Here is a 57,671-nt window from a genome sequence, read left to right as displayed (position 1 = left end):
GATGATGCGGGTCCACTCGTCCAGGCGGGCGAGGATCTCCGCGGGCGGCTTGTCGTCCTGGGCGAAGGCGCGCAGCGCGGCCCGGAGCTGCCCCATGACGGCGGCGGCCTTGGCGCCCCGGCCCTCCACGTCACCGATGACGATGCCGACCCGGCCCGCCGAGAGCGGGATCACGTCGTACCAGTCGCCGCCGACCTGGGTCTGGATGCCCTGGCCGTGCGAGGCGAGCGGCGCGGCGGGGTAGTAGCGGACCGCGATCTCCAGCCCGTCGAGCTGGGGCAGGGCGCGGGGCAGGAGGTATTTCTGGAAGGACTCGGCGGTGTGCCGCTCCTCCTCGAACAGCAGCGCGTTGTCCACGGCCAGCGCGACCCTGGTGGCGATGGCCCCGACGAAGTCGCGGTCGAAGGTGTCGTAGTGCGGGCTGCGCCGGTCGGTGAGGTTGGACAGCCCGAGGTACATCAGGCCGAGCGTCTCGCCGCGCACGCACAGCGGGGCGACGATGGCCGACGTCAGGCCGACCTCCGCGGCCAGCCGGGTGCTGCCCTCGCTCGGGCTCGGGTAGCTGGTCCGGGCGAAGTCCTCGACCAGGACCGTCTCCTGGCGGCGCAGCGCGGTGTCGGCGTAGTGGCCCGCGGGGTAGCGGATCTCGGCGCCGAGCGGCGCCCAGGTGTCCGGCGGCGGGTTCCAGCCCTGGACGTGGGTGGAGACCCTCCGGGTCAGCCGCTCGCCCTCCATCAGCTCGATGAAGCAGTGGTCGGCGAACTGCGGGACGAGCATCTCGGCGACGCGCTTGAGCGTCTCCTCGACGTAGAGGGAGCCGGCGAGGCGCTCACCGATCCGCTCCAGCAGGCCGAAGCGGTCCTTCTCCCGCTCGTTGCTCCGCATGGCCTCGCGGGCGGTGATGACGATGCCCGTCACCGCCCCGGAGGAGTGGCGCAGGGGCACGGCCTGCGCGCGGACGTAGATCATCGTCCCGTCGCCGCGCTTGACCTCGAAGGTGCCCTCCCAGACGCCGCCCTTGAGCACCTGCTTGGCGGCCTCGACCGCGAGCGGGTGGTCGGCCTCCATGAGGCTCGGCGTGAGCCCCCGCGGCTCGGGGGAGCCCGGCGGGCCGGAATGGCCGAAGAGCTTCTCGGCGAACGGGTTCCAGTAGAGGAGATTGCTGAAGCGGTCGGTGACCACCACCGCCATCTCCGCCTGGTCGAGGACGGCTCCCGCCGAAAGGTGGTCGGCGGCGTCCTGCGGAAGATCCCCCCACCGCTTCATCCGGTGACCGCCCCTCGGTAACGGGTGTGCGCAAAGCGAACCACGGTTGCTCCTGCTGCAGTCTCGGCCGGGGAGTGGAGGGATTTCCCCGTGGGATCCAACCGAGCGAGTGCGCGCCGGTCAGCGCGCGGAGACGAAGACGTGGGCAGCGACCTCCCGCGGAAGGTCCGCAAGAGCGTTGCCCGTCGCATCGTCACCTATCACCCGCACACCGTAGTCGCTCGCCGCGAGCGTGACCTCGCGTCCGGGTTGTATCCCAACTTGCTTGAGTTTAAGCATCACAGCGGGATCGCTTTGCACTTGTTCGCTAATTCGACGGACGACAACGGGTACGTCCCTGGGTCCGGCCGCCTCCGCCATCGACGGCAGCGACTCCCATTCGGCTCCGGTCGCGGTGACGCCGAGCTCCTCCAGGCCGGGGATCGGGTTGCCGTGCGGGTCCCGGACGGGGTTGTTCAGCAGCGTGACCAGGCGCGCCTCGACGGACTCCGACATCACGTGCTCCCAGCGGCACGCCTCGATGTGCACCTCCTCCCAGGGCAGGCCGATCACCTGGGTCAGCAGGCACTCCGCGAGGCGGTGCTTGCGCATGACGCGGGTCGCGAGGGTGCGGCCGAGGTCGGTCATGGTCAGGTGCCGGTCGCCCTCGACCCGGACCAGGCCGTCCCGCTCCATCCGCGCGACCGTCTGGCTGACGGTCGGGCCGCTCTGCTGGAGCCGCTCGGCGATGCGGGCCCGGAGGGGGACGATCCCCTCCTCCTCCAGTTCGAAGATCGTGCGGAGATACATCTCCGTGGTGTCGATCAAGCCGTGTGCGGTCAAGACCCCTCCCTTCCTGTATCGGTGCCGTGTCCGCTCCGCGGCGTCCCGCGGGTCGCTCCGGACAGGGCTGGATTCGCAAAAAGGTCTTGGGCTACGACCCTATTGGGAGAACCGCCCGCGATGGCCCCGAGATGACAAAGGAGGGCAACACCGCGCGCCCGGGAATGCTTCCCGACCGGCCTGCACGCCCCGGACGCGCCACCCGGACGGAGCCGCCCGGCCGCCCGGACCCGTCCCGATCCGGCCGGGCGCCGGACGCGGCAGGGCCGGTCACGCCCCGGTCCCGCCGGATCCGCCGTCGGGTGCCCCGGTCCCGCCCGCCCGGTAGTTCCGGAACGCCGGTACGGCCAGCCCCGCGGCGAGCACCGCGGCCGCGCAGGCCAGCCCGCCGCCGACCCAGGCGCCGGTGGCGCCGAACCAGGTCGCGGTGGCCCCGGCCCGCAGGTCGCCCAGGCGGGGGCCGCCGGCGACCACCACCGTGAAGACGCCCTGCATCCGGCCGCGCATCTCGTCGGGCGCGTGGGTCTGCAGGATGGTCTGCCGCCACACCGCCGAGACCATGTCCGCGGCCCCGCCGACCGCGAGCAGCGCGACCATCAGCCAGAGCTCGCCCGCCAGGCCGGAGGCGGCGACGCTCGCCCCCCACACCGCGATCGTGAACGTGAGGGCCACCCCCTGGCGCCGGACCCGGCCCACCCAGCCCGACAGCAGCCCGCCGGCCACCGATCCGATGGCCATGCCCGCCGAGAGCCAGCCGAACGCGATCTGCGAGCCGCCGAACCGCTCCGCCGCGATCTCCGGGAACAGCGCCCGGGGAAGCGCGAACGCCATGGCGATGACGTCCACGACGAACGACATCAGCACCACCCGGTTGCCCGCGATGTAGCGCAGGCCGTCCACGACGGACCGCAGGCCGGGCCTGGTCACCTCTCCCAGCGGGGCGAGTCTCGGCAGCCGCAGGGCGGCGTACAGGCTCGCGCCGAACAGCACCGCGTCGGCGAGGTAGGCGACGGCGACCCCGCCCCGGGCGAGCGCCACCCCGGCCAGCAGCGGGCCGATCACCGCGCCGATGCTGCTGACCAGGAAGTTGAGCGTGTTGGCCGCCGGGACCTGCTCGGCGGGGAGCAGCCGGGGGATGATCGCGCCGCGGGTCGGGCTGGTCACGGCGAAACCGGTGGCGTGCACGGCCACGGTCGCCAGCAGCAGGCCGACGCTGGCCGTACCCGTCCAGGCCTGGACGAGCAGGGCGAGCGTCGCCGCCCAGGCGACCAGCGCGCCGCCGATCAGGAGCCGGCGCCGGTCGACGGCGTCGGCGACCGCCCCGCCCCACAGGCCGAAGACGACCAGCGGGACGAGGTTGGCCGGGCCGAGCATGCCGACCCAGAAGGACGAGCCGGTGATGGCGTAGATCTGCGCGCTGACCGCCACCGAGGTGAGCTGGAACCCCAGGTAGGAGACGCCCTGCCCCAGCCAGAGCCGCCGGTAGGCCGGGACGGCCAGGGGCCGGACGTCGACCAGATGCCTGCGCCCCAACTGCAGCAGCCCCACGCCTGCCCCCTCTTGCTCATCCGAATAACCGGATATATCAGCAAAAAGGAGGTGAGGTGGTCAGGGAGCCAGGCGCTCGACGACCCAGGAGTCCCCAGCGCGGCGGTAACGCAGGCGGTCGTGCATGCGGTCGAGCTGGCCCTGCCAGAACTCCACCTCCACCGGCACGACCCGGAACCCGCCCCAGAAGTCCGGCACCGGCGGGTCCTCCGGCCAGCGCTCCGCCAGCCTGGCGTACCGCTCGTCCAGCTCCTGCCGCGAGCCCACCACCGCGGACTGCCGCGACGCCCAGGCGCCGATCCGCGAGCCGTACGGCCGGGACCTGAAATAGGCGGCCGACTCCTCCCGCGACAGCCTGACCACCGGGCCCTCCACCCGCACCTGGCGGCGGATGGAGTGCCAGGGGAACAGCAGGCCGGCCCGGGGGTTCTCCGTCAGGTCCCGGCCCTTGCGCGACTCGTAGTTGGTGTAGAAGACGAACCCGGTCTCGTCGTAGCCCTTGAGCAGCACGGTCCGCGCCGTCGGCCGCCCGCCCGCCGAGCACGTCGCGACGACCATCGCGTTCGGCTCGGGAAGCCCGGCGTCCACGGCCTCGCCGAACCAGGCGGCGAACTGGGAGATGGGATCGGGTGCGAGGTCCTCCTCCAGCAGGGGATGACCCTCGTAGGTGCGTCGGAGCCCCGCCAGCGACGGCGGGCGCGAGGTGGCGTCCACGGGACGGTATTCTCGCGTGCTTGACGGCCGCCCACGCGCACCGCCCCCCACCTGGGGCTATCGCGTTCCGGCGGGACCGGCGGCAGGCCTCCTGAACACAGGGGGTTGAATATGACTCGCCGGTATCTCGACATCAAGGCTTTGACTTCAAGAAAGGGAGGCGGCCGAGAATGTCCGACTTCAAACCCGGGCTCGAAGGCGTCGTAGCTTTCGAGACGGAGATCGCGGAACCGGACAAAGAAGGGGGCGCCCTCCGCTACCGGGGCGTCGACATCGAAGAGCTGGTCGGCCGCGTCTCCTTCGGGAACGTCTGGGGCCTGCTCGTCGACAACAAGTTTCAGCCGGGCCTCCCCCCGGCCGAGCCGTACCCCATTCCTGTCCATTCCGGTGACATCCGCGTCGACGTGCAGAGCGCACTGGCCATGCTGGCCCCCGCCTACGGCTTCAAGCCGCTGCTCGACATCGACGAGGACGAGGCGCGCGACAACCTCGCGCGCGCCAGCGTGACCGCCCTCAGCTTCGTCGCCCAGTCGGCGCGCGGCCTCGGCCTGCCGATGGTCCCGCAGAAGCGCGTCGACGAGGCCCAGAGCATCGTCGAGCGGTTCATGGTCCGCTGGCGGGGCGAGCCCGACCCCAAGCACGTCAAGGCCATCGACGCCTACTGGGTGTCCGCGGCCGAGCACGGCATGAACGCCTCCACCTTCACCGCCCGCGTCATCGCCTCCACCGGCGCCGACGTCTCCGCGGCGCTGAGCGGTGCGGTCGGCGCCATGTCGGGCCCGCTGCACGGCGGGGCCCCCGCCCGCGTGCTGCACATGATCGAGGGCGTCGAGCAGGTCGGCGACGCCAAGAAGTACGTCCAGAGCGAGCTGGACAAGGGCCAGCGGCTGATGGGCTTCGGCCACCGCGTCTACCGCGCCGAGGACCCCCGGGCCCGCGTGCTCCGCCGTACCGCCAAGGAGCTCGACGCGCCCCGCTACGAGGTCGCCGCGGCGCTGGAGAAGGCCGCCCTGGAGGAGCTGCACGCCCGCAAGCCCGACCGGGTGCTCGCCACCAACGTCGAGTACTGGGCCGCGGTCATCCTGGACTTCGCCCAGGTCCCCTCGCACATGTTCACCTCGATGTTCACCTGCGCCCGCACCGCGGGCTGGGCCGCGCACATCCTGGAGCAGAAGCGCACGGGCAGGCTCGTCCGCCCCAGCGCCGACTACGTCGGCCCGGCACAGCGCTCGGTCAACGACGTCCCCGGCGCCGCCGAGGTCATCGGCGCGTTCTGACGCGCCCCGAGCCGGTACGGCCGTCCCCCGGGTCTCCGCAGGGCGGCCGTCTCGTTCTCCACCGGTACGGCCGTCCCCCGGGTCTCCGCGGGACGGCCGTCTCGTTTTCCACCGGTACGGCCGTCCTCGGGTGCCCGCGGGGCGGCCGTCTCGTTCTCCAGTAATCCCCGTCTCAAATCCCGGACCCGGGTCCGGGCCGGAGGACGGGCTCAGTAGGCTGGTCAGGTGGCTGACATCGTGATTCCCTCTGACCTCAAGCCCGCCGACGGCCGTTTCGGCTGCGGGCCCTCGAAGGTGCGCCCCGAGCAGATCTCGGCTCTGGCCGCCTCCGGCGCGAGCGTGCTGGGCACCTCCCACCGCCAGAAGCCGGTCAAGTCGCTCGTCGGGCGCGTCCGGGCGGGTCTGTCGGAGCTGTTCTCCCTCCCCGAGGGCTACGAGGTCGTCCTCGGCAACGGCGGCACGACCGCGTTCTGGGACATCGCCGCCTTCGGGCTCATCCGCGAGCGGTCGCAGCACCTGCACTTCGGCGAGTTCTCCTCCAAGTTCGCCTCCGTCGCGGCCAAGGCTCCGTGGCTGGGCGACCCGAGCGTCATCAAGTCCGAGGTCGGCAGCCACCCCGAGGCCGTCACCGAGGCCGGCGTGGACGTCTACGCGCTCACCCACAACGAGACCTCGACCGGCGTCGCGATGCCGATCAAGCGCGTGGGCGAGGACGGCTCACTCGTGCTGGTGGACGCCACCTCCGGCGCCGGCGGCCTGCCCGTCGACATCAGCGAGACCGACGTCTACTACTTCGCGCCGCAGAAGAGCTTCGCCTCCGATGGCGGCCTGTGGATCGCCCTGATGTCCCCGGCCGCGCTCGCCCGGGTCGACGAGATCGCCGGCAGCGGCCGCTACATCCCCGAGTTCTTCAGCCTGCCCGTGGCGATCGACAACTCCTCCAAGGACCAGACCTACAACACCCCGTCGGTCGCCACGCTCTTCCTGCTCGCCGAGCAGATCGAGTGGATGAACGGCAACGGCGGCCTGTCCTGGACCACGGCGCGCAGCGCCGACTCGGCGAGCCGGCTCTACACGTGGGCGGAGAAGACCTCCTACACCACGCCGTTCGCCGCCCCCGAGTTCCGCTCCAACGTCGTCGGCACCATCGACTTCTCCGACGGGGTGGACGCCGCCGCGGTCGCCAAGGTGCTGCGCGCCAACGGCATCGTCGACGTCGAGCCCTACCGCAAGCTGGGCCGCAACCAGCTCCGCGTCGCGATGTTCCCGGCGATCGACCCGGCCGACGTCGAGGCGCTGACCCACTGCATCGACCACGTCGTCGAGCGCCTCTAGTCACATCCGGCTCACCCCCGGCGTGAACGCCGCCGGGCGCGCGGTGCCCACCGCGCGCCCGGCGGCGTCGCTTTCAGCGATCCGGCCATTCCGCGCGCGCCACCGCGAGCTCCTCATCGGTGACGGGTCCGTGAACGGCTTCGGGTTCTCTCACGAGATCGCCCGGTGGATCGTCTCCGTGCCGTGATTCGTCCACTAGCCGGTCCTCCCGTAAGGGGAGATCGCGGGGCGGCGGCGGCGGACGATCCAGGCGGCCAGGACGCCGCCGAGCAGGCCGAAGAGGTGGCCCTGCCAGGAGACGCCCTCCTGGGTGGGGAGCACGCCCCAGATGATCGAGTAGTAGGCCGCCGCGACGCCGACGCCGATCACGATGTCGAGCAGGCGGCGGTCGAACAGGCCGCGGGCCACGACCAGGCCGAAGTAGCCGAAGACCAGGCCGCTCGCGCCGACCGTGACGAACCTCGGGTCCGTGGTGAGCCAGACGCCCAGGCCGCTGACCAGGATGATGATCAGGCTCGCGATCAGGAAGCGGCCCAGGCCGCGCAGGGCCGCCAGGAAGCCCAGGACGAGCAGGGGCAGCGAGTTGGCCATCAGGTGGGCGAAGTCGGCGTGCAGGAACGGGGCGAGGAAGACGCCGGTCAGGCCCTCGAGGTTCCAGGCGCGGATGCCGTAGTCGTCGAACTCGCCGGGCAGCACGTAGTCGGCGACCTCGATCGCCCACATGCCGGCGACCAGGAGGATGACGAGCATGCCGGCCCCGGCGGCCCCCGCGGCCAGGCTGCCCGCGCTGCGCCGGAGCCGCGCACCGGTGGATCGGGTGGGAGGGGTCGCCCCCGGGTGGTCGTACATGCGCTCTCCTGGCCTCATGGAGCCGTCACCGTGGGCCTGTCCCGTGCCCACGCCGCACGCGCCCACACCTTCACCGTACGCACTCCGGAGGCGTCGCACGCGCCCCGGCGCGAACGGGCCGGGACCCGCGGAACGGGCCGGGACGTACGGCCTTCCGGACGCGGACGGGCCGGGCGCGATCCTCCGGGGATCGCGCCCGGCCCGGCGGGCGGACCTCACGAAGTCCGCGGGGCTCCCGCTCCGGATCCGGCACGGAGCCCCGCGAGCGGCGCGGGGACGGTCACTCTCCCTTCCACTGCGGAGCGCGCTTCTCGGCGAAGGCCGCCGCGCCCTCCATGGCGTCCTTGGAGCCGAACACCGGGTTGACGATCTCGCCCTGCTTCTTGAACATCTCGTCGAGGCTCCAGTCGGCGGACTCGACGATCACGCGCTTGGTCGCGGCGAGCGCCAGGGGGGCGTTCGCCGCGATCCTGCGCGCCAGCTCCAGGGCCTTGCCCAGGGCCCCGCCCGCGGGCGTGAGGTGGTTGACCAGGCCGACCTCGTACAGCCGCGAGGCCGGGAAGTGGTCGCCGGTCAGCGCGATCTCCATGGCGATGTGGTACGGGATGCGCCGCGGCAGCCGCATCACGCCGCCCGCTCCGGCGACCAGGCCGCGCTTGGGCTCGGGCAGCCCGAACCTGGCCTCCTCGGAGGCGACGATGATGTCGCAGGCCAGCGCCAGCTCGCAGCCGCCGGCCAGGGCGTACCCCTCGACCGCCGCGATGAGGGGCTTGCTCGGCGGGGCCTCGGCGAGGCCGCCGAACCCCCGGCCCTCGACGACCGGGAAGTCCCCGGTGAGGAAGCCCTTGAGGTCCATCCCCGCGCAGAACGTGCCGCCCGCGCCGGTCAGCACGTAGGCGGAGACGTCCTTGCGCTCCTCCAGCTCGTCCAGGGCCGCGGCGATGGCACGGGCCACGACGCCGTTGACGGCGTTCTTGGCCCTGGGCCGGTTGATCGTGATGACGGCGACGCCGCCGTCGACCTCGACGAGGACTTCGTCGGGGGCCGTCTTGGCGTCGGGAGAGACGTCGGACACCGGTGACTCCTACTTGGGCTGGAAGCGGATGCCGCCGTCGAAGCGGATGGTCTCGGCGTTCATGTAGTCGTTCTCGATCAGCGAGCGCACCAGGTGGGCGAACTCGGAGGCCAGGCCCATGCGCTTGGGGAAGACCACCGGAGCGACCAGCTTGGCCTTGAACTCGTCGGCGTTGGGCGAGAAGCCGTAGATCGGGGTGTCGATGATGCCCGGGCAGATCGTGTTCACCCGGATGCCCACCGCGGCCAGGTCGCGGGCGGCCGGGACCGTCATGCCGACGATGCCGCCCTTGGACGCGGAGTACGCCACCTGGCCGACCTGGCCCTCCAGCGCCGCCACGGAGGCGGTGTTGATCACCACGCCGCGCTGGCCGTCCGCGTCGACCGGTTCGGTCCTGGCGATGGCCGCGGCGCCGATGCGCATCAGGTTGAAGGTGCCGATCAGGTTGACCTCGATGACCTTGCGGTAGGAGGCGAGGTCGTGCGGCGAGCCGTCGCGGTTCACCGTACGGGTGGCCCAGCCGATGCCGGCGCTGTTGATCACCACGCGCAACGGCTTGCCGGTGGCCACCGCGGCGTCCACCGCCGCCTGCACCTGCTCCTCGTCGGACACGTCGGTCTTGACGAAAACCCCGCCCAGCTCGTCGGCGAGGGCCTTGCCGCGCTCCTCGTTCAGGTCGGCGACGACCACGGTCGCACCGTGCGCGGCGAGATCGCGGGCCGTGGCCTCGCCGAGGCCGCTGGCACCGCCCGAGATGATTGCTGCTGCTCCGTTCAGGTCCATGAGCGGACTTTAACGCGGAGACCGAATGAAGTTCTACTCGGGGTGGGGTAAATCTCGCCCGGGGAACGCCAGGGAATCGTCAGATCGGGTCACAGCTCCCCGACCGCGGTGCCGACGTCGGCGAAGACCTTGATCCGACGGTCGAGGCCGGTCGTGCGCAGGATCCGCGCCACCGGCGCCTGAGGGGCGGCGAGGGCCACGCCCCCGCCCTGGCTCGTCGCCAGCCGCCACGCCTCGATCAGCACCGAGAGCCCACTGGAGTCCATGAAGGACAACGCGGTCAGGTCGAGCACCAGCCGGGAGCCGTCGATCTTGATCGCCTCACGGACCTCGTCCCGCAGGAAGGGCGCGGTGAACAGGTCGAGCTCTCCCTCGACCGCCACCACCACGGCGTCGCCGACGGCCCGGCGAGCCAGCCGTAGTTTCATCGATCCTCCTAGTCGAGCACGAGAGGCAGACCTACTTTACTTCGCCATCGCCGTACGCGTGCTCACGCGGTCCGGCGACCCCCTCCGGCGCGACAGGGGACGCTCCGTGCGGCACGGCCGGGAGGAGCGCACGGCTCCGAGGTCGTCGGAGGAATCGCCCCCGTCGGCCGCCGCCTCCTCCTCGCGCGCCCGGGTGATCGCCATCCGCATAGGAAAGCGCTCTCCATCGACCTGCGGGAAAGTCCCTCCGGCAACGACTGGCCGATAACGGCCAGGACTGATCGGATGTATGCGGGTTTTATGGCTCATATGTTTACCTGAGGCAATGAGGTTCACCGGAAGCCCCGAACCTGAACGGCTCGACGCGGACGGGTGCGCCCGCCTGCTCGGCGTCCCGCCGAGCCGGACGCGGCGGGCGGTGGACGACGGCGTCTTCGCCAGGCTCGCGGGATACGACGCCTGCGGCCGGCCGTACTGGCACGCGGAGGACGTCTACCGGTGGGCCGCGCGGACGGCCCCCGAGCTCCGCGACCGCGTCCCGATCGGCTACTGGCCCGCCGCCCGCCGACCGGCGCGGTACCTCGGCACGGAGACCGTCGTGGACTGGTCCGACCGCTCCGCGACGGCGCTGGGCTGGCGGACCGCGGCCGGGCCGGTGTGGGTGGTGTGGGACCACCCGCTCGGCGGGGACGACACCCTGGCCGAGGCCGCCCGGAGGCTGCCGTCCGCCGCCGCGATCACCGCCGTGGGGGGCGACTTCGGTTTCGACGGCCCCGCGCTGCGCGGAGTCCTGCCCGCCTTCCCCGACCGCGTCTACGATGTGCCCTGGTCCGCGTTGTCGCGGGCGGTCGGCGCGCCCGTCCCCTTCTGGCCGTTCGAGTTGCGCGTCCCCGAACTGCTGAAGGCCTGGCACCCGGGCGCCCCGCCCGTCGTGGCGCCGGCCGTCCCCGTCCAGAACCACGTCCCGGTGCTGTGCCTGGCCTCCCTGGTCGAGCCGGGCAGCCCCGCCCAGCGGGTGCTGACGAACCTGGCCCGGATCTGGCAGCACCGCGCCGCCGAGGCGGCCGCGCGGGACCTGGCGACCCTCGACCGGATCCAGGTTCCCGGGACCACGGTGGTGGCCGCCGTCCCGCTCCCCGTTCCCGACACCGTGCCGGACGACGTGGACCGCTCCGTCCGGCGCGCCGGATGGCTGGAGATCCTCTCCCGCGACGACGTCCTCGCCTCCGCCTGCGTCCGCCAGGCCATGCTGTGGGACGGCGGGGCCGACTTCCCCTTCGGCAATCCCGAGACCGTGGAGCCCGACAGCGCTCCGGGCGCCGAGTGGACCGAGCGGCTGGTCCCCGCGCGCCGCACCGCCGCCTTCACGCTCCTGGACCCGGACCGGTCGGCGGTCGAGACGCTGCTCGACCCCGAGACCGACGCCCCGGTCATCCGCACCGGGAACGGGACGCTGCACGTCGCCGTCCCGCAGCGGCTGCCTGCCACCAGCCCTCTGGCCGAGGTGATCCTGGACTCCCCCGTCTGGGTGCGGACCCGGGACGGCGTGCTCTACCCCGCGCCCATGGACCGGCGCCAGAGGCTGAGCTGGGGCTACCGCGGATCCGGCGCCTCGGCCCTGGCGCTGCTGGCCGACCGGCTCCTCGCCGACGTCAACGCCCTGGCCCCCGAGGGCGGCGAAGCGGCGCCCCCGGGCCTGGAGGAGCTCATGGCGACGGGATGGCCCCGGGGCACGGTCCTGACGCGGGGCCTGCTGGAGGCCGCCAGGGCGGGCCGGCCGTACACCGGGCCGGCCTGAGCGGGGACGGCCCCGGCGCCCTGCCGATCGGCCTGCCGCCGCGGGCTCCGCGGCGCACCGGCCGGCGGTCCCGCGGCATCCCGGACGGCGCCTCACGCGGTGGCCGGCGCCTCAGACAACGGTGAAACCGTACGGAAGCTCCAGCCGGTGCGCGGCCAGCAGCTCGGCGTCGGCCAGCAGCTCCCGGGTCGGCCCGTCGGCGGCGATCACCCCGCCGGACAGGATGAGCGAGCGCTCGCACAGCTCCAGGGCGTAGGGCAGGTCGTGGGTGACCATCAGCACCGTCACGTCGAGGCTCCGCAGGATCTCGGCGAGCTCGCGGCGCGAGGCCGGGTCGAGGTTGGACGACGGCTCGTCCAGCACCAGGATCTCCGGCTCCATGGCCAGCACGGTCGCCACCGCCACCCGACGGCGCTGGCCGAAGGACAGGTGGTGCGGGGGGCGGTCGATCGCCTCCAGCATGCCGACCTGCTCCAGCGCGTCCTCGACCCGCTGCTGGAGCTCCTCGCCGCGGATCCCCAGGTTGGCGGGACCGAAGGCGACGTCCTCGCGGACGGTCGGCATGAAGAGCTGGTCGTCGGGGTCCTGGAAGACCAGGCCGACCCGGCGCCGGATCTCCAGCAGGGAGTCCTTCGCGACCGGGAGCCCGGCCACCGTCACCGTGCCGTGCCCGGCGGTCAGGATGCCGTTGAGGTGCAGCACCAGGGTGGTCTTGCCCGCGCCGTTCGGCCCGAGCAGCGCGACCCGCTCCCCGCGCTCCACCCGCAGGTCCACGCCGAACAGGGCCTGCGTCCCGTCCGGGTAGGCGTAGGCGAGCCGGCTCACCTCCAGCGACGCCGCCGCGCCGTCCCCCGGTCGCCGGGAGGCCACCGCACCGTCCTCCGATCGCCGGGACGCCGTCATGCCGTCCCCCGGTCGCCGGGACGCCGCCGAGACCTCCTCCGGTCGCCGAGACGCCGTCATGCCATCCCCCAGTTGCCGAGCAGCGCCACCAGCGCCGCGCCCGGCAGCATAGCCGCGACGAGCCATTGCCGCGCCGACGCGGCCAGGTCGACGACGACCGGCATGGAACCGGTGTAACCGCGGCTCAGCATGGCCAGGTGGACCCGTTCGCCCCGCTCGTAGGAGCGGATGAACAGCGCCCCCGCCGACCGGGCGACCACCGGCAGGTGCCGGACGTCCCTGGCGGCGAACCCCCGCGACTCCCTGGCCACCCGCATCCGGCGCATCTCGCCCGCGACCACGTCCATGTAGCGGAGCATGAACATGGCGATCTGCACCAGCAGCGGCGGCAGCCGCAGCCGCTGCGCGCCCAGCAGCATCAGCCTCGGCTCGGTGGTGGCCGCCAGCAGGATGCTCGCGACCACCCCCAGGGTGGCCTTGGCCAGGATGTTCCACGCGGCCCACAGGCCCGGCACGCTGAGCGAGAGCCCCGCGACCGCCACCCGCTCCCCCGTCCCGATGAACGGGATCGCCACCGCGAACAGCACGAACGGGATCTCGACCGCCATCCGGCGGAGCACGAAGCCGGGCGGGATCCGCGCGGCCAGGGCGACCCCCGCCAGCAGCAGCGCGTACGCCCCGAACGCGGCGAACCACTCGCGCGGCGTGGCCACCACGGTCAGCGCGAACGCGGTGACCGCGGCGAGCTTGCACTGCGGCGGCAGCCGGTGGACGAGCGTGTCGCCCGGCCGGTGGAGCCGGTGCCCGTGGCCCGCGCTCACCGGTGGCGGCTTCCGGGCTCCGCCTGCCGTACGGCGGGCATCAGGCTGTGGTCCCGCCGGTCCCGCCGACCTTGGCGGCCCCGCCGACCTTTCCGGCCTCGGCGGCCTCGGCGGACCCGCCGGTCTTGGCGGCCTCTGCGGCCTCGCGGGTCCCGCCCGGCGTGCCGTCCTTCCGGCGGCGCGCGGCGTACGCGACGGCGCCCGCGACGAGGAGCGTGATCCCGACCCCGACGGGTCCGACGACCCAGAGCGGGACGCCGCCCACCTCGCCGTAGTCGGCCAGCGCCCACGAGCCGAGCGCGTGGTCGGTGGCCTGGCCGAGGAAGCCCTCGTCCTCGGCGACCCGCTCCAGCCCGTCCGGGTCTCCGGAGGCGAGGTGGGAGACGCCCCCGGCGAGCAGCAGCGTGACGCCGGCGCCCGCCAGCAGGAACGGCAGCGCCGGGCGCGGGGCGGCGGCCGGAGCCGGGGCCTGCGGGGCCACCGTGCTCTCGCCGCCGGGGCCGCGCAGCACCAGCGGGGCGGCCAGGCCGCGCGCGCCGTACACCAGGTCGGGGCGGGTGGCGAGCACGGTGCCGACGGTGACCGCGGTGATCAGGCCCTCGCCGATGCCGATCAGCACGTGCACGCCGCCCATGGCGGCGGCGACCGTGCCGATCTCGACGGGCGCCGTGCCGCCGATCCAGAACAGCAGGGCGAAGGCCAGTGCGGAGGCCGGCACCGAGACCAGCGCGGCGGCGAACGAGGCCGCGGTGATCGCGGTGCGGCCGCGCAGACTCCGGGTGATCAGCCGGAAGACGCCCCAGCCGGCCAGGACGGTGACCAGGCCCATGAGCGTGATGTTGACGCCCAGCGCGGTCAGGCCCCCGTCGGCGAAGAAGAAGCCCTGCACGAGCAGGACCACCGCCATGCACAGCACCGCGGTGTACGGCCCGACGAGTATCGCGGCCAGCGCCCCGCCGAGGAGGTGGCCGCTCGTCCCCGCGGCGACCGGGAAGTTCAGCATCTGGACGGCGAAGACGAACGCCGCCACCAGGCCCGCCATCGGGGCGGTCCGGTCGTCGAGCTCGCGGCGGGCGCCGCGCAGGCAGACCGCGACCCCGGCGGCCGCGACCGCCGCCGCCGAGACCGACACGGCCGCGTTGAAGAAACCGTCAGGAACGTGCACGACAAGCCTCCGATGGGCGGATTTGCTCTCACCCTAAGCCATCGGCTTGCTGTTGCAACATGCAGGCATTAACGGAGCATGCGCCGGACCAGGGTGCGCAGCGGGACTGCCCTGACCACCATGCTGAGCCGCCCCTTGCCCGCCGTGCCGTACGGCTTGGCGGTCCGCCGGACCGTCCCGCGCCACCACGTGCGCGCCGGTGCGATGAGCTCCGCGGCCGCCTCGACACGGAAGCGCACCGGGGGACCGCCCAGGTCCAGCTCCAGGTAGGCGTCCCAGGTCCCGGCCGCCGCCCGCCCGGCCGCCGTCCGCGCGGTGAACCCGCCGTCCGGCCCGGCCGTGACCGGCGTGTACAGCTCGCGCCCGGAGTGCCGGTCCCGCCACACCAGCCGCCGTACGGCCCGCGGCCCGGCCGGGACCGGCCGGTGCCGGCCGACCGTCACCTCGCCGGTCAGCGCCAGCCGGTGCCCGGCCGCCCAGTGCGACCGGGTCAGCCGTGCCGTGCCGGGCACGGTGAGCACGTGACCGCCGACGTCGATGCTGAGGTTGCCGTGGGGCCGGGTGAAGTAGGGCAGGACGATCGTCCCGCCGACCACGCGGGGCTCCGGCCGGGCGATCGTCCCGTCCCGGTCCGCGCCGAGCCGTGCCGTGCGGACGATCCCCTCGCACTCGACGGCCACGTGGACGTCCCACACCCCGGACGACAGCCCGGTCAGGTCGATCGTCCCGGTGATCTCCCCGCCGTCTCCGGCCGTGGGCACGACGACGTCGGCGCGGGGCGGCTCCCCGTCCGGCCGCGGGCGCAGCACCAGGGTGACGCCGTCGACGGCGAGCTCCGGCCTGCCCGCCGTGCCCAGGGCGTCCAGCGCGACCCGGCCGGAGACCGTCAGCGCGGTCGCCCCGGCGTCCCAGCGCAGTCCCGTGAGCTCTCTGCGGACCGCGGCCGACTCGATGTGCGCCAGCCGTACGAGGCGGTCGATGTCCTCCAGCGCGGCGATCCGGTGCCGGTCGACCGGGGGGAGGCGCTCCCGCACGCCGTCGGTCAGCCAGCGCTCGCACAGGTCGGCGACCTCGGCCGCGATCTCCTTGCGCTCGATCTCCCCCGCCTCCAGGAAGGACCTGCCGAGGTGGGCGAGGGCGTCCAGCCGGAGGTGGCGGCGGAGCAGGTGGTCGCGGAGCGGGCCGGGCTGCACGTGGGCGGCCACCAGCTCGATCGGCCTCCTGATCATCCGCATCCAGGAGATCGGGTCGCGGCTCCCCTTCCGCTGCATGATGCTGGTCCCGTCGGGCCGGTCGACCAGGTGGTAGCAGTCGTAGTCGGCGACCACCGAGATCACCTCGGCGTGGCAGTAGGCGTGGGCGGTGAAGACGATGTCCTCGCCGACCGTGAGCTTCTCGTCGAAGCGGACGCCGTGTCGCTCGATCATCTCCCTGCGGAACAGCTTGAAGCAGCTGAGGCTGTTGTAGACGGCGCTGTCCTCCAGCGGCACCCGTTCGGCGTTCTCCTGGAACATGGAGACCGGGGCCCTGCGCCCGTGGCCGACGATCTTCCCCAGGACGATGTCGGAGCCGTTGCGCTCGGCCATGGCCAGCATCCGCTCCAGCGCCTCCGGGCCGAGGTAGTCGTCGGCGTCGCAGAAGAAGACGTATCTCCCCCGGGCGACGGACAGGCCCGTGTTTCGCGGGCGGCCCGCGCCGCCCGAGCCCTCCTGGTGGACGACCCGGACGATCCCGGGATGGCAGGCCGCGTAGAGGTCGGCCAGTTCCCCGCCACCGTCGGTGGAGCCGTCGTCCACGACGACGATCTCCTTGTCGACCCGCTGGACCAGCAGCGAGGTCAGGCACCGGTCCAGGTAGGGCCGGCAGTCGTGGAGAGGGACGATCACGCTCACGTCGACGGCGGACCGGCCGGCGCCCGCCGCCGCCACCGGCTCCCCGCCGTGCCCCGTACGGACTCGCTGGAGGATCGCCCGCGTCACCGCACCGCCCCTCTTCGGTCACATAGCGCATACGTCGCGCTTCAGTATGTGACGAAGAGCGGCCCTCGCGTGGCCGATCCATCCGGTTGGTCCGCTCACCTCCACGCTGAGGTTGCCGTGCACGGTGAAGAACAACCGGTTCGTACGGCTTGCGCCCTCGATCCTCGGTGCGCCGTGCCGGTCCGCGTTGAGCCGCACCTCGCGTGTGAGTCCCCGGCAGCCCACCGCCACGGACACGTCCCACGTCCCCGGCGGGACCCCGGCGACCACGGCCCGGAAGCCTCCGTCGGCCGGGGCGGGAAGGGCGCCGCCGGACGGAGCGGGAGGTCCGCCGCCGGCCGGGAGGGGTGATCCGGTTGCGCCCGGCGGGAGCGGGCGGGCCGGCTGCGGGCCGTCGCCCGGCGGGAGCGCGAAGGCGAGCCGCAGGCCGTCGCCGCGCCGCCGCAGGACGAGCTCCGCCTCGGCCGGCAGCCCCTCCGGTTCCAGCCGCGCGACGCCCTCCAGCGTGAACCCGTCCCGCCCGGCCCGGAGCGCCGCCAGCCGGACCACCGGCCGCACCCTGCCGGTGATCTCGAACAACCGGTCCGGCAGTCCGGCGCGGAAACCCGGGTAGGCGGCGAAGACCCGCCCGCCCTCCACGACCGCCGCGCCGTACGCCCGTCCGGCCGGGAAGCCCGCGACCTCGTCGAGCTCCCGGCGCAGGCCGTGGCGGATGCAGTGGGCACGGAGCGCGTCCGCCGGCGGGAGGCGGTCCATGATCCAGGCGGTCGCCCAGCGGTCCACGATCGGCCGGGCCAGGCCGGTCACCCGGTCCCGGGTCCGGCGGTCGAACGACCGCCACCGCGGGCCGAACCCGCTGAGCACCTCGCACCGGAAGTGCCGCATCATCAGCCGGTCCCGCTCCTCACTCGGCGGGGTGTGCCGCTCGACCAGCTCCATCACCTCGGCGACCTGCGGGAGCCGCTCCAGGGGGTGGACCGCGGACCGGCTGGCGTTGCGCACGCCCTCGCGGTAGGTGAGGTAGTAGCAGTCGTAGTCGGCCACCACCGAGATGACCCGGGCGTTGAGGTAGGCGAGCGCGGTGAAGGGCTGGTCCTCGCCGGTGCGCAGGTGCTCGGGGAAGCGCAGGCCGAGGCGCTCGACCAGGTCGCGCCGGAAGAGCTTCTGCGCCGAGAGCGTGTAGTAGACGCCGTCCCGGTAGAGGTCGGCCCGGTCCCGGTTGCGGGCGAACGGCGTCCTCGGCACCCGGCGCCCACCGACCCCGGCCATCCTGCCGAGCACCACGTCGGAGCCGTTGCGCTCGGCCGCCGCCACCAGGCGCTCCAGTGCCTGGGGCCCCAGGTAGTCGTCGGAGTCGAGGAAGAAGACGTAGCGTCCCCTCGCCAGGCCGAGCCCGGTGTTGCGCGGGCCTCCCGGCCCCCCGGAGGCGGCCTGGTGCACCGCTCTCATCTCCGGATGCCTCATCGCGTAGTCGTCGAGCACGGCTCCGCTGCCGTCCGTCGAGCCGTCGTCGACCGCGACGACCTCCAGCCTCTCCAGCCCGATGCTCTGCCCGACCACCGAGTCGAGGCACTCCCCCAGGTACGCCTCGACGTCGTGCACGGCCACGATCACCGAGACCACGGGAACGTCCACGTTCTCTCCCGACCGCCCTCCGAACAGGAGATGCCCCGGGACCCGGACGGTGATCCCTCCCGCGGCGGAATCGGGCGCCCCCCTCGGGCACCGCGGCCGGGTTCCGGCCGTCCGGCGCGGGTCGCGCCGATTCCGGGCGGCCGATTCGGGGGTGACCGATTTGCAGGCGACCGATTTGCAGGCCGCGTAGAGGGCGGGAGCGTTCTCCGGTGAATTCCCGAGGTAGATCTAGCACATAGCGGGCATGCGGGCAGGCATGGGTGAGCGTTCAGAGGACTTCGACGTCAGCGCGGACGACTTCGGGGACGGCCCCGGACCCCGGCGGGGGGATCTGGACAAGCTGGCCGTCGGCCTGGCCATCTCCGAATCGCTGGCCAACCACGGTCATCACGCCCTGGCCAACGCGCACAGGTCCGCCGCCGACTCCCACCGCCTGCTGGCCGAGGCCGAGGCCGGCGACGTCGGGGAGCACCGGCGGCTGGAGGAGTGGCACCGCTGGTGCGCCCTGGTGGAGAGCCAGCTCGCCGACGAGGCCGACGAGCTGACGCCCACGCGCCGGGACCGGGAGGAGTGAGGCCGTCCGGTCAGCGGCTGCGGTTCGTGCGGACCGGCTCGCCGATCGACCGGCACCGGGGCGTGACGCGCCCCGCACAGCGGTACGGCCCGCGCCCCGATCGGGGTGCGGGCCGTACCTGTTCCCCGGCGGGAGGTCCGCTCAGCGCAGGCGTCCGGCCCCCGCGCGCGCGGGGACGGTGCCGCGCAGCGTGTGGGCGGGGTCGATCCGGGTGAACAGGGTGGGCGTCCAGCCCGCGTCGGCGCCGAGATCGGGGTCGTGCGCGGCGTTGTGGGCGGCGACCAGGTCGGTCGGCGCGCCGCCCACCAGGTTGTCCCTGGCGGTGATCGCGGTGCCCTTCAGGACCGAGAGCACCTTCTCGGCGGGGATGCCGTCGAAGGCGTTGCTCTGCGCGTAGACCTGCGAGCCCGCGCCCACGCCGATGCTGTAGAGGTAGTTGTCACCGCCGGTGTAGTAGTTGTTGTAGATGTGCACCTGGCCGAAGCGCACCCGCGGGGTCCGCTGGCCGAGGCCCTCGAAGAAGTTGTGGTGCAGCGTCACCTTGAGCTTGTCGGTCTCGCCGTACCGGGTGCCGTTGTCGGTGTTGCCGATCAGCGTCACCTTGTCGTGGCCGCTCAGGTGGTTCCACGACATCGTCACGTGGTTCGCACCGCGCACGATGTCGAGCAGCCCGTCGTGGACCTGGTACGGCCGGCCGAAGTAGGACGGCTGGTTCGAGTCGGGGTTGTCGCCGTCGTTGAGGGTGTTGTGGTCCAGCCAGACGTGCGTGGCCCCGGAGACCTCGACGTTGTCGAAGGAGGCGTTCCAGTTGCCCTCGTCGCCGTCGGTCGGGTCCCACTGCGGGAAGCAGTCGGAGGTGTCGGTGATGGTGAGGTTGCGGACGATGACGTTGTCGACGTTCGTGATCCGGATGCCGAAGCTCTTCAGTGCGGCGTCGGAGCCCAGGCCGACCAGGGTGACGTTGGAGCCGACGTTGATCGTGACATGCTGGGCCATCTTGTCGTAGGAGGCCTTGCGGGCCTCCTCCAGCGGGCCGGAGGGCACCCTGTCCCTGCCCCAGACCGCCGGGTCGTAGGCGGCCAGGTACGCCTGCAGGCTGTAGCCGTTCACCGCGTAGGAGTCGCAGGTGAGCGGGTTGCCCGCGGCGTCGGTGTCGGCGTCGATGGCGCCCTTGACGTAGATGATCTTCGGGGTGTTGTCCGCCGGGTTCCCGAGCGCGGCACGGAGCTGCGCGGCGGTGGAGACGGTGTACACGTTCTCCGGGCGGGCGGCCGAGCCGCCGGTGGTGCCGGCGCCCTCGGCGGCCCAGCCGTCGTTCTCGGGCAGCACCTGGCGGCCGAGCCGGTTGTCGGAGCCGGTGGGGAAGCTGCGGAACGGGTCCCAGCCGTCGGCGCCCCTGAGATAGTCCTCCGGGTCGTGCTGCCTGGCCTGCTCCCGGGTCAGCTGCGGCCGGTCGCCGTTGACCGCCGCGCCCGGACCGCGGTTGAGGTACTCGGCGAGCCGGGCCTCCCGCCAGTTCAGGCCGGACATGTCGGTCCAGGGGGCGTCCTTGAACTGCTGGCCGAGCCAGGACTCGCGGATCAGGACCTGGCCGCGGGCGGTGGCCGAGCCGCCGGCCGGCCACGGGCGGCCCAGGTGGACGGTCTTGGCGGGGGCGTCGCTGACCAGGTGGCTGCGGTAGATCATGAACCCGTAGGGGTTGGTGATCTCGGTGCTGGCCGCGGTGACGTAGCCGTTGTTGCCGTCGGCGGCGCCGCGGCTCAGGGACTTGATCACGCAGTTGTGGAAGAGCGCGGTGGCCCGGCCGAAGATGAAGTCGACGTCGCCCTCGACGTAGCAGTTGCGGAAGTACTGCCGGGCCGTGGTGGTGGCGCTGGGGGTGTTGGCGTAGAGGGTGTCCTGGTTGCCGATGAACCGGACGTTCTCGTAGACCTGCCGGTCGCCGGTGGTGCGCACCGCCACGGCCTGGCTGCCGCCGCCCGCGGCCTCGTCGTAGGAGTTCTCGAAGGTGAGGTTGCGGGCGGTGAAGTCGGGCGCGCTGATCACGTAGGAGGCGCTGCCCGAGGTGCCGTAGGTGCCCGAGCCGTCCGGCTTCGGGGTCTTGGCGGCGGCGTCGAAGGTGAGCACGACCTTGCTCGGGTCGGCGGTGTCGCCGACCAGGGAGATGTACGGCTTGTCCGCGGGGATGACCACCTGCTGCTTGTAGGTGCCCTCGCGGACCTTGATGGTGACCGGCCTGGTGTTGCCGGCCTGGACGGCGTCGACCGCGGCCTGCACGGTCGTGTGGTCGCCCGAGCCGTCGGCGGCGACCACGATGGTGCCGGGACGGGATGGGGCGGTCTCGGCGAGGGCCGGCGCGGCCGTCGCGACGACCGTGAGCGCGATGACCGTGGGGAGTGTCAGGAGTCGCATCTGCAACCTTGAGGAGGAAGCGGCAATCGGTTGCATGAAACGCTGACGTAATCCCACATTCACGTCAATAGCCTTGAGGAAATCGCTTTCCCTGATTACAAGCGCTTGCAGGAAAAGCCGGAAAAAGGGCACGCCGACGGCCCCGGAGGGTGGGGGGAGGGCCCTCCGGGGCCGTACGGGCCGCGCCGCCGGAGCGGCGGGGCCGTCAGGGGGGTGCGGCGCGGGGTCAGGGCGGCGTGAGTACCCCGTTCACCCGGCGTGGCAGCCGCCACGGGTTGTCGTCGCGCAGCGCCTCGGGCAGCAGGTGCGGCGGGCAGTCCTGGTACACGACCGGCCGCAGGAAGCGGAAGACCGCGGCCGCACCGACCGAGGTGGTCGTCGGCTCGGTGGTCGCCGGGTACGGCCCGCCGTGCTCCTGGGCCCAGCCGACCGCCACCCCGGTCGGGTAGCCGTCGAAGACCAGCCGCCCCGCCCGGTCCCGCATCACCGCCACCAGGCGGGCGGCCAGCTTCTCCTCCTCCGGCTCGCTGTGCAGCGTCGCGGTCAGGTTGCCGGGGGCCGCGGCCAGCGCCTCGACCAGCTCGTCCTCGTCGTCGTAGGTGAGCACGACGGTCACCGGCCCGAAGCACTCCTCCATCAGCAGCTCGGAGTCGTCCAGGGCGGAGACGGGCCCGGTGAGCAGCCGGGCCGCCACCTGCCTCGTACCCTGTCCCGCCTGGCCGGCCGCCGCCACGCGCAGGCCGGGTACGGCCTCCCGGGCGGCCGCGCCCTCCTCGAACCGCTCCCGGATGCCGTCGCCGAGCAGCACCTGCGGGCCGAGCCCGGCGAAGTGCCCCGCCATCGCCTCGACCAGCCCGGCGCCCGCGGGGGCCAGGACCAGCCCCGGCTTGACGCAGAACTGTCCCGCGCCCAGCGTCGCCGAGGCCGAGAGCCCGGCCGCGATCTCCCCGGTACGGCGGGCCGCCGCGCCGGGGGTGACGACGAGCGGGTTGAGGCTGCCCAGTTCCCCGTAGAACGGGATCGGCTCGGGCCGGGACTTGGCCAGGTCGTGCAGGAAGCGGCCGCCCGCGGTCGACCCGGTGAACCCGACGGCCTTGACCAGGGGGCTGGTGACCAGTGCGATCCCGGCCTCGTGGCCGTGGACGAGCTGGACGACCTCCTCGGGCAGGCCCGCCCGGCGGGCGCCCTCCTGCAGCGCGGCCAGGGTCAGCTCGGAGGTCTCCGGGTGCAGCGGGTGGGCCTTGACGATGACCGGGCAGCCCGCGGCCAGGGCGCTGGCGGTGTCGCCGCCGCCGACGCTGAAGGCGAAGGGGAAGTTGCTGGCGGAGAAGACCCCGACGATGCCGAGCGGGACGTTCATCCGGCGCAGGTCCGGCCCGCCTCCACCCGTCCCGGCGGCCCCGCCGCCGGTGTCGATGCGCGCGTCGAGGAAGGAGCCGTCGCGCAGCACCTCGGCCATGAGCCGGAGCTGGCCGCCGGTCCGGGCGACCTCCCCGGTCAGCCGGGGCAGGCCGAGCGCGGTCTCCGCGTCCGCGGCGTACACCAGGGTGTCCACCCGCTCGTCCAGCACGTCGGCCATGGCCTCCAGCAGCGCGGCCCGGCCCGCGGGCCCGGCCGCGTCCAGGGCCGGGAGCACCGCCTCGGCCTCGCGGCAGGCGCGGCCGACCTCCTCCCGGCTGGTCGAGACGTACTCCCGGCGGCGCTCGCCCGAGCGCGCGTCGACGCTCCAGACGGGCTCGGCGGGCCGCCACTCCAGCCGGGCGGCGTCGGGCTCGCGGACGGCGGCGGGCAGCAGCTCGCCCGCCGCCTCCAGCAGCAGCCCGGCCACCTCGATCGCGCCGCGCGCGGTGAAGTGGGTGTCGTCGGCGCTGCCCCTGGGGTAGTTGGGGTGCGGGTCGAGCCAGAGGAACAACTCCCTGGTCGCCTCGGGGCCGAGCTCCCGCCAGCGCCGGAAGCTCACGGCCTGCAGGTCGATCAGGGGCACCCCCTCGGCGGCGGCCAGGTCCCGCATCGCGTCGGGATAGCGGCCGTGCGTGCCCTCCGGGCCGAAGGCGCGCCGTTCGACGGAGGTGACCAGCACCGGGCGCGCGGCCCGCTCACGGGCCCCGCGGACGTAGCGGCGCAGGTAGTCCTGGTAGCCGCCGTACGGCGGGGCGAAGCGGCCCTGCTCGTGCTTGCCGTCGTTGTGGCCGAAGCAGATCAGCAGGTGGTCGCCCGGCCCGATGGCGTCCATGATCCGCTGGTACATCCCCAGGTGCTCGACCGAGGTGCGGGCGCTGGCCCCGGGGATGGCCTCGTTGACCACCGGCACGTCCCAGAAGAGCGGGAGCGCCTGGCCCCAGCCCGCCTGCGGGGCGAGCGTGACCGGGTAGGCGGCCGCGGTGGAGTCCCCGGCGATGAAGACCGTCACGGCGCCTCCCCGGCCGATTCCGCCGGGGCACCGGTCCCGGCCGCGCCCGCTGCCACCCCGGGGGTCCCGGTTCCGGCCGGGTCGGCGGTGCCCGCCGTACCGGCGGCCTCCGCCAGGCGCGCGGCGGCGGCCCGGTCGAGCCGACCGTCCGCCACGACCGTGACCACCCGCCGGGTCAGCGTGTCCGCGACGGGCAGCGGGCGGTCCCAGGCGAGGGCCGGGCCGACGCCGGGGTACTCGGCGACCCGCACGAACCACGGGTCCACCGCGCCGACCTGGACGAAGACCAGGCTCCAGGCGTCGGACACCAGCGCCAGCCAGGGGGTGACGCTGCCGTGCACGGCCTGCTCGCCCTCGGCCTCGGCGGTGAACACCGCCAGGTCCGCCGACTCCTTGGGCGCCCGCCAGAAGAACCCGCCGTACCCGGCGCCCGGCCGCCCCTTGCAGGCCGAGCTCTTGATCTCCAGCGGCTCGCGCACGGTGAGCTCGAAGGCGAAGTCCAGCGCCCAGGCCCCGCCCGGGTCCGGTGCCCCGGTCCTCGACTGGCCGGGTGTCCCCGCCGCATCCTCCGGAGCCGGCAGTGATACCGGCACCGGCACCGCCAGCACGGTCCGCCGCTCCCGGGCGACGGTCGCGCCGTCGGGCCCGATCCAGGTCAGCTCCTCGGCGAACCCGCCCTCGACCTCCTCGAAGGCGTCGTGCCGCTGCCGGCCGTGGTCGTCCAGCCAGGTCGCGCCCTGATCGCGGACGAAGGTCCGGCCGCCCCAGAAGTTCACCGCGCCGACGTCCGCGATGGCCAGGCTGACGCCCAGGTGGTGGACGTGGTCGTCGGGGCGGAACTCGGTGACCGGCACCCCGCCCCGGGTCCGCACCGGGTGCAGGTACGGCCGCGGCGAGTCGGCGGCGGGCAGGTCGGGGCGCCACACGTAGGACGCGACCGGCGTCCCCGCCACGCTCAGCTCCCGCCGGGCCGCCCAGGCCACGCCCAGCTCGGAGAAGAGGGCCAGCCGCTCGGCGCTCGCGTCCGTCAGCGCCTTGATGCCCGGCAGCTCCCGCCGGTCGGGGTGGAGCACCTGGTGCTCGTCCGCGATCGGCAGCGGGTCGGGCGCCAGCCGTACCGCCTCCATGAACTCCATGAAGGCGCCGGTGCGGACCAGCGGCACCAGCAACTCCACCCCGGTCCTGACGTGCTCGACCAGGTTCTCCAGCAGGTTCGCCCGGGGGTGGACGGTCCCGTCGAGCTCGTCGGTGGTGTAGGTCAGCCGGGCGGTGCCCGCCGAGCCGTGCACGATCAGGTACGGCTCGGTGCGCCCCGTCGAGCAGAGCGTCACGGCCACGGTGATCACCCGGCCGTCCGCCAGGCGGATCCGGGCCGTGGAGGTGTCGTCCGCCTCGATCGGGTTGGCGTGGAACATCTCCAGCTCGACGGAGGCGACCGCGCCGCGCTCCTCGGCCCCGGCGACCGCCAGCGCGGTGGCCGTCGCGTGCGCGAACGGGTTGGTGAGCGCGCCGTCCACCACGTCCTGGCCGTCCAGCCGCCGCCGGCCCGACCAGGCCGAGCGGGTGTAGTAGTCGGCGGGCCGCTCCCAGGCTCCCGCCACCCCGATGCCGCGCACCTCGCCGAGCTCGCCGGAGGCGATCCGCTTGCGCAGCGCGGGGATCGCGGCGGAGGCGAGGCTCTGGAAGCCGACCTGGCAAGCCAGCCCGGTCTCCGCCACCGCCGCGGCGATCCGCTCGAAGGCGGCCAGCGAGGCCGCGGGCGGCTTCTCCAGCAGCAGGTGCGAGCCCGCGCCCAGCGCGGTCACGGCGAGGTCGGCGTGGGTGTTGATCGGCGTGCACAGGATGGTGACCTCGGCGCCGGTGCGCTCGATCAGTCCTGCCAGGCCGTCGGGGCGCACCTGCTCGGGGGTGCCCAGGCCGTGCAGCCAGTCGGCCTCCACCGGGCGCACGTCGCAGACGCCGACCAGCTCGACCAGTCCCCGGGCGGACAGCCCGCGCAGGTTCTCCAGGTGCGACCGGCCGTGGCCGTACACGCCCGCGAGCACGACCCGGGTCGCCCCGCCGTCCGCCGCTCCCGCGGCCCTGCCCGTCCCCGGGCCCGTTCCCGAGCCCGTTCCCGAGCCCGTCCTCGGGCCCGTTCCCGAGCCCGCCATCGGGTCCGTCATCGGGTCCTTCCCGTCCTCCGTCACCCCGCCCATGTCAGCCCCAGTCCCGGACGGCCCGCCGAACGCAGCTCCGCGCCGGTGATCTCCACCGGGTACGGCGCGGCCAGCAGTCCCAGATCCGACAGGGAGGCGTCCTCCACCAGCTCCACCATGACGGGGTGGTGCAGGGTGAGGGCGAGCTGCCCGGAGAGCTCGGTCAGCAGGTGCGGGTAGACCGGCACGTCGAAGGCGCGGGCCAGCTCGGCCACGCGCAGGAACGGGGTGATCCCGCCGACCCTGACCACGTTGGGCTGGACCACGTCGCAGGCGCCCGCGGTGAGCAGGTCGCGGAAGCCGTGCACGGTGTAGACGTTCTCGCCCACCGCCACCGGTACGTCGATGCTCCGCCGCAGCTCCACGTGGGCGGCGACGTCGTCGGCGGGCAGCGGCTCCTCGATCCAGTGCAGGCCGTACGGTTCCAGCGCGGCGATCGCGCGGCGGGCCCGGTGCAGGTCCCAGCGCTGGTTGGCGTCGATCATCAGGATCGTGCCGGGGCCGACGGCCTCGCGGACCGCGGCCACCCGCTCGACGTCCTCGGCCAGATCGGGCTTTCCCACCTTCATCTTGACCGCAGGGTAGCCCGCGGCCTTCCAGCGGCCGGCCTGCTCGACCAGTTCGTCCAGGGAGTAGTGCAGGTTGACGCCGCTGCCGTACACCGGGAGGCTCTCCCGGCGCGGGCCGAGCACGTCCACCAGGGAGGACTCCCCGCAGCGCAGGTCCCACAGCGCCAGGTCCACCCCGGCCATCGCGACCGTGGCCAGCCCGCCGCGCCCGGCCTCGCTCAGGTGGACCGCGAGCCGGTCCCAGACCACGCCCGGGTGGGCGGGCAGGCCGATCAGCGCCTCGCGGACGTCGTTGTCCAGCAGGGCCCGCACGGCGTGCGCGCCGATCTGCGGCGTCCAGGAGAAACCGGTGCCGGTCCGCCCGTCCTCCAGCGTGACCTCGCACACGATCACGTGGTTGTACGGCACGTCCGCACCCCAGGGCCGGCGCAGCGGCGCCGACCGCAGGGTGGTCTTCAAATCCTTGATCATTCGGACACCAGGGCGAGGCCGCGCTTGATGATCTCGTCGAGCTCCGCCAGGTGTTCGGGGGTGAGGTCGGTCAGCGGCGCCCGGACCGGGCCGACGTCCAGGCCGCGCAGCCGCAGGCCCGCCTTGACCAGCGCGACCGCGTATCCCGGGCCCTTGCCGCGCAGCTCGACCAGGGGCGCGTAGAACTCGGTCAGCAGCCGCTCGCTCAGGTCGCCGCCGTCGAAGTAGGCGGTGGCGATCTCCGGGGCGAAGGCGAAGACGGCCGAGGAGTACAGCTCCACGCCGAGGCCGCGGTAGGCCGGCATGGTGAGCTCGGCGGTCGGCAGGCCGTTGAAGAAGGTGAAGTCCGGGCCGATCTCCCGCCGGACCGCCAGCACGGTGCGCTGGAAGCGGTCGATGTCGCCCAGCCCGTCCTTGAGTCCGATGACGCCGGGGATGCGGGCCAGCTCCACCACCGCGTCGGGCTCCAGCACCAGCGCGCCGCGCTGGTAGACGATGACGGGCAGCTCCGCGGCGATCGCGCGGACGTACTCGGCGAAGCCGGCGCGGCTGCCGAGCATCAGGTAGGGCGGCATGAGCAGCAGGCCGTCGGCGCCCGCGGCGCGGGCCGCGCGGGCCTGCTCCAGTGCCGCGCCGAGCGGGCCGCCCGCGCCCGCGAGCACCGGCACCGCGCCCTGGACGGTCTTGACCGCCACCTCGACGGCGCGGGTGTGCTCGGCCTGGGACAGCGCGGAGAACTCCCCGGTGCCGCAGGCGACGAAGACGCCGCCCGGGCGGTGCTCCAGGTTCCGGCCGATGTGCTCGGCCAGCACGTCCTCGGCCAGCGCGCCCTCGGCGTCGAACGGCGTCACGGGGAAGAACAGGACTCCGCTGAGATTCATGGTCGGTCGTTCCCTTCGGGAAGGCTCTGCTTCGGGAAAGTCTGTTTCGGGGGAGGCCCCGGCTCCGGGCCCGGACTTCGGGCTGGACCCCGGGCTTCGGGCCGGGCTCCGGACCTGGACTCCGGGCTCCGGACCTGGACTCCGGGCTCCGGACCTGGACTCCGGGTTCGGGCTCGGCTCCGGGTCCGGGGAGGCCCGGCTTCAGGCGAGCTCGGTGCGCCAGCTGCGCTTGGCCTGCCAGCCCAGCATGCGCTCGGCCTTGGCGGACGAGAAGGCCGGCGCGGTGCCGGTGAGACCGGCGGCGAGGCCCGCGGTGGAGGGCATGACCTGCGGCAGCAGCTCCGCCAGCGGCTCGCGGGCCAGCGCGTCGGCGGCCCCGGCGAAGAAGGTCTCGCCGTTCGGCAGATCGGGCAACCGGTCCAGGAGGGTGATGAACAGGTCGGCCGCGTCGCGGGCGTCGATGTAGTTGAACAGCGAGACCCCGGCGATCTCCGGCCGGTCCAGCCGCTCGGTCACCGTGTGCCCCGACTGGGTCGGCGCACCCTCCCACTCCTCCGGCGCGATCACGAAGCAGGGCCGCACCGCCGCCAGCTTCGTCGCGGCGGTGCGCGCGAAGGAGCGCATCGTCTCCTCCGCCACGTGCTTCGACAGGTTGTAGGCGTTCCACGGCTGCGAGGGGTGGTCCTCGTCGAGGGGCAGGTAGGAGGGGGTCCAGCCGCCCGGCGAACCGTACCCGACGACGGTCGGGCTGCTGGCCACGACCACCTTGCCCACGCCCAGCGCCACCGACGCGTCGCAGACGTTGAAGGCCAGTCTCGTGTTGGTCTGGAAGATCACCTGGTCGCTGCGGCTGAACGGGGTGGCGATGGCCGCCAGGTGCACCACGGCGTCCGGCCGGAACCGTGCGATCACCTCGTACGCCTCACCGAGATCGGTCAGGTCGGCGGGGAGGCTGTCGGCGGCGTCCGCCGGGGTGCCCGGCATGCTGTCCACGCCGATCACCTCGTGACCGGCGGCGGCGAGTGCGGACACGACGCTGCGCCCGAGGCGCCCGGCGCTCCCGGTGACAAGAGTTCTGCTCACGGGTGTCTTTCCCTTCTGGCAGTCACGGGCGAGCCCGAGGACTGCAACCAGTTGCACCAAACAGTGTCGTCAACTCCGGGAAACGTCAAGGGAGCAATTTGCGCTACAGCTCTGAGCTGGTCATATGCGATGAAGGCATGCAGCGATCATCACAACCGGTCGCAGCAAAATGGCGGTCGACCCCCTGCTGAAGGCTGGTAGCCGTGCGATCGCCTGCGTTACGGTGCCGCGGGCGGGACGCCCGCACCCCGGTGCCGACGAGCCCGCCTTCCAGGGAACCGACGCAGAGAGCGAGCCCACCGTGAGATCCGAGACCACCACCCCCGCCGCCCCCGAGGTCGCGAGATTCGGGACCACCCCCGCCGGAGAGGCCGTGGACCGGCACGTGCTGTCGAACGGCCGGCTCCGGGTGGGCGTCCTCACCCTGGGCGCGATCATCCAGTCGATCGAGCTGCCCGACGGGACCGACGTCGTGCTCGGCCTGCCCACCGTGGCCGACTACCTGACCCGGAGCCGCTACTTCGGCGCCGTGGTCGGCCGGTACGGCAACCGCATCGCCGGCGGGCGCTTCACCCTCGACGGCGCCGAGCACCGGCTGCCGCTCAACAACAACGGGCACAGCCTGCACGGCGGCGAGACCGGGTTCGACAAGCGGGTCTGGCGGGCCGAGGCGGACGGCGGGCGCTCCGTCCGGCTGGTCCTGGTCAGCGCGGACGGCGAGGAGGGCTACCCGGGCACGCTCACCGCCTCGGTCACCTACACCCTCACCGACCTCGACGAGCTGCGGATCGACTACCGCGCCACCACCGACGCGCCGACCGTGCTCAACCTGACCAACCACTCGTACTTCAACCTCGCGGACTCGGGCGACGTCCTCGGTCACGTCGTCACCATCGAGGCCGACCACTACCTGCCGGTCGACGAGGGGAAGATCCCCCTGCCCGGGGCGCCCGCGCCGGTGGCGGGCACGCCGTACGACTTCACCCGGCCGGCGGCCGTGGGCGCCCGGCTGGAGGGGTGCTACGACCACTGCTACGTGCTCCGGCCCGGCGGCACGATGCGGGTCGAGGAGCCGGTGAGCGGCCGGGTGATGGAGGTGACGACCAGCGAGCCGGGGGTCCAGTTCTACACCGGGCACATGCTCGACGGCGTCGCCACGCCGTACGGCAGGCACGCCGGGCTCTGCCTGGAGACGCAGCACTTCCCCGACTCGCCGAACCGGCCGGACTATCCCTCCACCGTGCTCCGGCCCGGGGAGGAGTACGCCTCGACGACCGTCTACCGCTTCACCGGCTGATTCAGGTCCGGTTTACCGCTAGAAAGAGTCTCGTGACCGATTTTTTCCCCGAGACTCTCCGGAGATTCCCATCCGGCAATGGATTCATCCTATGACCGGCTGTGTCGCTCCCCCCGCTGCAACCGCTTGTAGCAACTCAGCAATTGTTACAAGATCCTTTATTCTCCGAAACCTTGCGTTAACCGTTTTACCTGCGAAAACATGGTTGTCGATATATCGATAACGATGAAGTAACGCCTGCAAAGGGTTGACGCAGGCTTTCCCCGAGCTATAGGAAAGCGCCATCCAATCACGTCACATCGGGAGGTCCCGTGATGACGAGTGAATCGAGAAAAGCCCGGCTCCGATCCGTTCAGGGGTATCGCCGTGGTTGATTCGCTGTCGCTGAAGAAGCCCGTGGTCACGGCCCCCGCACCCCAGAACGGGCGCCGGCGGGCCGTCAACCGCTCTCGTCGCGAGACGCTGGCGGCCTACACGTTCCTCGCACCCTGGTTCGTCGGCCTGATCTTCATCACGATCGGCCCCATCATCGCCTCGTTCTACCTGTCCTTCACCGACTACAGCCTCCTGGAGGAGGCCAAGTGGGTCGGGCTGGACAACTACACCAAGCTGCTCTCCGAGGATCCGCGGTTCTGGACCTCGCTGAAGGTCACCGCGATCTACGTGGTCGTCTCGGTGCCGCTCCAGCTCGGTTTCGCCCTGCTGCTGGCCCTCGCGCTGGACCGCGGCCTGCGCGGCCTGTCGTTCTACCGGTCGATCTACTACCTGCCCTCGCTCCTCGGCGGCAGCGTCGCGATCGCCATCCTCTGGCGGAAGATCTTCGGTGCCGACGGCCTCGTCAACGGCGTGCTGGCGATCTTCGGCATCGAGGGCACCAGCTACGTCAACAACCCCGACACCGCGCTGGGCACCCTGATCCTGCTGCACGTCTGGACGTTCGGCGCGCCGATGGTCATCTTCCTGGCCGGCCTGCGGCAGATCCCGAGCAGCTACTACGAGGCCGCCCAGATGGACGGCGCCGGAGTCGTCCAGCAGTTCAAGTCCATCACGCTGCCGCTGCTCACGCCGATCATCTTCTTCAACCTCGTGCTCGAGGTGATCAAGTCCTTCCAGTCGTTCACCCAGTCGTTCATCGTCAGCAACGGCACGGGCGGTCCGACCGACTCCACGCTCTTCTACACGCTCTACCTCTACACCAAGGGGTTCAAGGACTACGAGATGGGCTACGCCTCGGCGATGGCCTGGGTGCTCGTGGTCATCATCGCCGGTCTGACCGGGGTCAACTTCCTCGCGTCCAAGTATTGGGTCTTCTATGGCGACAGCAAGTAGCCGGCCGCCGGTCCTCTACCGGCGCCGCATCTCCCGGGGTGCCAAGCACCTGCTGCTGATCGGCTTCGGCCTGGTCATGCTCTATCCGCTGCTGTGGATGATCTCCAGCTCGCTCAAGCCGGAGGAGCTGATCTTCCGCGAGCCTGGCCTGATCCCCAGCGAGGTCACCTTCAGGAACTACACCGAGGGCTGGGACGCGCTGGCCCACCCGTTCGGCTACTACCTGTGGAACTCCGCGGTCATCACGGCACTGTCGGTCATCGGCAACCTGATGGCGTGCTCGCTGGCCGCCTACGCCTTCGCCCGGCTGAACTTCCCGCTGCAGAAGCTCTGGTTCGCGCTCATGATCGGCACGATCATGCTGCCGCTGCACGTGGTGATCGTCCCGCAGTACATCATGTTCTCCCAGCTGGACATGATCAACACGATCTGGCCGCTGATCCTGCCGAAGTTCCTGGCCCACGACTCGTTCTTCATCTTCCTGATGGTCCAGTTCATCAGGACGCTCCCGCGCGAGCTCGACGAGGCCGCCTCGATCGACGGAGCCGGATACTGGCGCACGTTCTTCCGCGTCATCCTCCCGCTCTGCACCCCCGCGCTGACCACTACCGCGATCTTCACGTTCATCTGGACGTGGAACGACTTCTTCAGCCAGCTGCTCTACCTGAACAACCCCGACAACTTCACCGTTCCGGTGGCGCTGCGCACCTTCCTGGACTCCAGCGGCGAGTCCTCCTGGGGCCCGATGTTCGCCATGTCGATCATCGCCCTCGGTCCGATCTTCGGCTTCTTCCTGGCCGGCCAGAAGTACCTGATCCGCGGTATGGCCACCACGGGTCTCAAGTAAGTCCTCTTCAACCCCCCCTAATGATCAAGAGGAAGGACCGGGAGATGCGTTCTCTCAAGACTGCAGCCCTGCTCGCGGCGGCGGCCCTCACCCTGACGGCCTGCGGCAGCGGTGACGGCGGTGGCGACGCCGCCTCCGACGGCAAGACCAAGCTCCGCTTCTCCTACTGGGGCTCCGACTCCCGGCAGAAGATGACCGAGCAGGCCATCGCGGCGTTCGAGAAGAAGAACCCCACCATCGACGTGGTCGGCGAGTTCTCCGACTGGCCGAGCTACTACGAGTCGCTGGCCACCAAGGTCGCGGCCAACGACGCGCCCGACGTCATGACCCTGGAGATCCGCGGCCTGTCCGAGTACGCCGGCCGGGGCGCCCTCGCCGACCTCACCGGCAAGGTCAACACCGCCGATCTCGACCAGGGCGTGCTGCCCGCGGGCCAGGTCGACGGCAAGCAGTACGCCATCCCCACCGGCGTCAACGTCTTCGCGATGCTCGCCAACAAGGCCACCATCGAGAAGGCGGGCGAGAAGATGCCCGACGACAAGACCTGGACCTGGGACGAGTACATCGAGCTCTCCTCGAAGATCACCAAGGGGGGCGACGGCTCGGTCTACGGCACCGAGTACACCTTCAACCCCGCCTACCTGACCATCTTCGCCGCCCAGCGCGGCGAGTCGTTCTACAACAACGGCAAGATCGGCATCACGCCCGAGACCCTCAAGGCCTGGTGGGCGAACTTCGACAAGCTGATCAAGGAGAAGGGCTCGCCCGACGCCGCCAAGATGGCCGAGACCGCCGCCGCCGGCCAGGAGCAGTCGCTGATCGCCACCAACAAGGGCGGGTTCGGCATGTGGTGGACCAACCAGCTCGGCGCCATGGCCAAGTCCTCGGGCCAGGAGCTGACCCTGCTCCGCCTGCCGAAGACGCCGGACGCGCAGAAGTCGGGCCTGTTCCTGCAGCCCGCCATGCACTGGACCATCTCCAGCAAGACCGAGCACCCGGCCGAGGCGCAGAAGTTCGTCGACTTCCTGCTCAACGACCCGGAGGCCGGCGCCATCCTGCTCAGCGACCGCGGCCTGCCGATCAACAGCAAGGTGCTGGCGGCGATCAAGGACAAGCTGCCCCCGGCCGACACGCAGAGCCTCGAGTTCATCGAGTCCATCAAGAGCGACCTCGACGCCGTGGTCGTGCCCCCGAAGGGCGGCGGCAAGATGGAGGACATCATCCGCCGCTACTCCGAGGCCGTGACCTCCGGCCAGCAGACCCCCGACGAGGCGGCCACCAAGCTCCTCGAAGAGGCCAACGCGGCCATCGCCGGCTAGCCCGCGCCACCGGCGGGCCCGTCCCGGCTGATCCGGCCGGGACGGGCCCGACACCGTCGGGGAGACACCCTCACGCCTGCCGTACGGCTCGCTGCGGAGCCGCGCGAGCCGTACGGCACACCAATCGGCGGGCCGCACGGCGCACCATCGGGAAGCCGCACGGCGCACCATCGGGGAGAAGGAAATGAGATACGCATTCGTCGGGCTCGGCCACCGCGCCCAGATGTACGTCGACGCGCTGCTCGGCGACTGGCGGGACACCGGCACCATCGTCGCCCTGTGCGACACCAACCGGACCCGGATGGACTACTACGTCGAGCGCATCGGGGAGAAGGTGCCCTGCTTCGCGCCGGACGACTTCTCCGAGATGCTCGAGCTGTGCGACGCGGTGGTCGTCGCCACGGTCGACGCCACGCACGCCCACTACGTGGTCACGGCGCTGGACGCGGGCAAGCGCGTCATCGTGGAGAAGCCGCTGACGATCGACGCCGAGGGATGCGCCGCGATCGCCGCCGCCGCCGAGCGGAGCACCGGCTCGCTGATCGTCACCTTCAACTACCGCTACTCGCCCCGCAACTCCGCGGTCCGCCGCCTCATCATGGAGGGCGCGATCGGCGAGGTCACCTCCGTGCACTTCGACTGGGCGCTGGACACCATCCACGGCGCCGACTACTTCCGCCGCTGGCACCGGGACAAGGCCAACTCCGGCGGCCTGCTGGTACACAAGTCCACCCACCACTTCGACCTGGTCAACTGGTGGCTGGACGCCGCGGCGCAGAGCGTCTACGCCCAGGGCGAGCTGCGCTTCTACGGCGCGGAGAACGCCCGGGCCCGCGAGCTCGACGCGCGGCCCGAGCGCGGCCAGGGCGCGCCCGGCCTCGGCAGCGACCCGTTCATCCTGGACATCTCCGCCGACCCGCGGCTCAAGCGCCTCTACCTGGACGCCGAGCACGAGGACGGCTACATCCGCGACCAGGACGTCTTCACCGAGGGCGTCACCATCGAGGACAACATGTCGGTCCTGGTCCGCTACGACAACCGGGCCCTGCTCACCTACTCGCTCAACGCGCACGCCCCCGCCGAGGGCTACCGCGTCGTGTTCAACGGCACCGGCGGCCGGATCGAGCTGGAGGTGTGCGAGCGCGCCTGGACGCCGCCGCACGCCGCGATCGACCCCACCGCCGCCTCCAAGGAGCACGCGGCCGGCGCCTGGGAGAGGCTCACCCTGCACCAGCACTGGCAGGAGGCCAGGGAGATCCCGATCGAGCAGGGCGAGGGCGGCCACGGCGGCGGCGACCGGCTGCTGCTGGACGACGTCTTCCGCGGCCCCGACGGCGACCCGCTGGCCCGGCAGGCCGGCTACCTCGACGGGATCCGCAGCGTCATGGTGGGCGCCTCGGCCAACGAGTCCATCCGCACCGGCCGGCCGATCCGCCTGGTCGACGGGGGCACCCGTATGGCGGACAGCTGAGCCGTGCTGTCCGATCCTGCCGGCGGCCCGCGCCGCCTGCGGCACCTCGGCGAGTTCTCCGGGCTCGCCGGCCTGGCCATCGAGCAGCGCGGGCTGTTCCCCGCCCCCGTCCCCGGGCCCGCGCTGCGCGAGCGGGCGCGTGACGCCGTCGGCGTCCTCGACCTGACCGCCGCCGACGTGCGCACCGAACGCACCTGGACGGCGGGCGACCTGTCCGGTGAGGAGGTCTCCTGGGACGTCGGGTTCGGCCCCCGGACCCGCGCCTACGTGCTGCGCCCCCGCGAGGCGGGCGGCGCGGCGCTGCCCGGCGTGCTCGCGCTGCACTGCCACGCCGGGATGAAGTGGGCCGGCAAGGAGAAGATCGCCGACGACCCGGAGGGCCCCTCCCCCGAGGTCGCCCGGCTCCGGGCCGAGCTCTACGGCGGCCGGGCCTGGGCGGGGGAACTGGCCCGGCGCGGCTTCACCGTGCTCGTCCCCGACGTGCTGGGCTGGGGAAGCCGCCGCGTCCCGCTCGCCGACATGCCCGACCGGGTCCGCGGGAACCCCGTGCCCGGCCCCCGCGGGACCGGACCCGGCTCCGGTGAGGCGGGCCCCGGTGAGGCGGGCCCCGGCGATCCAGGCCCCGGTGAGACGGATCCCGGTGAGGCCGGGCTGCTCAGCGAGGCCGACCGCTACGACGCCGCGGCCGCCCGGCACGAGCACGTGCTGGCCAAGTACTGCACCGTGCTGGGCACCTCCTTCGCCGGCGTCGTCGCCGGAGAGGACCTGGCCGCCGCCGCCTACCTGCGCTCCCGCCCCGACACCGAGACCGGGGGCGTCGCCGCCGCCGGGCTGTCCGGCGGCGGACTGCGCGCGGCCCTGCTCGGCGCCTTCGACCCCGGCCTGGCCGCGGTCGCCGTGGTCGCGATGATCTCCTCCTACCGCGACCTGCTGGACGGGTACGTCGCCTCCCACACCTGGATGCTGTACCCGCCGGGCCTGTCACGGCTCTGCGATCTGCCCGACCTGGTGGCCTGCGCCGCCCCCCGCCCGCTGCTGGTCTGGTACGGCGAGCACGACGCGATCCTCCCCCCGGAGGGGATGCGCCGCGCCCACGCCATGATCGAGAAGCACTACCGGCGGACCCCGGCCGGTTACACCGGCGTGTTCGGTGACGCGGGGCACCGCTTCGACCTCCCCACCCAGGAGCTGGTCTTCGACTGGCTCGCCCGCCATGTGACAACGGCCCGCCCCACGGGAACAGCAGTCCGTCCCACGAGAACAGCAGGAGGTGAGCCGCGATGGTGACGATCAGGGATGTGGCGCAGGCGTCGGGAGTCCACGTCTCGACGGTGTCGCGGACGTTCTCCGCGCCTCACCTGGTCAGCGCGGAGACGCGCAACCGGGTGCTGGCCGTGGCCGAGGGGCTGGGCTACCGGCCGAACCGGGCGGCGCGGGCGCTGACCACCGGGCGGACCCACAACCTGGGGCTGATCGTCGCCGACATCGCCAACCCGTTCTTCCCTCCGCTGATCAAGGCGGCGCAGGCGCAGGCACGGGAGCGGGACTACCACGTGTTCGTCGCGGACACCGACGAGAACCCGCTGATGGAGCAGGAGCTGATCGAGACGCTCTGCAAGCAGGTGGACGGGGTGCTGCTGTGCAGCCCGCGCCTGTCGAACCGGGTGATCGAGCGGCTGCGCGCGCAGGTGCCGTTCGCGGTGGTCAACCGGCGGGTGAAGGGGCTGCCCACGGTGCTGATGGACGTGGGGCAGGGAGTGCGCGCCGCGGTGGGGCACCTGGCGGACCTGGGCCACCGCCGGATCGCGCTGCTGTCCGGGCCGAGCGGCTCGTGGACCAGTGAGGAGATGCACGCCACCGCCACCGACGCCGCGGCCGAGGCGGGCGTGGAGCTGACCGTGCTGCGGCCGAACGAGCCGACCGAGCAGGGCGGGCTGGCGGCCGCCGCGGCCGTCGCCGGGTCGGGGATGACCGGCGTGCTCTGCCACAACGACCTGGTCGCGCTGGGCCTGATCGAAGGGCTGCGCGAGCGGGGGCTGAGCGTGCCCGGCGACCTGAGCGTCATCGGCGTGGACGACAGCCTGCCCGGCCGGCTGAACCGGCCCAAGCTGACGACGATCACCATGCCGACCGCGGCCGCCGGACGGATGGCGGTCGACCTGCTGCTGGCCGCCGTCAACGCCGGGGACTCCGGGACCGCGGCGCTGGCCCGGCTGGAGACCACCCTCATCGTGCGCGAGTCCACCGGTCCCGTGGCGCCGTCCGCGCTCCCGGCCAGACTCCCCGCCAGCCCAGCCGTACGGTGACCGTCCGCGAGCCGCCCTCCTGGTCGGCGAGCCGGCCGAAGGCGAGCACGAGCCTCGCGCCCGTCCCGGCGCCCGTCAGGAGCGGCGGCGCGCGGAGCACCTCGGCGACCGGCCGGTCCCAGGTCACGGTCAGCGCGTCCAGGTCGCGCCGGGGGTCCGCCACGGTCAGCGTGGCCGTACCGTCACCGCGCTCCCTGACCAGGACCGCGCACGGCGCGGAGGCGGCCAGGTCGCCGGCGGCTCCGGCGGTCCAGAAGTTGACCGCGGTGATCCCGAGCGACGGGACCCGGACCGCCTGCTGCCGGGCGGTGTTGGCGAGCACCCGCACCCGGCCCGGATCGGCGGCGCGGGCCCGGGTGCCCGCCAGGTCCGCACCGGGCAGGAGCAGGTAGACGTAACCGGCCGAGACGGGATCGACCCCGTGGTCGAGCCATAGGGTCGTGTAGCTCCGGGTCACCGGGTCCGCGCCGCCGTCATCGTCGTCGCCACCGGTGCGGCCGACGCGGCCGGTGCGCTCCTCGCGCAGCGTGTGCAGCGGAGCGCCGCCGACCAGGACGTAACCGCCGTGCCCTTCGAGATGCGCCCAGGCCGCCCCGCCGCCCCCGGTCTCCTGCGCAGCGCCGTACACATCCCCGTGCGCAGCGCCGTCCGCGTCCCCCTCCGCGTCCCCGTGCGTGACCCCGTCCGCGTCCCCGTCCACCGCACCGCCCACCGTGAGGGGCGCCCCGGTCCTCCGGTTGTCCACGATCGTCTCGACCCGCACCCCGTCCGCCGCGGTGATCCCGGCACCCAGGCAGACCACCGCGTCGTCGAGGAAGAACCACGACTTGAAGGCCTCCAGCGTGCTCCCGAAGCCGTTCAGGTGCTGGCCGACCGCCGCGTACACGCCGTCGGTGGCGCCGCCGACCCAGCGCGCCGGCGGGCGGGTGTCGCCCCACTCCCCACCGGCGCCGTCGGCCAGCCGCAGCGTGGAGACGGTCGTGCCCGGCAGGCGGTAGGGATCGACGGTGGCCCAGAAGAAGTCGGAGTACTGGTCGCCGTGACCTTCGGCCCACCAGTGGAGCATCCCGGCACCGGTGTGCCAGCCGCGCAGGTTCTCGCCGTTTCCGTGCTCGTAGTGGCCGATCCGGTCGGAGGCCATGCTGAGCCCCGCGCACCAGCCCGGTCGGCGGTGGACGGCGCGGGCGCTCATCGCCGGCAACCGGTGGCCGTCGGGTTCCCCGGCCGCCGGGATCCCGTCGTCGTGCAGGACCCCGGCCAGGCGGGCGTGGAATCCCAGGTCGCTCCGCTCCGCGGCCCGGAGCATGGGCACGCCGGTGTCCCGCAGCGCCCACCCCTTGACCATGGCCCGCCACCGGGCCCGCTCGGCGGCCGAGGCCGACTCCCCCAGCAGCAGGACCGCCGCCGCGATCGCGTGCCCCCTGCGGTGGTCCTCGTACGGCCGCCTGCCGATCCCCCGTCCTCCGGCGAGGTCCATGCAGAAGCCGTCGTGCACGACCGGGGCGAAGGACCTCTCGACCATGTCGAAGACGATCCGCCGGTCCGGGTCGGTCACCTCCCACGGCGAGCCGCGCAGCACCGCGAAGAGCGTCGCGAGACCGGACAGCAGCACCACCCCGTACCCGCCCTGGTAGGGGACGGACGTGTGCTGGACGAACGAGCCGTCCCGGTAGAAGCCGTCCCCCTCCCTGACGTAGGGGAAGACCGGCGAGAGCGCCGACACGGCCAGGGCCGCCCTCCTCGGATCCGACCCCAGGACGGCCCGCAGCAGCGTCACCGTGCACAGGTCCACCCGGTTGGCCCCGGTGCTGGTCCCGCTGTAGTCGTCCAGCACGCATTCGGGGACGAAGTGGTCCACCGCGTCCAGCAGCGCCCCGCGCGGCGCCTCCCCCAGATGCGGGCCGATCAGCACGGCCGCGTCCAGCAGCCTCCGGGGGACGCCGATCCGCCAGTCCCACCAGTTGCCGACCGGGTCCGCACCCGCGGCGTACACCCGCCGCCGGTAGTGGTCGACGCCCGCGGCCACGGCGGCCGCCAGCGCGGCGTCACCGGTCAGCCCGGTCCCCGGCAGGGCGTACGCGCGGGCCATCGTCCGCAACCGCGCCGGGGTCGCGGTGAAGGAGGGGAAGTCCAGTCCGGGCCAGAGCGACGCGCCGGTCGGTGCCATGGCGTCCCGATAGGCGGCCGCGACCGCCCCCAGCTCCGCCAGCCGGCTCCGGTACGGCTCGGCCGCCGGGTCGAACCCCGACCCGGCCGTCACGTCCCGCCAGCGCCGGCGCAGCAGGGCGAACGGGCCGTCCCCGGTGGACGCGCCGGGGCCCGCCCCGCGCGGGACCATCCCGTCGGAACATCCCGCCGGGATCAGCGCTCCGGCCGCGGCGGCACCACCGAGCCAGAGGAAGGACCGCCTGGAACGTCCGATCATGCGTAGATTATTACGTCGATCCCGGCTCTGTAAGCTGACCGGCATGATCGACGAGCAGGACGATCCGGTGCAGTCCGCGATCTCCGGCGAACTCCGCCTCCTCGATCGGGAGGTCCGTTCCTCGGCAGCGCTCATGGGCGAGCTCATGGACCCCGAGTTCAGGGAGATCGGGGCCTCCGGACGTCTCTGGGACCGTGACTCCCTCATCACCGCGATCTCCCAGGACCCGGATCCGCTGACGGCTCCGATCGCGGTGAGCGACATGGAAGGCCGGCTTCTCGCCCCCGGGCTCGTCCACCTGACCTACGTCTCCGAGTACGACGGCCGCCGGGCGCGCCGGAGCTCCGTCTGGCGGCACTCGGAGCACGGATGGCGGCTGTACTTCCACCAGGGGACGCTGAGCACCTACTGATCGCGATCGTCGCCTCACCGCGACCGCCGCAGCCTTCTTCCGGGGCCGGAGGTTCTGCGTGAGCGGGCTTGAGTCTCCAGTAAGGGGAGACGGGAAGGTGGGGGCATGGACGGCGACGCGCTCTACTCGATCGGTGACCTGGCCCGGCGGACCGGACTCACGGTCAAGGCCATCAGGTTCTACTCCGACTGCGGGATCGTGCCGCCGGCCGACCGCAGCCCCGCCGGCCACCGCCGCTACGGCATCGACGCCGTCGCACGACTGGACCTCGTCCGCACGCTCCGCGACCTGGGAGTGGACCTCCCCACCATCCGGAGGGTCCTGGACCGGGAGGTCTCCCTCCCCGAGGCCGCCGCCGCGCACGCCGCGGCCCTGTCGGTGCAGATCCGGACACTGCGCCTGCGGCGCGCGGTGCTGACGGCGGTGGCCGAACGCGGCTCCACTCCCGAGGAGATGAGTCTCATGCACAAACTGGCCAAGCTCTCCGAAGACGAACGCCACCGCCTGATCCGCGATTTCCTCGACAGCGCCCTCGGCGACCTGGACACCGGCCCGGGATTCACCGGGATCATGCGCTCGATGACCCCAGAACTGCCCGACAACCCCACGGCCGAGCAGGTCGAGGCATGGGTGGAGCTGGCCGAGCTGTCCCAGGACCCGGATTTCCGTGCCCTCATGCGGCGTACGGTCGAGCAGCACGCCGCCGAGCGCCTCCCGGGCGGGTCCCCGGCCCTGCGACGCGACACCGTATCGATCGTTCCAGAGCAGGCGGGCCCGGCCCTGGCCGCCGGCGTCGACCCCGCATCGCCCGAGGCCGACCCGATCGTCGCCGCGGTGACGACCCGGTGCGCGGACCTCGTCGGCCGTCCCGACGACGCCGATCTCCGGCGCCGGCTGCTGACCCGGCTGGAGACCGCAGGCGACCCCCGCCGGGATCGGTACTTCCGGCTGCTCGCAGTGATCAACGGCTGGCCTGCCCCGGAGAGCCTGGCACCGGTGTCCGACTGGTTCGTCCGGGCGCTGCGCGTCCGGCTGCCGGAGAGCACGCCGGACACGCCGACCTCCCGCTGAGCCCGCGAGGGGTGCTGATCCACTGACCGTTCCGCACCGCCCGGCACGGTCCCGGTTCGTCGGGATCGTGCCGGGCGGTCTCCCGGACGACCGGTTCGGCGGGGCCGTGGACCGCCCGGCGGCCTCCCGGACGACCGGAAGACGGCCGGGCGGTCGCCCGGCTCAGGCCGCACCGACTCCGGACACGTGGTAGCGGAGCACTTCGGCGTCCCGGATCGCCACCGTCTGCTCCTCTTCCGGCCCCGAGCCCCGGAACGCCTCGAGAGCCTCCTCGGACTCCCACCGCTCATAGACGTTGATCCGCCCCGCGTCGACCAGGTCGGCGCCGAGCACGAAGTCCAGGCAGCCGGAGGCGGCGCGCGCCTGCTCGACCACACCGGCGCAACCCTGCAGGTAGGCGTCCCTGTCATCGGGATCGACGACGAGCCGGCCAGAAATGATGATCATGCCGTGATCGTAGGGCTCGCCACCGACGGAATCCGCGATGCGCGCCGGCGTGCCCGGTACTCCCGGCGGAGAGATGCCGGCCGGTCTACGCGGGCCATGGTGAACGGCGAGGCTGTCGGGGCAGGTTTCCGGACAGCAGCCGAGGCAGCAGGTCCGGCAGGATGACGGGGAAGACCAGGTCACTGGTGGCGTGCAGCTCCGTTGCGCTCCTCACCCGGCGGCCAGGCGGCGCCGGAGCTCCTCCTCCGAGACGTCTTCGATGTGGGTGAGGAACACCCAGATGTGCCCGGACGGGTCCTTGAGGATGACGGTGCGGTCGCCGTGGAACATGTCCTTCGGCGGCTGGAGGATCTCGGCGCCGGCGGCCTCCGCGCGTTCCGCCAGGCTGTCGACGTCCGGCACGAAGACGTGCAGCGTGACGGACGTGCCTCCGCCGAGCGAGCTCGGCGCGGCGAAGGAACCGGCCTCCGCCTCGTCCACGCTGCCGTCACCCAGCATCAGGACCGACCGCCCGATGGTGATCTCGGCGTGCAGGATCCCACCGCCCGGAGCGTCGATCCTGAAGTCCTCGCGGGCGCCGAACGCCCGCTGGTAGAAGTCGATCGCCGCGGCGGCGTCGTCGACCATGATGTGCGGGATCACCGCGTAACGGTAGCGGTCGGGGATCTCGGTGTGGGCTGTGCTCTCGGTCACGGCGAACCTCCTCGGAAAAGCACCGCCGGCCGGTTCCTGCGGTCCTGAGAAGAACCTAGAAGCTCAAGTTTGGTTTAGGTCAATCACCGGGGCGGCTCCGCCTCGCAACGCCGGAGGCACGGCGGGCTCCGCCGCGGTTTCCGGGTCCTGCCGGGCGGACAGCAGCCGGTGGCGCCCGACGGCACCGAGGGCAGCGGCTGACCCACCGGAAGCAAGAAGGCCCCTGACGGCGTGCCGCCCTCTTCTCGTGCATTCGGACACCATGGCGGCATGCCCGGCCTGTCCTCGGTTCCCTGAACCGCCCGGAGTCCTACGGCTGCCACGCGGCCCCGATGCTCCTGAAGAGGTGTGGCGGGCTCCCCGCTCATGGTGCGGGCGCGGAGCCCGGCAACCGGCTATTCGCCCGCGGCCGCAGTCGGCAGCGGCACCTCGGCGACGAAGAACAGAAAACTGATTTTGGTCGAAAAGTCATGGAAATCGTCGGGGGACAGCTCACGGCCGGCCGGGTCGGGCTGCGGCTCGCTGATGACGGCAAGGCGGAAGCCGGCGGCGGTGAGGGCGTCGGTCATCGCGTGCAACGGTCTGCGCCAGAAGACCATTGGGAAGGACCGCCCGTTGAACGTCCATTCGTCGGTATAGCTGGTGGTCGCGTGATAATCGGGCCGAGGATCCTGGAGCGCGTAGTCCGCGAACGGGTGGTTCACCGAGGCGATCAGCCGTCCGCCCGGCCTGAGCACCCGGCGTATCTCGGCCAGCGTCGGCCCCCAGTCCTGCAGGTAGTGCAGCACCAGGGACGCGACCACGTCGTCGAACGCGCCGTCGGCGAACGGCAGGCGGTCGCTCAGGTCGGCCACGTGCAGGTCCGCGTCGTCACCGAGCCGCCTCCCGGCCAGCGCCAGCATCTCGACACTGGCGTCGATGCCCGTGACGACGGCACCGCGCTCGCGCAGTACGGCCGACAGGGGGCCTGAGCCGCAACCTGCGTCCAGGACCCGGCGGCCGGCCACGTCTCCGGCGAGGGTCATGATCGCGGGCCGCGCATAATACGCGTTGATGAAGCTGTTCTCGGTTTCCGCCGAGTACGCCTCGGCGAAGCTGTCGTAGTCATTCACCCGGACCGTCGGATCTACAGCCCGGGTTGCGGTCGAAACCCAGGCGGGCCTCGATGATGCGCGATTCTCGGGCACGTCGGCTACGCGTTCCATGATCGCAGCCTAACCCGCCGTCGGCGGACGCAGCATGATCGGTCCACTGTGCAGGCGGCACGGAGCCGGCGGCTGGGAAGGCGGGGTACATCACGCCGGCCCTTGTCCTGGGCGCGGCCCCCCTTCTGCTCGCCGACTGGTTCATCGCTGCGGCGATCCTGGGACGCGACTGTGTGGTGTTGTACGGGGGGCGGCAACATAACAGAATGCGGCGGCGGGCTTTCGGAGGAGGAGATGTCCGCCGCGTCAGGACTGATCGCACTGGTGATGCTCGCCGTCCAGCTAGGGTTGATCGTCCTGGTGAGACGGCGCATCCGCTCCGGCCTGCGGTGAGACCGTACGGCCGGCGACGGCACGCGTTGAGGCGGACGCGCGACCGGAAACGCCGCTTCCTCCCGCCCGGCTCCACGACCTCCGCCACGTCCACGCCACCACGCTCCTCCTGGCGGGCGTCCCGGTTCACGTCGTCGCGGCTCGCCTCGGCCACGCCGATCCGGCGATCACGCTCCGGGTCTACGCCCACGTGATGCACGAGCAGGCGGTGACGGCCGCCGACGTCTTCGCCAAAGCGATCGGAGAAACCCTCTGGAACACTCCCTCATCAGAGGACTCCTGCCCGACCAGCCGGAGTCCTCTCGGCGTTTCCGGCATCACTGACCTGTGCCTGCCGCCCCGATTGGGAGAAACCGTGCGTTCGAATATCAGCTTGGATGAGCTGGCCGCGGAACTCGCCCGGCTCAGCGAGCATGCGACGATCACGCCCCTGCCAGAGGCGATGGTCGACACCCTGGAAGAAATGATCGGCGCACCGCTCCCGGAGGAGCTCCACTCCTTCCTGCTCCGGCTCGGTCCCGGAGTCGCCCCCGGCCCGCTACTCAGCCTGGACTGGATCATCGAGGAGACCCGCTACGAGCAAGAGGGGTTCTTGGAAGAACCGGGCATCGCCGCTCATCCTTGGGAACCGTTCCCCATCTCCCAAGCCGATGTCCTCCGGCTTCGACAGCTCGCCGACGAAGGCCGCAATCCCCTACTGGCATTGGGCAAGCCACTCCCCGGCACCATGTTCCTGCGCAGCCACGGGTGTTCGTGGATCAGCATGCTCGCCATGAACGGGGAGTTCGCCGGCACTGTCTGGCTTACCGAGATGGGGTGGGTGGAGGACATGGGGTGTTGGCCCTCGGCTCCCTGGCTCGACGCGAACGGCCCAGGTCCCTTGTACAGCGGCTGGACCGAGCCGGTCCCCTTCCTCGACCGGTACATCCGCTGGACGAGACGGGACGCCATGCGGCCCCAGGGTTGGCGTCGTCAGCAAGAGTGTTAGCAAGATCGCGATATTGCTGGAACAAGCAGAAGGCCCCCGACGGCGTATCGCCTGTTCAGGGGCCTTTCCGTTACAGAGCCGACGAGGGGAATCGAACCCCTGACCTTCTGTTTACAAGGTCCCCAAACGGCCTCCAGGATCGTTCAGGGCCGTTCGCCGCGCTGCTCGCCGGGACTCCGGTCGTTCAGATCCGTCCGGCTCGATTCGTGATCGTCCGTTTGGGTGGCTCCCAGCGTGGCTCCCGAAATCGGCCGAGTCTGGGAGCTCTCCACTGGCGATCACCATGGAGCCGTTGCGCTCCTGTCGGAGGCATGAAGGCTGGTGGGCGACTACTGGATGGTCAGGCGGTAGCCGTGTTCGACAGAGCGGGGGCAGAGGAAGATAGTGAGGGCTCCGGATCGTCCGAGAGCGAGCGTGGTGGGTTCGACGGTCTCCTCGCATTCGGGCGTCCCCCATTCGAGGTGGCGTTCTTCCCATGGACGCCATCGTGGCTCACTGCCGCCGTCCCATTCGCTGCTGTCCAGCTTGAGGAGCGGTTCGGTCTCGGTGCCGCAGACGGTGCAGGGCAGCGGGTACATGTCGGTGAGATGCCAGGACTCCCACCCGCCGATCTTGCAGCCGGGCGCCATGGACAGCAGGTACTGGTAGCTGCCGTCATCTGCTTGGTCGTCCCACTCGTTGAGGGCTGTCCGGACCTTCTCGGGAAGTTCCTCGTTATCGGGGTACTCGGTGACCCGTTCGGGGTGGAGCACGCAGGGACGCGGCAGGTAGTCCTCCCGGCTGAGGTCTGCCGCCGAGATGCCGGGGAGGCTGTCGGGTGTGGCGTGATGGCGCATGGGGGGTTCGGTGAGGACATCGGTGAGATCTGCGGTGTTGCGCCAGACCAGCAGAGGGGCGGGTCCCCAGATGTCATCCAGATTGTGTTCGTTGGGGCACCACAGCACCTGAAGAAGGTCGGCTCCCTCGGGAAAGGGGATCTCCGGGATGTCGCGTGCATAGAACTGCGCGACGCCGACCATGGGTGTCGGGGTTTCGGGTACGCGCTCTCCCCAGTCCGCCCAGCCTGGCTCGCCGAAGGGCGCGGCCGGCATTTGGAGGGTCTGGTCGCATGCGGGCCACGATTCGGCGACCGGCCAGATCAGCGGTCCCCCGATGTGACTGTCGTGCATGGTCGGCTTCCCTGGCCGCGGATGGAGACGGACCGCTGTTCTGGCGTACGCGCGCAGCTCGGGGAACAGCTGGGTGAGATCGACCGGAGGGTCAGGGGTGGTCAGTGCCATGGCGGGGAGCTTAGGAGGCGGCACCGACACGGAACTCGACAGCTCCCGGCGAACACAGTCACCAACCCTAGCGGCTTTCAAGAGGGCTGCGTTCCGAACTACGGCAGGGTCTCTCACCAGGGGGGGGAGCGCTCCGGGAACCCCTGACCGTCAAAGATCATCCCGCGCATATCCCGCGAGCTTGTTGCTATAAGGCTGAGGAGTGAAGCCTTGGCCTCCGATCGCTCGTCCACTCTGTACGAACTGATCGTTGACGCGGCACAGGTACACCAATGGAGTACGACAAGAGGTCATACTGACATCTATCACCTCAAGACTCGCATAAGTATCATGCATGCACTAATTATACATATAAGACATTTGTGGTTATTAATTATGGCTTGCAGCCTCGATGGCTAGCGACCCTATAGCCGGTACGCCGCCAACGATGTACCATCTCATCCCCAATGGACCCTCTCTTCCCAGGTAGGAGAGCATGGTAAGAAGAAGGAAGAAGGAGAAGAGAAGCACGCCTGTCAACACAGTGGTACCCGAGCCCAAACGACAGGATGCTTCTCCCGCTCCATCCAACGACCCGAAGCTTCCTAAGTACACGATCAAAAAAATAAATATCGGCCAAGCATTCGCCGAGTACGATGCATCACTAGAAGATCCTGAAGTCTATGTCTACACACCAGCTCTTGCGTCAGCTGAAGATGCGAGTAGCGGAAAAGTTTTCTTCGTAGGACGTCGCGGCGTTGGAAAGACAGCGATTCGGAAGTACTGCAGCCAGAACGGGAAACACGTTCGAGCTATAGCGCCAGAAATATTCAGCCCTTCTTCAACTCTGCATGATGTTGAGCGATTTTCCAACGTTAAACAGAGGCCTTTCCGATCCTTGGTAACGGCGTTCCGTCGCGCTCTTCAAGTTGAATTACTAGATCTCTGGAAGGAGGGATATCCCACATATTTTGGAACACCTCCAGAGATAGAGGAAGAAATCCAGGAGTTTCAGTCTCTCGATTTCGATGAGCGCTGCCTTCACTTCATCAGACAGACTGGCGATGCACTGTCATCCGGCGATGACGAGGCTCTCCTCGCAATCAGCAAGAAAACAAAGCGCGTTACCGATGAAATGAAAATTATCGGTTCAGGAAGCCTTCCTATGCATACGCTTCTCGTCGACAGCATCGACGACTACTGGGAAGGCAGCGACGAGGGCCTCGTTTACCTTACGGCATTCATGCATGCATGCCTGGAGGTCACCACCACCATTCCTTGGGCAAGGGTGCTTCTATTCCTCAGAGAAAACATTTTTGAGCGAGTCCGGGCCCGTGACACCGAATCATCCAGACTGGAAACAGCAGTGATCGGGATGGAGTGGAACGAACGCCAACTACTCGAACTGATAGAGAGAAGGTTAAATAAAGGCCTGACTGCAAAATATGCGCTAGATGGCGCAACATGGCGAGCCTTCTTTGAGAATCACGATGAGGCTTGGCATAATGTCCTAGATTTCTGCCAAAGAAGACCCCGTGACGTTCTAATATACATTAGTCATGCCGTAGAGTCCGCCCAGAATAATGGCCACGAGAGAATACGGATAGAGGACATACAGCAAGCTAGGCGCCGATTTTCGGATAACCGATTCAAAGATCTCGGGGATGAGTATGCGGAGAATTATCCGCAAATCGCTCTTGTGTTATCACGGTTCTACGGTCTCGGCACCACCTACACGTACGGCGGCATAGAGTCTTTCATAAATAAAATTCTCAACGATCTGGAAATAATACGCCTATGCGGCTCCTGGATCTATGATAATGCAACTCCGGAGAAGTTTATTCGACTCCTCTACGGCATTGGATTCATTGGCATAAATGCCACGGGAAAGCCTACTAAATTCCGCGCCATTGGGCCACAGGACACAAGTCCTCCTCCTGTAATAGATACCACAGAGGTCGTTATTCACAAGTGCTATTGGGATGCACTCGACTTGCAAGACAAGCTAGTGCGTAGTCTTCCAGACTCTAAGGATTTCGGGAAGATTGAGATCATAGAGGATTTACCAGGCGGAATCGATCGGGAAGAGTATTTCGATGCTATTGATTTCGCATTAAGTTCACTCCAGGAGATTCAACTCGGCACAAAAGGCGCGGCAGACTTCGAGGAAATCGTAGGTGATGTAATCAAGTTGTGCTTTTTCCGTACGCTAGAAAATATCGAGCCGAAAAGCAGGGATTACGAAGGTAGGGTAATTCGCGACTGGGTTACCGCGAACCGGGCTCGTGATGGGTTCTGGGCCCTCGTGAGAGCCCGGTACGGTGCGGTGCAGGTGATATGGGAGTGCAAAAACTACGCCGATCTGTCGGCAGACGACTTCCACCAAGCTGGCTACTATATGACTGATATTGGAGGGAGGTTTGTGGTACTTGCATTCCGTGGAGAAATTAAACCCATCTACTTCCAGCACATTAGACGCATCGCCGACAACAATAAGGGATTCGTCCTCCTGCTTGGCGAAAAGGATTTACAGATATTCTTGCGCCAAGCCAAGAATGGGAAGATCATCAAGGAGGATCACATTCAGGAACGATATGATCTCATACTTCGAAAAATAACTTAAATATTGAATTAGCAATCTAGGGTTGGCAGATAACCGTTAGCCGCTCCTTCGGTTTAGGATCCATTCGAGGAAGACATGATCTGAGCGTCAACCAGAAACGAGTCATGGTCTGCGCGGGCGCATACCCCTTTTCCTGCTCATCCCGTCTGCCGTCGACCCGCCCGCAGGGGAAGCAGGGCACGGGCCGGGGCGCCAGGTGGAGCGCCCAACTGGACGAACGACCTGGCGCCCCGGCCCGTGGTCTGCTCGGCTTGTCCCGGGTTGACGGCGGACGGGATGAGCAGGCCCCTACCCCAGCCACCGACAGGCTGGCGGCGATGAGCACGCCCGAGGTGGTCATCCCGGAGCCGGAGCGCCCCCGCCGGAGGCGTTGTAACGTCGCTGAGTGGATCTCTACCTCGCTGATGTTCCTCCGGGGCTCACTCGTAGGGCACGCAGCTTTGTCCAGACTCATGGCCTGCGGGTGGACTCCCTGAACGTTGATCAGTACCGGGACGGTTGGCTGTCCTCGGGCATCCCGGAATCTGAGATCGATCGGGTCGCGGAGTATGCGGCTCGCTGGGGTGGGCTTGTGCTTCCTCCGGCTCCGTATTACGACGGTGGTCCTCGGGCCCTGTGCCCGGATACCCCGGAATGTTCACCGGCTGAGGGCTGGTGGTTCGAGGCCGGTGTGCAGCGGACGGCGGTTCCCTATTCCTTCATGATCGGTCCTGGTGGTGAGTTCGGCGTTCACGGTGACCGTTGGGTGCCGCTGCACGCGACGGTCGAGGGCTGGGTGGAATCGGTGGCCCTGGCCTATCACGCGGCCGGGTGTGCCAAGCAGGTCGTGAAGGTTACGGGTGATGAGGTCGAGGCGATCCGGCTCGCAGGTCATGAGCCGGTGCAGGAGGTGGCCGGGCTGGCGGATACCTGGTGGAGGGGACCGGATTCGCTGGTGGCCATCTACAGAGGGGAGGCGGAGTGCATGTCCGCTCCTGTGTGCAGGACCGCGTTCGTCTATATGGGCCTGAACCGTTGGGGGCTGTATGGCTGAGATCTGCTGTGGTGGTGAGTGGACGTGAGTCGGCTTAGGTCGGCGGGGCGGCCCGGGTACGGCGATTGATGGTCGGTACGGCGGGGCCGGCGGTCGGTGCGCGGCCCGAGTGCGGCCCCGGCCGTGACCGGCCCCCAGGCCGCATGCGCGGCCGGGGTCCGCGACGCTGGGCCGTGCGGCGGCGCGCCGCGCCGCCGCCTTGATCCCTATGAGATTAATTCGGCAGTGCTATGCGCCCGCTTCGGCAAGGACGCCGATGACCTGGGCGAGGATGGCCGGGGCGGCTGCGATGGTGGCGTTGGACCGCATGGTGTGGGGGCGGCCGGCGGCATCGGTTACCAGGGCTCCGGCTTCGCGGGCGATGACGACACCGGCGGCGGTGTCCCAGGGGTTGTTGGAGAGCATGATGCAGGCGTCGCTTTTTCCTTCGGCAACCCATGCGAGGTCGATAGCGGCTGAGCCGTACATGCGGATGCGCTGGACGCGACTGGCCAACTGGTGGTTGAGCGGTACGCGGATGCGGTTCTTCTCCTCGGCGTCGGCTCCGACGGCGTAGTCCCCGACGGAGACGATGGCCGCATCGAGGTCGTCGGCCTTGCTGGTGGTGATGGTGGCACCGTTGCAGGCGGCCCCGTTGCCGTCGGAGGCGGTGTAGAGCATGTCCAGGAACGGCAGGTCGATCACACCGAGTATGGAGCGGTCGTCTTGGATCAGGCCCAGGGAGATGCCCGACAACGGGATGCCGTGCATGAAGTTGGCGGTGCCGTCGATGGGGTCCAGAGCCCACAGCAGGCCGCTGCCGTCGCGGATGACGGGCCCCTCCTCCTCTCCGAGAAACCCGATCTCGGGTGTCTCCTGGGAGAGGAAGTCACGTACGGCGTGCTCGACGGCTACGTCTACCTCGGTGACCATGTCGCGGTGGCCTTTGAAGGAGATCGTTTTGGGAACCCGTGTGCGTACGATCTCGTGGGCGATCTCCACGGCTCGCTGCGCGATGGGAAGCAGGCTTTTCACATCGGTGCTCATACGGGTCGACTCCGCTCCCATAGTGAAGTGAAGATCCGGTCGAAGACGGGGAACAGACCTTCCGCCGCGGTGTTATCGGTGATCACAAAGGTAGGTGAGTCAACGCCTCGGGCCTGTGGGAGGTAAGGCTGCACCACGCATGTCGTGCGGTCCACGATCACGATATTGAATCTGATCGTTTCGTCGTAGACGGCGATCTCCAGACGTTCGGCGGACTGCGGATCCAGACTGGTCTTCAGCCGGTTCAACACGTTGATGTTGAGGGCGGTCAGCGTGCTGAGCGTCGAGTCGGTGTAGCGCTCCTCGGCTTCGCGGGCCTTGATGGCGGCGCCGTGCGGATCGAGGAACAGACACCGGATGCGGGTTCCTCCTTCGAGGAGGCGCCTGAGCTGGTGGTCCGGGTAGCTCTGGCAGACCAGGTTGAGGGACAGGCCGGCGGCGCTGATCTCCTTGGCGTTGTCGAACAGGGCCGAGGGCGGGTAGGCGGCAGCGAATGCCGAGCGGCTGCTGAATACGGCGGTCACGTCCGCCAGCTGCGTGCCGCCGTTCAGGGTGACGGGTGGTGGCGCTTGTCGGGGCGATGGCACTTCGGCGGTGACCGGCGCGAACAGTTGCGCTGCGGTCTTACCGGGGAACATCGCTTCCAGCACGCGGCAGTGATCGGAGTACGGCAGGCCCTTGAGGTCGCCGGACAGCCAGCGGTGCAACTGGGTGCGACTGGGCCACTTTCCTTCTAGCGAAGGATCAATCCTCCTGGCCGCTTTGTCGTATTCCCTACAGAAAGTGCTGTATGTCTGCCAATGGTGTTGATGAAGCAGCACTCTCAGGAGAATCGGCTGATCAGCCATGGTCTGCGTCTGCGTCTGTCCGCCCATTGGTTCCAGAGTAAACGCTGAGACGGAACAGAGAAGAAACAAAGCGGAACAGCACGGTCGTAGACGGTTCGCTCGCGCGGTCGAGACGTGACGCCTTGTCGCCCGATTCTCTCGTCATGGCTGAGAAATGCAGGCGTTGCGCAGGCCGGGGATGGAAGTACGTGACTCCTCGGCGTGGGGTCGTGGCCGGCGGACCGGCTGAGAACGCTTCCGGTGATCGGGTGAGGAGCAGGTGCCTGCACTGCCGCGGCACCGGCCGGGCCGGGCAGGGGGCCTGAGATGGCGTTGTCGGCGCCCCAGGCGGCGGAGCTGCTCCGGGACGAGTTGGCGCGGCACGGTGTGGATGCTGATGTGCACGCCGGGTACGGCATGGCCCTGGTGTCAGTCTGGGTGGAACTCCTCGTCTGGACGAACGGCCGCTGGTTCCGCTGGGGGTGCGACGCGAGCAGCGCAGGGAACGGGCGACGGGTCTACGCGTTCGGCCCGGCCGATGACGTGGCGACGGCTGCCCGGCGCATCCTTCGCCGAAGGGAGGAACTCCGGCAGCGCCGGGCGTGCTCGCAGCACCCGGAGGACCGGTCGGCGTGAGTGATCGGTGCTGGCGGATCAGTCCCCACATTCCGCAGGCTCAGGGCTGTTCCCGCAGGATCGAGTGGTCTCCTCCCCAGGCGACGGGTCGTGAGATCGTTCTTTCCTGGACATGTACGTGCCGGGCGAGGTTCTTCGAGTTGATCCAGTCTGGCGGGGTCTGCTTCATCAGGCGCACCACGCAGAAGACGACGGGCGCGGAGATAGAGGAAAGCTGTCGGATGTCGGCGCGGAAGGCCCGGCAGCTGTGGAATGCGCTACTGACCGGCGAAGTGCGATGACGCTATCCGGTAGAACCCAAGGGGGAGACACCCTAACGGAAGGCGACTAGTCTTAACGACAAGTCGAGTTGTTATGGGGTCGTCATGTCGCTTGAAGAGTTTGCGCCACCGAAGTACGCCCAGATAGTCCAGGCGATCAAGCGAAAGATCGATGACGGAACCTATCCCCCTGGCTCGCTGCTGCCGTCGGAGACCCAGCTCGTGCGCGAGTTCAACGTCTCCCGGCCTACCGTGGTGCGCGCGCTGCAAGTCTTGCAGCTGCGGGGGTTCATCGAGCGCGAACACGGCAAGGGCTCCTACGTTAAGGCCGTCTCAGCGATACCGGAGGAAGGGTCACGACCAAGCCGGGCCGCGCTGGACCGCGTGGAGGCCGACGAGAAGGGCACGGTGGTCGAGGCCCGCGAGACGGCCGCCCCCGCCGTCGTTGCCGACCTTCTGGGCGTTCCCGCCGCGTCGGTGGTGGTGATGCGCCGGGTGCTGTTCAGCGATGGTGAGCGCCCCAGCGACCTGGTCACCTTGTGGTCGCTGCTAGACGTGGCGAAGGGAACCGGCCTCGGCGGTAGTGAGCCGCTGGCCACGGGCGTCCGCCATCACGTGCAGTCCGTGAAGGGGCTACGGCTCGTCAACGTCGTTGAACGCCTGGGGGCACGGCATCCAGAGAGCAGTGAGGCCGAGTTGCTCGGCCTGGATGAGTCCGCTGCCGTCATCAGCGTCACAGCCAATGTCTTCGACTCCACGGCCCGGCCGGTCCTGGTCGTGGACCTGGTCATGCCCGGTGAGCTTCACGAGCTGGAAGACGCCTACGCTCTGTGATGTGATCTAAGTCACACAGCAACTCATAAACTCGACTTGTCAAGTTGCCGGTTTCCTGGTTATCGTCATGACAACTCGACAATACGAGTTGTCGAGAAGATGAGAGGAGAAAAAGATCATGGCCCTCCAGGGACCCATCCCCGTCAGCTTCGCCCAGGTCTTCCCGCACGGCTGCTACCTCGTCGGCGAGGTCGAGCAGGTCAAGGACTTCGACGCCTCCAGCAACGGGCGGACCGTCTACGCCAAGGACAAGGCCACCGGCGAACTCGTCTGGCAGATCGCCGTCATGGACGCCGACCCGGCCGTGAAGATCAGCCAGAAGACGGTGGCGGTCAAGATCCTCGCGCCGGTCCAGCCGGTGCCCCCGCCCCCGGTACCCGGCCTGCCGATCACCCCGGTCGAGTTCGACGGCATGACCGTCACCCCGTACGTCAACCAGTCCACCGGCCGCCTGGCCTACTCCATCCGCGCCACGTCCATGCGGGCTCCCCGTACGGCCGCCCCGGCCAAGCACGCCCCGGCCGGCAAGGACATCGCGGCCTGACACGAAAGCGGGGCCGCTGGAACTGGCATTCCGGCGGCCCCTGGTCTCCCCAGATGCGATTCAAGAGAGGACTGAAGTCTAATGTTCAAGAAGATGCCCGGTGACGAGGCACAGCACCTCGTCTCCACCACGCCCGATACCGCCGTGGTGTTCCGTCCGGCCGTGGTCCGCACCCCGGCGTTCGTCACGCTCGTCATCTTCGCCTGGCGGCTGCTCGCCGGTCTGGTCCGGCTGCTCTGGCGGCATCCGGTCGCCTCGGCCGTCGTCGCCGTCTCAAGTGCGGTGGCGTGGCTGTACGGCTGGCGGGCGGGCCTGGGCCTGATCGCGGCGGCCGTGACCGTGCTCGCGTTGTGGTGCTCGGTGCATCGGCCCTCGTTCCTGCGGCTGGTCGGCTGGCCACTGCTGGCCTTCTGGCGCTTCGTGTGGATCTACCGGCGGCACTGGCAGGCGGTGATGGTCGTCTCCGGGCTGGGGCGGCACCTGCGCAGCCGGGACTACCTCCCCCACCTGATCCGGGTGCGCTGCACCTCGTGGGCCGACGTGGTCACCGTCAAGATGCTGCACGGCCAAGCGGTCAAGGACTGGGCCGACCGCATCGACCACCTGGCGCACGGCTTCGGCGCCCGCTCCTGCCGGGTCTCGATCGCGCGGGCGGGCCGCCTGGTGCTCGTCTTCCCCCGGCATGATCCCCTGATCACACCGCTTCCGGCCATGCCGATCCCGGAAGAGGTATCCGTGGGGCCGGTGCGAGTCGGCACCCGCGAGGACGGCTCCCCGTGGCTGCTCAAGGTCCACGGCACCCATGTCCTCGTCGCCGGGGCCACAGGAGCGGGCAAGGGCTCGATCATCTGGTCGACCATCCGCGGCCTGCTCCCCGCCGTCCGTGCGGGCCTGGTGCAGATCTGGGCGCTGGACCCCAAGCGCATGGAACTGTCCTTCGGCCGGTCCCTGTTCGGGGAGCGGTACGCGGCGACCCCGGAGCAGTGCGCCGATCTCCTGGATGCGGCGGTGGCGGTGATGCAGGAACGCGCCGACCGGTTCGCCGGCCAACAGCGCTCCCACACCCCGACACCGGAGGACCCTTTCGTCCTGGTGGTGGTCGACGAGGTGGCGTTCCTGACCGCCTACCAGTCCGACCGGGCCTTGAAGCAGCGCATCTCCGCCGCGCTGGCCACGCTCACCACGCAGGGGCGGGCGGTCGGCGTCGGGGTGATGGCGGCGCTCCAGGACCCGCGCAAAGACGTGCTGACCATCCGCAACCTGTTCCCCGACAAGATCGCTCTGCGACTGGACGAGTCGGAGCAGGTGGACATGGTGCTCGGCGACGGCGCCCGGGACCGGGGCGCGCTGGCCGACCACATCTCCCCGATCCCGGAGCAAGGAGCGGGTGTCGGCTATGTCCGGCTGGAAGCCTCCCCGGATCCGATCCGGGTGCGCGCGGCCTACGTCTCCGACGCCGACATCCGCGCCATGGCCGAGGCGGTGGCGGCATGAGGGTCTGCTTCTACGGCACCGACGAGGAGATCACCCGCATCTGCGAGCGGCCCATCCTGGCGCTGCTCGGGCCGCGCCGCACGCAGAGGGTGGTGGCCTTCGAACTGTCCAACCCCTCCATCAGCACCGACCCGTACGGGGCCGTCTACCGGCTGGCGGCCGACCTGACCGAGATCCACCGCGAGGAGGTGAACGAATGACCACCCCGACGACCGACCGTTCCATCTCCCGAGCGCAGCGGCAGAAGATGCCGGTCGCGCTGGACGTGGCGGTGGAGATCGCCAAGCACAACGGCGTGTGCATCCGCCCGATCGTGCTGCGGCGCCTCGACGTGCGCACCGGCCAGAGCGAGGACGTCAACGTCCCCTGCGGGGCCACCCGGGAGACCGTGTGCCCACCGTGCGCCAAGCGCAACCGCTACCTGCGCATGGCCCAGTGCCGGGAGGGCTGGCACCTGGACGCCGAACCGGCCACCACCCCGGACGAGGCGGATGAGCAGCAGCGGTGGCTGATCGAGTTCCGCGCCGATGTGCAGGCCAAGCGGGACGCGGCCGAACGCAACGGTACGCCCGAGGAGGTCGCCGACTGGGACGAGGCGATCACCGGGATCGATGAGGAGATCCGCGCGGCCGGGATGCGCGGCACCTTGTCCGGCCGCAACGCGGGCAAGCGTTCCCGGTCGACCCGGCGGCGACAGGACGCCCCGGACCTGCCCAAGCGGGCCATGAACCCCACGACGCTCGGGCGGACCTTCACCGGAGCGAACGGGGCGGTCTACCGGCCGTCGATGTTCATCACCCTGACCCTGCCGTCCTACGGCCGGATCCGGGCCGGTCAAGGCGTGCCGGTCGACCCGAGCACCTACGACTACCGGCGGGCGGCTCGGGACGCGCTGCACTTCTCCAAGCTGGTCGACCGGTTCGTGCAGAACCTGCGCCGCGTCGCCGGATACGACGTGCAGTACTTCGCGAGCGTGGAGCCTCAGAAGCGGCTCGCGCCGCATCTGCACATGGCGGTGCGCGGCACCCTGCCCCGGGCGGAGATCAAGCAGATCGCCGCCGCGACGTATCACCAGGTGTGGTGGCCGGCCGTCGATGAAGTCCGCTTCGAGGGCGAGCACCTGCCGGTGTGGGCTCCGCGGGCCGATCTCCCCGAGGGCGGCACCTACCCGGACGGGCAGGACGGCGACTACCTCGACCCCGTCACGGGAGAGCTGCTCCCCACCTGGGATGAAGCACTCGACCAGCTCGACCAGGACGACGAGGCCGAACCCCTGCACGTGCTGCGCTTCGGCGACCAGGTCGACGTCCAAGGCGTCTTGGCCGGCACCCCGGACGCCGACCAGTGCATCCGCTACCTGAGCAAGTACCTGACCAAGTCCCTCGGCGAGAGCCTCGATACCGACGACGCCGCCCGGCGTGACCACGCGGCCCGGCTGGTCGAGGCCCTGCGCTACGAACCATGCTCGCCATCGTGCCCGAACTGGCTGCGCTACGGCGTGCAGCCCAAGGGCGCCAAAGCCGGGATGGCTCCAGGCCGGTGCCGGGGCAAGGCCCACAAGCCCGAACACCTCGGCTACGCCGGACGCCGGGTCCTGGTCTCCCGCAAGTGGTCGAACAAGACCCTGACCGAACATCGGCGCGACCGCCGTACCTGGGTCCTGGAAGCCCTGGGCCTGGCCGACGACCCCGCCAAGAGCGACCCGCACCGCTACCTCTGGAAGCCCGTCCCGGCCGGAGACGGCGACGTCCCCTCCCTCGCCCTGCGACTGCTGCGCATGGTCGCCGAACGCCAACGCTGGCGAGCAACCCTCCTCGCCCGGCAAGCGGAAGCCGCCGGTCGACCCGTCCCCGACCTTTCGGCAATCAGGGAGGCCGCATGATCGATGACGCCGATCCCCTGCTTCTGCGGCCCGAGAAGGCGGCGGAGCTGCTCAGCATCGGCCGGACGAAGGTCTACGCGCTCATGAGATCGGGCGCGCTCCGCTCAGTCCGCG

The 57,671-nt window shown here is 70.6% G+C and carries 49 protein-coding genes and 1 pseudogene (2 of these 50 cut by a window edge); 24 read left to right on the top strand and 26 right to left on the bottom strand.

Annotated features, from left to right (window positions below; genetic code table 11):
- The 4 genes from HS048_RS07710 to pdxH all read right to left on the bottom strand — a co-directional run.
- A protein-coding gene (locus tag HS048_RS07710; protein WP_068896500.1) for a SpoIIE family protein phosphatase crosses the window boundary here: on the bottom strand, positions 1-1,266 show its 5' portion. Its footprint begins 975 nt before the window's first position; the window shows 1,266 of its 2,241 coding nt (coding positions 1-1,266); its start codon is at positions 1,264-1,266; its stop codon lies off the left edge, out of view.
- A 120-nt stretch (positions 1,267-1,386) separates the two neighbouring features.
- Positions 1,387-2,088, bottom strand: a complete 702-nt coding sequence (locus HS048_RS07705; RefSeq protein WP_068896499.1) for a metal-dependent transcriptional regulator — start codon at positions 2,086-2,088, stop codon at positions 1,387-1,389.
- 270 nt (positions 2,089-2,358) lie between these two features.
- Positions 2,359-3,636 (bottom strand): MFS transporter, encoded by a 1,278-nt coding sequence (locus HS048_RS07700; RefSeq protein ID WP_196466568.1) that lies wholly within the window; start codon positions 3,634-3,636, stop codon positions 2,359-2,361.
- A gap of 60 nt (positions 3,637-3,696) precedes the next feature.
- Positions 3,697-4,350, bottom strand: a complete 654-nt coding sequence (gene pdxH / locus HS048_RS07695) for a pyridoxamine 5'-phosphate oxidase (protein ID WP_068896497.1) — start codon at positions 4,348-4,350, stop codon at positions 3,697-3,699.
- Between the two features lie 170 nt (positions 4,351-4,520).
- Here pdxH and HS048_RS07690 point away from each other — a divergent pair, with 170 nt between their 5' ends.
- The gene (locus tag HS048_RS07690) at positions 4,521-5,627 is read left to right on the top strand and encodes a citrate synthase 2 (protein ID WP_189235108.1); all 1,107 of its coding nucleotides are present in this window, start codon (positions 4,521-4,523) and stop codon (positions 5,625-5,627) included.
- Positions 5,628-5,852: 225 nt separating this feature from the next.
- On the top strand, positions 5,853-6,962 hold the full coding sequence (gene serC, locus HS048_RS07685; protein ID WP_068896495.1) for a phosphoserine transaminase: 1,110 nt from the start codon (positions 5,853-5,855) through the stop codon (positions 6,960-6,962).
- Positions 6,963-7,157: 195 nt separating this feature from the next.
- Here the strand turns inward: serC and HS048_RS07680 are convergent, their stop codons facing one another.
- The 4 genes from HS048_RS07680 to HS048_RS07665 all read right to left on the bottom strand — a co-directional run bounded on the left by HS048_RS07680 (position 7,158) and on the right by HS048_RS07665 (position 10,097).
- On the bottom strand, positions 7,158-7,811 hold the full coding sequence (locus tag HS048_RS07680) for a rhomboid family intramembrane serine protease (protein ID WP_196466567.1): 654 nt from the start codon (positions 7,809-7,811) through the stop codon (positions 7,158-7,160).
- Between the two features lie 280 nt (positions 7,812-8,091).
- Entirely contained in the window at positions 8,092-8,886 is a 795-nt protein-coding gene (locus HS048_RS07675) for a crotonase/enoyl-CoA hydratase family protein (RefSeq protein ID WP_196466566.1), read from the bottom strand.
- 9 nt (positions 8,887-8,895) lie between these two features.
- On the bottom strand, positions 8,896-9,669 hold the full coding sequence (locus tag HS048_RS07670; RefSeq protein WP_068896493.1) for an SDR family NAD(P)-dependent oxidoreductase: 774 nt from the start codon (positions 9,667-9,669) through the stop codon (positions 8,896-8,898).
- An 89-nt stretch (positions 9,670-9,758) separates the two neighbouring features.
- Positions 9,759-10,097 carry an STAS domain-containing protein gene (locus HS048_RS07665; protein ID WP_196466565.1) on the bottom strand — a complete coding sequence of 113 codons (339 nt, stop codon included), beginning with the start codon at positions 10,095-10,097 and terminating at the stop codon, positions 9,759-9,761.
- Positions 10,098-10,422: 325 nt separating this feature from the next.
- Between HS048_RS07665 and HS048_RS07660 the strand changes: the two genes are divergently transcribed.
- Positions 10,423-11,895, top strand: a complete 1,473-nt coding sequence (locus HS048_RS07660) for a hypothetical protein (protein WP_196466564.1) — start codon at positions 10,423-10,425, stop codon at positions 11,893-11,895.
- 111 nt (positions 11,896-12,006) lie between these two features.
- On the opposite strand, the gene HS048_RS07655 is transcribed toward HS048_RS07660, so the two are convergent.
- From HS048_RS07655 to HS048_RS07635, 5 genes are all read right to left on the bottom strand, one after another.
- On the bottom strand, positions 12,007-12,765 hold the full coding sequence (locus HS048_RS07655) for an energy-coupling factor ABC transporter ATP-binding protein (protein WP_196466563.1): 759 nt from the start codon (positions 12,763-12,765) through the stop codon (positions 12,007-12,009).
- 89 nt (positions 12,766-12,854) lie between these two features.
- The gene (gene cbiQ / locus HS048_RS07650; RefSeq protein WP_068896488.1) at positions 12,855-13,619 is read right to left on the bottom strand and encodes a cobalt ECF transporter T component CbiQ; all 765 of its coding nucleotides are present in this window, start codon (positions 13,617-13,619) and stop codon (positions 12,855-12,857) included.
- Between the two features lie 40 nt (positions 13,620-13,659).
- On the bottom strand, positions 13,660-14,784 hold the full coding sequence (locus tag HS048_RS07645) for an energy-coupling factor ABC transporter permease (protein ID WP_084008193.1): 1,125 nt from the start codon (positions 14,782-14,784) through the stop codon (positions 13,660-13,662).
- A gap of 68 nt (positions 14,785-14,852) precedes the next feature.
- Positions 14,853-16,763, bottom strand: coding sequence for a glycosyltransferase family 2 protein (locus HS048_RS07640; protein WP_196466562.1), 1,911 nt, complete (start codon positions 16,761-16,763; stop codon positions 14,853-14,855).
- 18 nt (positions 16,764-16,781) lie between these two features.
- On the bottom strand, positions 16,782-18,398 hold the full coding sequence (locus HS048_RS07635) for a glycosyltransferase family A protein (RefSeq protein ID WP_196466561.1): 1,617 nt from the start codon (positions 18,396-18,398) through the stop codon (positions 16,782-16,784).
- 256 nt (positions 18,399-18,654) lie between these two features.
- Here HS048_RS07635 and HS048_RS07630 point away from each other — a divergent pair, with 256 nt between their 5' ends.
- Positions 18,655-18,972 (top strand): hypothetical protein, encoded by a 318-nt coding sequence (locus HS048_RS07630; RefSeq protein WP_068896485.1) that lies wholly within the window; start codon positions 18,655-18,657, stop codon positions 18,970-18,972.
- Between the two features lie 141 nt (positions 18,973-19,113).
- On the opposite strand, the gene HS048_RS36930 is transcribed toward HS048_RS07630, so the two are convergent.
- The 6 genes from HS048_RS36930 to HS048_RS07600 all read right to left on the bottom strand — a co-directional run bounded on the left by HS048_RS36930 (position 19,114) and on the right by HS048_RS07600 (position 28,996).
- On the bottom strand, positions 19,114-21,384 hold the full coding sequence (locus tag HS048_RS36930; RefSeq protein WP_230880762.1) for a pectinesterase family protein: 2,271 nt from the start codon (positions 21,382-21,384) through the stop codon (positions 19,114-19,116).
- Between the two features lie 226 nt (positions 21,385-21,610).
- The gene (locus HS048_RS07620; protein ID WP_196466560.1) at positions 21,611-23,794 is read right to left on the bottom strand and encodes an aldehyde dehydrogenase family protein; all 2,184 of its coding nucleotides are present in this window, start codon (positions 23,792-23,794) and stop codon (positions 21,611-21,613) included.
- Positions 23,791-25,983 carry a DUF6807 family protein gene (locus tag HS048_RS07615; RefSeq protein WP_307832387.1) on the bottom strand — a complete coding sequence of 731 codons (2,193 nt, stop codon included), beginning with the start codon at positions 25,981-25,983 and terminating at the stop codon, positions 23,791-23,793. Before HS048_RS07615 ends, HS048_RS07620 begins: the two co-directional genes overlap by 4 nt.
- Entirely contained in the window at positions 25,980-27,032 is a 1,053-nt protein-coding gene (locus HS048_RS07610; RefSeq protein WP_196466559.1) for a mandelate racemase/muconate lactonizing enzyme family protein, read from the bottom strand. Before HS048_RS07610 ends, HS048_RS07615 begins: the two co-directional genes overlap by 4 nt.
- Positions 27,029-27,913, bottom strand: coding sequence for a 5-dehydro-4-deoxyglucarate dehydratase (locus HS048_RS07605; RefSeq protein WP_068896482.1), 885 nt, complete (start codon positions 27,911-27,913; stop codon positions 27,029-27,031). Before HS048_RS07605 ends, HS048_RS07610 begins: the two co-directional genes overlap by 4 nt.
- A 201-nt stretch (positions 27,914-28,114) precedes the next feature.
- Positions 28,115-28,996, bottom strand: coding sequence for an NAD(P)-dependent oxidoreductase (locus HS048_RS07600; protein WP_196466558.1), 882 nt, complete (start codon positions 28,994-28,996; stop codon positions 28,115-28,117).
- A gap of 301 nt (positions 28,997-29,297) precedes the next feature.
- Between HS048_RS07600 and HS048_RS07595 the strand changes: the two genes are divergently transcribed.
- From HS048_RS07595 to HS048_RS07565, 7 genes are all read left to right on the top strand, one after another.
- Complete coding sequence (locus tag HS048_RS07595) at positions 29,298-30,293, top strand: aldose epimerase family protein (protein ID WP_307832386.1); 996 nt, start codon at positions 29,298-29,300, stop codon at positions 30,291-30,293.
- Positions 30,294-30,659: 366 nt separating this feature from the next.
- On the top strand, positions 30,660-31,622 hold the full coding sequence (locus tag HS048_RS07590; protein WP_068896480.1) for a carbohydrate ABC transporter permease: 963 nt from the start codon (positions 30,660-30,662) through the stop codon (positions 31,620-31,622).
- Positions 31,606-32,469, top strand: coding sequence for a carbohydrate ABC transporter permease (locus HS048_RS07585; protein ID WP_068896479.1), 864 nt, complete (start codon positions 31,606-31,608; stop codon positions 32,467-32,469). Before HS048_RS07590 ends, HS048_RS07585 begins: the two co-directional genes overlap by 17 nt.
- A gap of 44 nt (positions 32,470-32,513) precedes the next feature.
- Positions 32,514-33,788, top strand: a complete 1,275-nt coding sequence (locus tag HS048_RS07580; protein ID WP_196466556.1) for a sugar ABC transporter substrate-binding protein — start codon at positions 32,514-32,516, stop codon at positions 33,786-33,788.
- Positions 33,789-33,972: 184 nt separating this feature from the next.
- Positions 33,973-35,259, top strand: a complete 1,287-nt coding sequence (locus HS048_RS07575) for a Gfo/Idh/MocA family protein (RefSeq protein ID WP_196466555.1) — start codon at positions 33,973-33,975, stop codon at positions 35,257-35,259.
- Positions 35,260-35,262: 3 nt separating this feature from the next.
- Positions 35,263-36,546 carry a hypothetical protein gene (locus HS048_RS07570; RefSeq protein WP_196466554.1) on the top strand — a complete coding sequence of 428 codons (1,284 nt, stop codon included), beginning with the start codon at positions 35,263-35,265 and terminating at the stop codon, positions 36,544-36,546.
- On the top strand, positions 36,540-37,565 hold the full coding sequence (locus HS048_RS07565) for a LacI family DNA-binding transcriptional regulator (protein WP_068896475.1): 1,026 nt from the start codon (positions 36,540-36,542) through the stop codon (positions 37,563-37,565). The genes HS048_RS07570 and HS048_RS07565 overlap by 7 nt, the downstream gene beginning before the upstream one ends.
- Here the strand turns inward: HS048_RS07565 and HS048_RS07560 are convergent.
- Entirely contained in the window at positions 37,486-39,990 is a 2,505-nt protein-coding gene (locus HS048_RS07560) for a polysaccharide lyase 8 family protein (protein ID WP_196466553.1), read from the bottom strand. The genes HS048_RS07565 and HS048_RS07560 overlap by 80 nt on opposite strands.
- 43 nt (positions 39,991-40,033) lie before the next feature.
- Between HS048_RS07560 and HS048_RS07555 the strand changes: the two genes are divergently transcribed.
- Together HS048_RS07555 and HS048_RS07550 are read left to right on the top strand one after the other, a co-directional pair.
- Positions 40,034-40,402 carry a DUF4440 domain-containing protein gene (locus HS048_RS07555; RefSeq protein WP_196466552.1) on the top strand — a complete coding sequence of 123 codons (369 nt, stop codon included), beginning with the start codon at positions 40,034-40,036 and terminating at the stop codon, positions 40,400-40,402.
- A gap of 105 nt (positions 40,403-40,507) precedes the next feature.
- Complete coding sequence (locus tag HS048_RS07550) at positions 40,508-41,473, top strand: MerR family transcriptional regulator (protein ID WP_196466551.1); 966 nt, start codon at positions 40,508-40,510, stop codon at positions 41,471-41,473.
- 162 nt (positions 41,474-41,635) lie between these two features.
- Here HS048_RS07550 and HS048_RS07545 read toward each other — a convergent pair whose 3' ends face one another.
- From HS048_RS07545 to HS048_RS07535, 3 genes are all read right to left on the bottom strand, one after another.
- Positions 41,636-41,920 (bottom strand): putative quinol monooxygenase, encoded by a 285-nt coding sequence (locus tag HS048_RS07545; RefSeq protein WP_196466550.1) that lies wholly within the window; start codon positions 41,918-41,920, stop codon positions 41,636-41,638.
- 210 nt (positions 41,921-42,130) lie between these two features.
- Positions 42,131-42,613 (bottom strand): VOC family protein, encoded by a 483-nt coding sequence (locus HS048_RS07540; protein WP_307832384.1) that lies wholly within the window; start codon positions 42,611-42,613, stop codon positions 42,131-42,133.
- Between the two features lie 395 nt (positions 42,614-43,008).
- Complete coding sequence (locus tag HS048_RS07535; protein ID WP_196466549.1) at positions 43,009-43,818, bottom strand: class I SAM-dependent methyltransferase; 810 nt, start codon at positions 43,816-43,818, stop codon at positions 43,009-43,011.
- A 391-nt stretch (positions 43,819-44,209) separates the two neighbouring features.
- Here HS048_RS07535 and HS048_RS38045 point away from each other — a divergent pair.
- Both HS048_RS38045 and HS048_RS36920 read left to right on the top strand, forming a co-directional pair.
- Positions 44,210-44,335: pseudogene (locus HS048_RS38045) on the top strand (tyrosine-type recombinase/integrase); the annotation flags it as partial.
- A 9-nt stretch (positions 44,336-44,344) separates the two neighbouring features.
- Positions 44,345-45,139, top strand: a complete 795-nt coding sequence (locus HS048_RS36920) for an SMI1/KNR4 family protein (RefSeq protein WP_230880761.1) — start codon at positions 44,345-44,347, stop codon at positions 45,137-45,139.
- A 329-nt stretch (positions 45,140-45,468) separates the two neighbouring features.
- Here HS048_RS36920 and HS048_RS07525 read toward each other — a convergent pair whose 3' ends face one another.
- Positions 45,469-46,419 carry a hypothetical protein gene (locus HS048_RS07525; RefSeq protein WP_196466548.1) on the bottom strand — a complete coding sequence of 317 codons (951 nt, stop codon included), beginning with the start codon at positions 46,417-46,419 and terminating at the stop codon, positions 45,469-45,471.
- Positions 46,420-46,894: 475 nt separating this feature from the next.
- Here HS048_RS07525 and HS048_RS07520 point away from each other — a divergent pair, with 475 nt between their 5' ends.
- Both HS048_RS07520 and HS048_RS07515 read left to right on the top strand, forming a co-directional pair.
- A complete protein-coding gene (locus HS048_RS07520) occupies positions 46,895-49,021 on the top strand; it encodes a P-loop ATPase, Sll1717 family (protein ID WP_196466547.1) in 2,127 nt (708 codons plus the stop codon).
- Positions 49,022-49,406: 385 nt separating this feature from the next.
- Positions 49,407-50,054, top strand: a complete 648-nt coding sequence (locus HS048_RS07515) for a hypothetical protein (protein ID WP_196466546.1) — start codon at positions 49,407-49,409, stop codon at positions 50,052-50,054.
- Between the two features lie 228 nt (positions 50,055-50,282).
- Here the strand turns inward: HS048_RS07515 and HS048_RS07510 are convergent, their stop codons facing one another.
- Both HS048_RS07510 and HS048_RS07505 read right to left on the bottom strand, forming a co-directional pair.
- Positions 50,283-51,080 carry an inositol monophosphatase family protein gene (locus tag HS048_RS07510; protein WP_196466545.1) on the bottom strand — a complete coding sequence of 266 codons (798 nt, stop codon included), beginning with the start codon at positions 51,078-51,080 and terminating at the stop codon, positions 50,283-50,285.
- The gene (locus tag HS048_RS07505) at positions 51,077-51,955 is read right to left on the bottom strand and encodes a DUF5919 domain-containing protein (protein WP_196466544.1); all 879 of its coding nucleotides are present in this window, start codon (positions 51,953-51,955) and stop codon (positions 51,077-51,079) included. The genes HS048_RS07510 and HS048_RS07505 overlap by 4 nt, the downstream gene beginning before the upstream one ends.
- Before the next feature lie 279 nt (positions 51,956-52,234).
- Here HS048_RS07505 and HS048_RS07500 point away from each other — a divergent pair, with 279 nt between their 5' ends.
- From HS048_RS07500 to HS048_RS07470, 7 genes are all read left to right on the top strand, one after another.
- Positions 52,235-52,543 (top strand): hypothetical protein, encoded by a 309-nt coding sequence (locus HS048_RS07500; RefSeq protein ID WP_196466543.1) that lies wholly within the window; start codon positions 52,235-52,237, stop codon positions 52,541-52,543.
- Between the two features lie 365 nt (positions 52,544-52,908).
- On the top strand, positions 52,909-53,637 hold the full coding sequence (locus tag HS048_RS07495; RefSeq protein WP_196466542.1) for a GntR family transcriptional regulator: 729 nt from the start codon (positions 52,909-52,911) through the stop codon (positions 53,635-53,637).
- A 118-nt stretch (positions 53,638-53,755) separates the two neighbouring features.
- Positions 53,756-54,181 (top strand): plasmid replication, integration and excision activator, encoded by a 426-nt coding sequence (locus HS048_RS07490; protein WP_196466541.1) that lies wholly within the window; start codon positions 53,756-53,758, stop codon positions 54,179-54,181.
- A gap of 81 nt (positions 54,182-54,262) precedes the next feature.
- Positions 54,263-55,675, top strand: coding sequence for an FtsK/SpoIIIE domain-containing protein (locus tag HS048_RS38480; protein WP_196466540.1), 1,413 nt, complete (start codon positions 54,263-54,265; stop codon positions 55,673-55,675).
- Entirely contained in the window at positions 55,672-55,875 is a 204-nt protein-coding gene (locus tag HS048_RS07480) for a hypothetical protein (RefSeq protein ID WP_196466539.1), read from the top strand. Before HS048_RS38480 ends, HS048_RS07480 begins: the two co-directional genes overlap by 4 nt.
- A complete protein-coding gene (locus tag HS048_RS07475) occupies positions 55,872-57,557 on the top strand; it encodes a replication initiator (RefSeq protein WP_196466538.1) in 1,686 nt (561 codons plus the stop codon). Before HS048_RS07480 ends, HS048_RS07475 begins: the two co-directional genes overlap by 4 nt.
- On the top strand, positions 57,554-57,671 hold the 5' portion of the coding sequence (locus HS048_RS07470) for a helix-turn-helix domain-containing protein (RefSeq protein ID WP_196466537.1). 77 nt of this gene lie beyond the right edge of the window; 118 of the gene's 195 nt are visible here — the first part of the coding sequence; its start codon is at positions 57,554-57,556; its stop codon lies off the right edge, out of view. The genes HS048_RS07475 and HS048_RS07470 overlap by 4 nt, the downstream gene beginning before the upstream one ends.

The sequence above is a fragment of the Planomonospora sp. ID91781 genome (assembly GCF_015711595.1).
GTDB lineage: Bacteria > Actinomycetota > Actinomycetes > Streptosporangiales > Streptosporangiaceae > Planomonospora > Planomonospora parontospora.
This window is presented reverse-complemented; position numbering and strand designations above follow the sequence as displayed.

What these genes read in the sequence shown, in the direction of transcription:
- HS048_RS36920 (WP_230880761.1), top strand. Translation starts at nt 44,345, where the DNA reads ATGCACGAGCAGGCGGTGACGGCCGCCGACGTCTTCGCCAAAGCGATC.
- HS048_RS07545 (WP_196466550.1), bottom strand. Translation starts at nt 41,920, where the DNA reads ATGATCATCATTTCTGGCCGGCTCGTCGTCGATCCCGATGACAGGGAC.
- HS048_RS07500 (WP_196466543.1), top strand. Translation starts at nt 52,235, where the DNA reads ATGGCGTTGTCGGCGCCCCAGGCGGCGGAGCTGCTCCGGGACGAGTTG.
- HS048_RS07665 (WP_196466565.1), bottom strand. Translation starts at nt 10,097, where the DNA reads ATGAAACTACGGCTGGCTCGCCGGGCCGTCGGCGACGCCGTGGTGGTG.
- HS048_RS07550 (WP_196466551.1), top strand. Translation starts at nt 40,508, where the DNA reads ATGGACGGCGACGCGCTCTACTCGATCGGTGACCTGGCCCGGCGGACC.
- HS048_RS38480 (WP_196466540.1), top strand. Translation starts at nt 54,263, where the DNA reads ATGTTCAAGAAGATGCCCGGTGACGAGGCACAGCACCTCGTCTCCACC.
- HS048_RS07480 (WP_196466539.1), top strand. Translation starts at nt 55,672, where the DNA reads ATGAGGGTCTGCTTCTACGGCACCGACGAGGAGATCACCCGCATCTGC.
- HS048_RS07520 (WP_196466547.1), top strand. Translation starts at nt 46,895, where the DNA reads ATGGTAAGAAGAAGGAAGAAGGAGAAGAGAAGCACGCCTGTCAACACA.
- HS048_RS07505 (WP_196466544.1), bottom strand. Translation starts at nt 51,955, where the DNA reads ATGGGCGGACAGACGCAGACGCAGACCATGGCTGATCAGCCGATTCTC.
- HS048_RS07525 (WP_196466548.1), bottom strand. Translation starts at nt 46,419, where the DNA reads ATGGCACTGACCACCCCTGACCCTCCGGTCGATCTCACCCAGCTGTTC.
- HS048_RS07565 (WP_068896475.1), top strand. Translation starts at nt 36,540, where the DNA reads ATGGTGACGATCAGGGATGTGGCGCAGGCGTCGGGAGTCCACGTCTCG.
- HS048_RS07670 (WP_068896493.1), bottom strand. Translation starts at nt 9,669, where the DNA reads ATGGACCTGAACGGAGCAGCAGCAATCATCTCGGGCGGTGCCAGCGGC.
- HS048_RS07610 (WP_196466559.1), bottom strand. Translation starts at nt 27,032, where the DNA reads ATGATCAAGGATTTGAAGACCACCCTGCGGTCGGCGCCGCTGCGCCGG.
- HS048_RS07575 (WP_196466555.1), top strand. Translation starts at nt 33,973, where the DNA reads ATGAGATACGCATTCGTCGGGCTCGGCCACCGCGCCCAGATGTACGTC.
- HS048_RS07560 (WP_196466553.1), bottom strand. Translation starts at nt 39,990, where the DNA reads ATGATCGGACGTTCCAGGCGGTCCTTCCTCTGGCTCGGTGGTGCCGCC.
- HS048_RS07490 (WP_196466541.1), top strand. Translation starts at nt 53,756, where the DNA reads ATGGCCCTCCAGGGACCCATCCCCGTCAGCTTCGCCCAGGTCTTCCCG.
- HS048_RS07535 (WP_196466549.1), bottom strand. Translation starts at nt 43,818, where the DNA reads ATGGAACGCGTAGCCGACGTGCCCGAGAATCGCGCATCATCGAGGCCC.
- HS048_RS07690 (WP_189235108.1), top strand. Translation starts at nt 4,521, where the DNA reads ATGTCCGACTTCAAACCCGGGCTCGAAGGCGTCGTAGCTTTCGAGACG.
- HS048_RS07495 (WP_196466542.1), top strand. Translation starts at nt 52,909, where the DNA reads ATGTCGCTTGAAGAGTTTGCGCCACCGAAGTACGCCCAGATAGTCCAG.
- HS048_RS07555 (WP_196466552.1), top strand. Translation starts at nt 40,034, where the DNA reads ATGATCGACGAGCAGGACGATCCGGTGCAGTCCGCGATCTCCGGCGAA.
- HS048_RS07475 (WP_196466538.1), top strand. Translation starts at nt 55,872, where the DNA reads ATGACCACCCCGACGACCGACCGTTCCATCTCCCGAGCGCAGCGGCAG.
- HS048_RS07510 (WP_196466545.1), bottom strand. Translation starts at nt 51,080, where the DNA reads ATGAGCACCGATGTGAAAAGCCTGCTTCCCATCGCGCAGCGAGCCGTG.
- HS048_RS07605 (WP_068896482.1), bottom strand. Translation starts at nt 27,913, where the DNA reads ATGAATCTCAGCGGAGTCCTGTTCTTCCCCGTGACGCCGTTCGACGCC.
- HS048_RS36930 (WP_230880762.1), bottom strand. Translation starts at nt 21,384, where the DNA reads ATGCGACTCCTGACACTCCCCACGGTCATCGCGCTCACGGTCGTCGCG.
- HS048_RS07680 (WP_196466567.1), bottom strand. Translation starts at nt 7,811, where the DNA reads ATGTACGACCACCCGGGGGCGACCCCTCCCACCCGATCCACCGGTGCG.
- HS048_RS07585 (WP_068896479.1), top strand. Translation starts at nt 31,606, where the DNA reads ATGGCGACAGCAAGTAGCCGGCCGCCGGTCCTCTACCGGCGCCGCATC.
- HS048_RS07580 (WP_196466556.1), top strand. Translation starts at nt 32,514, where the DNA reads ATGCGTTCTCTCAAGACTGCAGCCCTGCTCGCGGCGGCGGCCCTCACC.
- HS048_RS07630 (WP_068896485.1), top strand. Translation starts at nt 18,655, where the DNA reads ATGGGTGAGCGTTCAGAGGACTTCGACGTCAGCGCGGACGACTTCGGG.
- HS048_RS07660 (WP_196466564.1), top strand. Translation starts at nt 10,423, where the DNA reads ATGAGGTTCACCGGAAGCCCCGAACCTGAACGGCTCGACGCGGACGGG.